Source organism: Kitasatospora sp. NPDC001225 (assembly GCF_053597855.1).
The window spans coordinates 1-55,040 of the sequence record NZ_JBSFJC010000019.1 but is presented as its reverse complement, the minus strand read 5'-3'; the positions used below and the strand labels follow the sequence as shown (position 1 = coordinate 55,040).

Below are 55,040 nucleotides of genomic sequence, written 5' to 3'. Positions count from 1 at the left end.
GGTGACGCCCTGGGCGGCGAGCGCCTTCGCGCCGATGCCCTCGGGCTCGGTGATCAGGCCGAGCAGCAGGTGCTCCGTGGTGATCTCGGGGTTGCCCGCCTTGCGGGCCTCCTCCTGTGAGGCCACCACGACCTTGCGGGCCCGGGGGGTGAACCGGCTGAAGCCCTGGCTGGGGTCGAGGTCGTTGGGGGTGCCCGGGTCCTTGGGGACGAAGCGCTTCTGGGCGGCCTGCTTGCTGACGCCCATGCTGCGGCCGATGTCGGTCCAGGACGCGCCGGAGCGGCGGGCCTGGTCGACGAAGTGGCCGATGAGGTGGTCGGCGAGGTCGCCGAGGTGGTCGGCGGCGATGACCGCGTCGGAGAGCTGGTCGAGCGCGTCGGGGTGGACCTTCTTGATCGCGGCGATCAGGTCGTCGAGGCGCAGCGGAGTGCTGTTGGGAACAACGGGATTCTCCATGCGTCAACCGTAGGTTGTCGATCCGGGGATCGTCAACCATCGGTTGACGCTATTCGCGGGCGGTGTTCCGGCGTCCTCAGGCGTCCGGCAGAAGCCGCCGTCGGACGGCGGCGATCCGCTCGGGCGCGACACCCGCCGCGAGCAGGTAGCCGTCCGGGTCGAACCCGTCGAGCGCCGCCGCCAGCGCGGCCTCGGCGGTGGTCCCGGCCTCGGCGAGCGCCGCGTCGATCCGGCGGAACGGGTCCGGCAGGCCCAGCATCCCGTACAGCGGGCGGATGTTGGGGCCGCTCAGCAGGTAGTCCCCGGCGATCGCGTCCCGGTCGACCCCGGCCAGGGCGAGCAGCAGCAGGGCGGCCAGGCCGGTGCGGTCACGGCCGGCGCCGCAGTGCACGACCACGCCGCCGGGGCGGGCGCCGGCGATCGCGGAGACCAGCGCGGCGGCGGCGTGCGGGCAGTGGTCCAGGTACGGGCGGAGCGCGAGCGGGGTGCCGTCCAGCTGTCCGTGGGCCTCCCACCAGGCGGGGCCGGCCAGCTCGTCCAGCGGGACGCGGATCAGCTCGACGTCGTCGGGGAGCGGGAGGAGCGGCTTGTACTCCTCGGCGTTGCGCAGGTCGACCACGGTACGGACGCCGTGGTCGAGGAGGGCGTCCCAGCCCTCGGCGGTGAGGCGGTCCAGGTTGTCCGCCCGGACTATCGCGCCCCGGGCGGTGGGCCGGCCGGAGGCGGTGGGCAGTCCGCCCAGGTCGCGGACGTTCAGGCAGCCGTCCCAGACGAGCGTGCGGTCCTCGGTACTGCTCGGCGCGTGCGTCGTCCGGTTCATGGGGCTCCCCGTTTCCTCGTCGGGGGTCCCGTTACCCCCTCGTTATGAACGACTCCCGGGAGATCCGGATGGTTCCTCGCTGTTCGAGTCCTCGGAACCGGCTGTTCAGAGAAGGAGGCGGGAGGAGCGGCCGCCCGCTCAGGCGGCGGTCGGGGCCTCGGCCTCGGCGCCGACCAGCCGCTCCATCGGCTCGACCGCGATCTGACCGAGCATCGAACCGCCCACGATCGCGCCGATCAGGAAGACGGTGGACAGCCAGGCCATGGTCGACACCGGCAGGGTGAAGGCGCCGACCACCCGGGCCGCGCACTCGGCGAGCAGCGCGGTGCCCCAGATGGCCGAGAACAGGCGCTCGTGGCGGTGGAAGGCCCGCGACCCGGCCGCCTGGCCCTCGACCAGGCGCTGCCAGGCGGCGGCACGCTCCCGTCGGCCCTTGGTGACGAAGGGCATCAGCATCGGGGTCATCACCGGCCGGCCGATCAGCGCGGAGACCAGGATCGCCACCGCCACGGTGCCGCTCAGCCCGCCGTCCTTGGCGATCATCATCCGGGCGTCGCCGGTGACGAAGGTCAGCGCCAGGCCCGCCAGGTTGACGGCCAGCATCAGGGAGGCCCACAGGTTGAGCCTGCGCTCGGACAGCAGGCCGAGGACGGTCCGGGCGGCCGGGAAGGCGGTGCTCCAGGCCAGTGCGGCGAACTCGCTCAGGCCGAGGGCCGAGTGCAGCAGGTAGTAGCCGGCCAGCGGGGCGACCACGTCGAGGGCGAGCGGGCGGAGCCCGGAGACCAGCGGGTTGGGGGCCTTGGCGTGGGCGGCGCCGGTGGCGGTGCCGGTGACGGCGGCGATCGGGGCGGCGACCGGGGAGGCGACGGTGCTGGTGACGGCGGCGGCACTGACGGTCTGGCTCACGGTGGGTTCCTCCCCGGCTGGTGGCCGCGGGCCACTGCCCGCGTCGTGCCTCCAGTCTTTCCGTCCGACCCTCCGTCAGAGCAGTGCCGTCCGTTGCGTCATCCGCGTGACAGTTGTCATGGTGAGCGCCGTGACACCGCCTCCGACCTGCGGCTTTCCGCTCCCGGGCGGCCCTAGTCCTCGGCGGGGAAGGTCCACAGCTCGCGGCCCAGGGTGTCCAGGCAGCGGACGGTGCGGAAGCGCTCGTCCCCGGCGGACAGGAAGCCCCGCGCGACGCCCGCCAGGACGGTCCGGGCGACGCCGTCGCCCCGGGTCCAGGCGCCGGTCAGCAGCAGGGCCTTGTCGGCCAGCTCGGCGCGCCGCACCCGGGCCACCGAGGCGGCCTCCAGCGCGGCGTTGACCGTCTCCAGCTCGGTGGGGAGGAGGTACGTCTCGCCGGTGGGAGCGCGGTCCGCCTCGGCCCGGCGCCGCAGTTCGGGCAGGCCGTAGTGGCGGACGGCGGCGACGGCGTCGTCCAGCGGGAGCTGCCAGCGCGGCCCGGGCAGGACCTCCCACCAGACGTCCTCGCCGACCGGCAGCACCTCGCCGATCCTGGCCCGCCAGGTCTCGAAGCCGTACCAGGTGCGCGGGTCGGGCCGGTGGCCGGGGAGGTCGGCGACGGTCCAGTCGGTGCGGCGGACCACGCTGAGGTCGAAGGTGAAGGGCACCCGGTCGGCGGCGGGGCGCTCGACCAGGCCGAGCAGCAGCCAGTGGGTCTCGTCCGGCAGGCTGAAGGTCCGGCGCCACCCGGTGAGGCCCAGGGCGCGCAGGGCGGGGGCGAGGTGCTCGCGCAGGCCCTTCGCGTGGAGCTCGCGGAGCTCGTGGGCGGTCGTCATCGCGGTCTTTCCCTGCTGGTCGGGCTGCCGGTGGAGGGCGTCGGCGGTGCCGGCTCCCTGCCGGGCCGGCCGGTGGCGGTCCCCGGCGCGGCGGCTCGTACCGCCGGGGAGGGGCGCGCGACCGGGGCCCGCACGGGTCGTGCGTGCGCCCTCGGGCACGGCTGGGCCGGGTGGCGGGCCGGGTGCGTCGGCGGACCCGGCGTCCGGGGCGTCGGCGGCCCGGACTGCTTCGCCTACCGACAACGTAGGCCGGGCGGGCCCCTTCGGGCCGTGGGCGAACGGCAGCAGTCCTCGGGACCTTGGCCCCGGCCGGACCGGTCCTTCGGCCGGAGCCGAAGTGTTCGCCCGAATGGCGCATCATGTGGCGGGTGCAGAGTGCAGAGCGCCCCGGAGCGGGCACCGACGGCCCCGTCGGCCGGTCCGGACCAGTACCACCCGCCGGCCTGCCACCGGGCCCGGCGGCCGCCGCTCCCCCCGATCTGACGGAGGCGGTGCGGGCCGCGCAGGGCGGGGACGAGGAGGCGTTCCGGCTGCTGTTCCGGACCGTCCAGCCGGGCCTGCTGCGCTACCTGCGGGTGCTGGTCGGCGGTCGGCCGGAGGGTGCCCAGGACGCCGAGGACATCGCCTCCGAGGCCTGGCTGCAGATCGCCCGCGACCTGCGCGGCTTCTCCGGCGACGGGGACGGCTTCCGCGGCTGGGCCGCCACCATCGCCCGCCACCGCGCCCTCGACCACCTGCGCGCCCGGCGCCGCCGTCCGGTCGCCGACCTGCCCTTCGAGCAGCTGGTCGAGCTGGCGGCGGGGGACGACACGGCGCGGGCGGCGCTGGCCACGGTCGGCACCGCCGACGCGCTGGCCCTGATCTCCCGGCTGCCGCGCGACCAGGCCGAGGCCGTGCTGCTGCGGGTGGTCATGGAGCTGGACGCGGAGAGCGCCGCCCGGGTGCTCGGCAAGCGGGCCGGCAGCGTCCGGATGGCCGCCCACCGGGGGCTGCGGCGGCTGGCCAAGCTGGTCGAGCCGCTCGCGTCCGGGGGCGGCATCCCGGCGGCCCGGAGCGGCGAGGCGGCGGCCCGGGGCGGCGGGGTGACGGGCGGCGCCGGAGCCGGAACGGCCGAGGGAACGGTGGACGGAACGGCGGACACGGCGGCGGCCGGAGTGGGCGCGGGCGAGGCCGCCGGGCGACCCGCGGGGAAAGCCGCGAAAAAAAGTTCTCCGCAGGGTGTGACAGAACGCCGGGCCGCGACGCTGAAGGACATGAGATGAGCACCAACCGATCCCGTCGGATCGACCGTGATGCCGCCGAGCAGCTGCTCGGTGGTGCCGTGGGCGGCCCGTCGGCCGGGCAGGACGCCTCGCTCACCGGACCGGACGGCGGTCCCGGGCAGCTCGCCCGGGTGCTCGCCGCGGCCGCCGCCCCCGCGACGGCCGGCGAACTGGCCGGGGAGGAGGCCGCCCTGGCCGCGTTCCGGGAGGCGAGTCTCACGCCCGACCCGACAGTGACCCCCGTCCGGAGACGATCGATGGCAACCGCCGCGCTGGCCAGGGCCTTCAGCACGAAGGCCACCGCCGTCGTGCTCGGCGCCACCGCGCTGTGCGGTGTCGCCGTCGCCGCCGGCACCGGCAACCTGCCGTCCGCCCTGGGCGGTGGCCCGTCCGCGCCGGAGCACACGCTCGCCGGCCAGGACGCGGCCACCGGCCCCGCGGCGGGCTCGCCCACTGCCGGACCGTCCGCGGGTGCGGCCCCGTACGGTGCCGTGGCGTCCGGCTCCGCCCGTCCGTCCGGCAGTGCCTCCGCCGGACCGCAGGCGGTCGTCCCGTCCGACCCCGCGACGCCCGGCACCCCCTCCGCCGAGAGGCGCGGCGGCCGTTCGGCCGTCCCGCCCGCACTGCTCGGCCTCTGCACCGGCTTCACCGACCGTACGGCCAAGGGCGACCGCCCGGCCCGGCTGGTCGGCGATCCGCTGTACGGCCCGCTGGTCACGGCGGCCGGCGGCGCGGACCGGGTGGCGGACTACTGCGAGGCCGCGCTCGACGACGAGGACGGCGACCACCAGGGCGCCGGCACCCCGACGGGCGACCCCGGCCGCGGCGGCACCGGCAAGGGGAACGGCAGCGCCAACAGCGGCGGCAACGGCAACGCCAACGGCAACGCCAACAGCGGTGGCAACGGAGGCAATGCCGACGGCAACGCCAATGGCAATGCCAACGGAGGCCGTGGCAACGCCACCAGCGGCGGCAACGGCGAGGACGGCGGCGGCAGCGGGACCAGACCGGGCAAGCCCGGCGTGACCGTGCCCCCGCCACCGGGCGCCGTCCCCCCGTCGGACGTCCGCCCGAGCAGGTCCGCCCGGCCCGGGAACGAGCAGTAGGCCGGGAGGCACCCCCCCAGGACTCCGGGTGGGCGGCGAGCGACTCCCCCCGGGCTCGCCGCCCACCCGGAACAGCACCACCCGAAGTACCGCACCACCCGCAGGAAGCAGTACCACCCGAAGACCCCGGGTGGCCGGTCGGCTCCCCCGTGCCAACCGGCCGCCCGGCCGGCTCCGGCCGGACCGGTAGGCGCACCCCGGACGCGCCTCCGGCCCGGCCGGCCCGGAAACATGCGGCCCGCCCTCCCGCAGTCAGGGCGGGCCGCACCCCCGTGCCGGCGGCCGGGGGACCGCTGCCCGGTCCCCCGACCGCCACCCTCCGCCCCCGGCGGACCCGCTCGGCGGTGCGGCTATCGTGCACGGGTGCACGAGGCGGCCCGGGACCCCGGGGCCAGGGCACGTGAGGGGAGCTCCAGGTGATCGGACGGGCGCTGAACGGGCGTTACGAACTCGTCGGGATACTCGGCGTCGGCGGCATGGCGACCGTCTGGCGCGGGGTGGACCGGGTGCTGGGCCGTCAGGTGGCCGTCAAGGTCCTCAACGGCGGCCTCGCCGACGACCCCCGCTTCGCCGAGCGCTTCAGCCGCGAGGCCCAGCACGCGGCCATGCTGGTGCACCCGAGGATCGTCATGGTCTTCGACTCGGGCGTGGACCAGGGCACCCCGTTCATCGTCATGGAGCTGGTCACCGGCCGTTCGCTGGCCGCCCTGCTGGCGGAGCAGCAGGTCCTGCCGGTGGAGCGCGCGGTCGGCATCGCGGCGGCGGTCTGCGAGGCGCTGTCGGTCGCGCACGCGGCCGGGCTGGTGCACCGGGACATCAAGCCCGGGAACATCATGATCACCGACGACGGCGGGGTGAAGGTCGTCGACTTCGGCATCGCCCGAGCCGGCTCCTCCAGCAACCTGACCCAGACCGCGAGCGTGCTCGGCACGGCCGCCTACCTCTCGCCCGAGCAGGCCACCGCCTCGGCGCTGGACGGCCGGACCGACCTGTACGCGGTCGGCTGCGTGCTCACCGAGATGCTCACCGGCGCGACCCCGTTCACCGCCGAGACCCCGGTGGCGATCGCCTTCAAGCACGTCAGCGAGCAGCCGCTGCCGCCCTCCGTCCGGCGCCCCGGCCTGCCGCCCGCACTGGACGCGGCGGTGCTGCGGCTGCTGGCCAAGAACCCGGCGGACCGTCCGGCCGACGCGGCCGCCGCCCGGGCCGAACTCCTCGGCACGGTACCGGGACTGATGGTCGGGGACCCGACGGCGGAACTGCTCGCGAACACCGCCGGCGCCGCCACCCAGTTGCTGCCGCCCGTGCCCTTCTCCCCGCCGTCGAACCAGCCGTACCAGCCGAACCAGCTGAGTCAACCGAACCAGCTGGGCCAGCCGGACCAGCAGCACACCACCCTGCTGCCGCCCCAACCCCCGGCCGCCACCTCGGTGATGGCGCCGATACCCGGCCCGGTCCCCGCCCCGATGCGCGCCCCGGCGCCCGCCCCCGCCGCCGGGCCCGCGCCCGCCCGCGGCCGCCGAAAGCCGCTGGTGCTCGGGGCGTTGGGCGTGGCGGGCCTGGCCGGCGTCACGGCGCTGGCCCTGACCGCCTTCGACGAGCCGGCCGGCAACGCGGCCGCCGCCAAACCGGCCGCGGCCACCGCCCCCACCACCCCCGCCGGTTCGGCCGCGACGCCCACCCAGAAGGCCTCCCCGACCGCGACCTCGGCGGCCCCCACCACCCCCTCGGCGCCCCCGTCCGCGCCCCCGGCCCCCACCCAGGCCGTCCCGCGCAACCAGCCCGCCGCGCTGCAGATCCAGGCCTTCCGCCAGGCCGTCGCCCAGGCCCAGGTCGGCAAGGAGCGGGACAAGCAGGCGGAGCTGCTCAGGATCCTCGACACCACCGCCGCCCGCCTCAACGAGGGCAACCCGGACGACGCCGCGCAGGAGCTCAAGGACGCCCAGAAGGTGATCCGGGACATGGGCAAGAAGCACGCCGTCGACGTCCCCACCTACGCCAACTGGAACGCCCGCCTCTCCGCCCTGTACGCCACCCTCCACACCACCGCCGACTTCCAGGACGACTGACGGGCCGCCACGATGGCGGTGTGCCGACGCTCGGTACCGTCGCCCTCGGCGCCGAGCGCGTCGACTGGAAGCGCTACCCCGAGGACCCGGACTTCGTGGTCCTGGCCGACACCGAGGGCGATCGCTTCCGCGTGATCGACGCCAGCCGATCCTGAGCCCACAGTGTTGTCCACAGCCTGTGGACAACACTGTGCGGCAACTGGTCCGTACGTCGGGCCGGTTCAGCCCCGCTCGCGGATCCTGCGTTCGACGTTGCCGCGGATCGCCCGGGAGGCCGTTCCGGCGGCCGCCGCGAGGAAGACGAAGTTGTACCCGATCTGGAGCACCACCACGAGCCGTGCGGTCTGCCCGGCCGGGGTGATGTCGCCGTAGCCCACCGTCGCCATCGTCACGACGGTGAAGTAGAGCGCGTCCAGCCGGGTCTCCAGTCCGGCGAACTCCGCCTTGTGGGCGCCCAGGACGTAGTACGTGGCCGCGAAGATGGTCAGCGCCAGGAAGATCAGGAAGGCCAGCCAGAGCACCGGCTGCCTGGCCGTCCCCCGCATCACCCCGACGATCTTGGCGAGCATCAGCCAGGTCAGCCCGACCAGCGCCCCCGCGAACACCAGCCAGCTCAGCAGCGGCCGGCGCTCGCCCAGCAACTGCAGTGGCAGCAGGAAGTACCCGAGCATCAGCAGCGTGGACGCGCCGAGCAGCCAGGACCAGGCCCGCAGGTCGGCGGGCGGCGGCAGCGGGTTCTCGGACATCCCGCTCAGCCTCGGCCACCGCACCCTCCGGCGCGCGTCGGACTGCTCCGCTCAGGCCAAGCCCGGTGCCCGGGCGGGCCGGCCCGCTCAGGCCGGGGCCCGGGTTCCTTCCCCGGGCCGCCCCGGCTCGTCCAGCAGCTCCAGCACCGCCAGGACGGCGACCAGCCCGAGCGCCAGACAGAGCGTCACCAGCACCGTCGGGTAGCTCCACAGGACGAAGGCCAGCGCCGCGAGCGCCACCGCCAGCCAGCCGAGCGGGGCCTTCCAGCGGTGGACGAACCGGCCGACCGGCCCGAGCCGCAGCCCGGACCGTCCGGCCACCCGCCGTACCGCGCCCAGCCCGGCGCGCCAGCCGCCCCGGACGGCGCGTGCCCAGCGCCCGGGGCCGATGACCCAGGCTCCGAGCGCGACCAGCAGGCCGAGGGTGACCACCACCCGGACGGCCGAGCGCAGGTACCGCACCAGGGTGTCGTACACCGCCTGGGCGACGGCCTGGTCGACGTCGGCGGGGAGCCGGTCCAGGTAGACGGCCCGGAACACGCTCAGCCCGATGCCCAGCAGCAGCGCACCGCCCGCCATGCCGAGGGCCGTCGTCACCACCGCCTGGCGTCTCCGGGCCGCGAGCAGCACCCCGCCGAGCGCGCAGGCGCCGGCCAGCACCGGGACCCAGAAGCCGGCCAGGTCCAGTACCCGCAGGGCGGTGCGGACCTTGGGGATGGCGTCGGACTGCACCAGCGGGTACGAGGTGTGGATCTCCGGGATCCGGGAGGCCAGCGGGACGCCCTGGTCGACCAGCGCGGACTTCACCCGGGCGATCACCGGGGCGAGGTCCAGCACCACGGTGTCGTTGCGGACCTCGACGGCGCCGCCGCCCTGTCCGGTCACCATCTTCTCCAGGGCGGCGTGCGCGTTCCGGTTGACCTCCGTCCAGAGGGCGACGAAGGCGTCGCTGTCCACGAGCCGGGCGACCTGGGTGTGGACGAGGCCGCTGAGTCCGTCGGTCAGGGCCTGGCCGATGCCGCCCAGCAGGGCGCCGAGCTGGGGCCGGTCGGCCGGGGCGAGGCCGTCGAGCAGCGAGTCGAGCGGGAGCTGCTTCACGATCTCGGCGGTCACCCGGTCGGTGACGGCCGTCTTGATCCGGGGGTCCCTGGCCAGCGGGGCCATCGTCGCGAGGTAGCGGTCGGTGTCGCTGATCTGGGACCTCGCCCAGAAGGCGAGGGCGCTGAGCGGGGTGAGCACGCAGGCGAGGACGATCAGCAGGGCGGCGAGGAAGGAGCGCACCCGGTGCCGGGGCGGCGGACGGTCCGTCGGGTGCGGCGCCGGGCCGGTCGCCAACTGTCGGGCGAGCCGTGCCTCCTGGGCCTCGACGGCGCTCAGCCGGGCCCGCAGCTCGGCCAGCTCGTCGCCGGGCCGGTCGGTCGGCATGCCGGGACTCCGTTCCTCCGGGGGTGCAATCCAGGGGACAACGGATCAGATCGGACGGCCAGTCGGGAGGCGCGGTGGTGGGAACGGCCCCGCGACCAGCCCCTGTGCGGGCCCGCGAACGGCCCCGCGAACGGCCCGGAACGGCGGAAAGCCCCTGGTGGGGTCACCAGGGGCTTTCCGGAGGAGAAAGGAGGATCAGGCGGTCGTCTCGGGCCGCTTGGTCTCGGTGGCCTTGGTCACGTTGGTCGGCGTGACGGCCGGGCGGTCGGCGCTCTGCTGGGGAGCGGCGGTGCTCTGCGCGGTACCGGCGGCAGCGGCGTCCGCCGGGGTGTCGTCCTCGCGCATGGCCTTCGTCTCGGCCTTCAGGATGCGCATGGACTTGCCCAGACCACGGGCCATCTCGGGCAGCTTCTTCGATCCGAACAGCAGGATGACGACCGCCAGCACCACGAGAATGTGCCAGGGCTCAAGACCGTTCCGCAGCATCCCTGGCCACCGGTCCCTTCTTGTCTAGAGTCGTGGCGGGCGCCAGCGCCCGTGTTGGCCAGTATGCCTGGCCATGACGGAGAACGGATACACCAGCTGGGAAACGCTGGCCAAAAACCAGGTGCCGTTCGAGCGGATCGCGAGCGCCGCGCCGTCCACCTGGCCGAATGCGGGTGCCGAAGCTCACACCCGCCGACCGCTCCGCTCCGATCGGTATCCGATCAGTAGATGAACGGCACCAGACGCTTCGACACCCGGCGGTACTCCGCGTACTCGCTCCCGAGGGCGTCCAGCAGCAGGCGCTCCTCGGCGGAGATCCGCCAGCCGTACGCGGCGAGCAGCAGGGCCGCGACCACCAGGGTGGCGGCCCAGCCGCCGGTGCCGACCGCGTAGCCGACCCAGACCAGCAGGCTGCCGGCGTAGCCGGGGTGCCGGATCAGCCGGTACGGGCCGGTGCGGACCACGCGCTGGGTGTCCACGGTGCGCAGGGTGCGGGTGTAGTAGCGGCCCAGGGTGCGCATGCCCCAGGCCCGCAGCGCCAGCCCGGCGGCCACCGCGGCCACCCCGAACCAGCGGGCCCAGCTGGGCAGTTCGCCGACCGCGGTGCGGTCGAACAGCACCACGGCCAGGACGGAGAGGGCGTAGCAGCCGAGCAGCAGCCGGGTCGACCCGCGGTCGCCGCGGTCGGCGTGCCAGCTGCCGGCGGAGGCGTCCTCGCGCCGGCGCAGCAGCAGCTCGTAGGCGATCCAGCAGAGGAGGCCGAGGAGGGAGAGGAGGGCGGGCAGGGACATGAGGGGCTCCCGGCGGTCGGGTCCGAGGTGTGCCTCCACGGTCCTCCCCGGCGGGCGGCCGGGGCACGCACCCGGGGGTGGACCCACCGCGGTCCACCCCCGGGTGGAGGCCGGGCGCGGGCGTCGCGCGGCGTTCGGGCGGGGTTCGGGGCGCGGAACGGCGGAGAGCCCCCGCCCGGGTGGGCGGGGGCTCTCGATGACTCGCGTGGATCGGGCCGGCCGGGTCAGACGGTGACGGGCTCCGGGGCGGGGGCGGGGGTGGCGGCCGGGAGGTGGCGCATCAGGCGGTAGGCCAGGGCCGCGGCGCCCAGGGCGAAGACCAGGCCGACCACGGCGGCGACGTGCAGGCCGTCGGTGAAGGCGGTGCGGGCGGTCTCCAGCAGGTCGGCGCCGAGCCGGCCGGGCAGGTGGGCGGCGACGGTGGCCGCGCCGCCGAGGGTGTCCTGGGCGGTCCGGGCGGCCTCGCCGTCGACGCCGGCCGGGAGGGCGCCGTCCAGCCGGTGGTGGTAGACGGCGGCGCCGGCCGCGCCGAGCAGGGCGATGCCGAGGGAGCTGCCGAGTTCGACGGCGGTCTCGGAGGTGGCGGAGGCGGCGCCGGCCTGCTCGACCGGGGCGGCGGAGACGACCATCTCGGCGGTCATCGTCATGGTGCCGACCGTCCCGGCGGCCAGCACGCCGGCCGCGGTGAGGACGAGTGCCAGCGGGGAGTGCGGGCCGACCTGGGTCATCATCGCGAAGCCCGCCGAGCCGACCAGGAAGCCGCCGCCCATCAGCACCGCCGGGCGGACCCGGCCGGCCAGCGCCGAGCTGACGCCGACCGCCGCGCCGACGCCCAGGCTCGGCACCAGCGACCAGAGCGAGGCGGTCAGCGGGCTCATGCCCTTGACCAGCTGGAGGTACTGGGAGGTGAAGAGCGCGAAGCCCATCATCGCGAACATCGCGATGCTGTTGACGCTGATCGCGCCGCTGAAGGTGCGGATCCGGAACAGGCCGAGGTCGAGCAGCGGGTTCGCGGCGGTGCGCTGGCGCTGGACGAAGGCGCCGGCCAGCAGGAGTCCGGCGGCGACGGCGAGCCCGGGCAGGAGGCTCCAGCCCTCGACGGCGATCGTCTTGACGCCGTAGACCAGCGGCAGGATCGCGGCCAGCGACAGCGCGGCGCCGAGCAGGTCGAAGCGGCCGGTGCGGCGGGTGGAACGGTACTCGGGGAGCAGGACGGGCGCGGTCAGCAGCACCAGGGCCATGACCGGGACGGCGAGCAGGAAGGCCGAGCCCCACCAGAAGTGCTCCAGCAGCAGGCCGCCGGCGACCGGGCCGAGGGTGGCCCCGGCGGTGAGGATGCCGCCCCAGGCGCCGAGCGCGATCTGCCGCTGCCTGGGGTCGTGGAACATCGTGCGGATCAGCGCGAGGGTCGAGGGCATCACGGTGGCCCCGGCGGCGCCGAGCACGGCGCGGGCCGCGATGAGCTGGCCGGCGTCGTGCGACCAGGCGGCCAGCAGCGAGGCGCCCGCGAAGCCGGCGGCGCCGATCATCAGCAGCCGGCGGCGGCCGATCCGGTCGCCCAGCGCGCCCATCGTGATGAGCAGCCCGGCCAGCAGGAACGAGTACATGTCCATGATCCACAGCTGCTGGGTGCCGCTCGGCGCCAGCGTGGTGGAGATGTACGGGACGGCGAAGAAGAGCACGCCCATGTCCATGGTGAGGACGAGGGTCGGGAGCAGGAGGACGGCCAGGCCGATCCATTCGCGACGGCCTGCGCGGCCGGTGGTTGCGGTCATGGGGAAGACGGTACGGATGTGTCAGACGCTTGTCTAGTACATATGTGCAAGACATCTGTTCAGTCCTTCCGTAGGATCGGGGCATGGGAAACCGCGAAGACCTGATGGCCGGCGCCAAGCGCTGCCTGTACGAGAAGGGCTACGGGCGCACCACCGCCCGTGACATCGCGACCGCCTCCGGCGTCAGCCTGGCCGCGATCGGCTACCACTTCGGCTCGAAGGAGACGCTGCTCAACGCGGCGATGATCGAGGCGATCGGGGAGATGGGGGAGGCGCTCGGCGCGGTGGTGATCGCCGCCAACCAGGTGTCGGACGACCCGGAGGTGCGCTTCGCGGCGGTCTGGGACGGGCTGCGGGAGGTCTTCGTCGAGCACCGCGGGCTCTGGGCGGCCCAGTTCGAGGCGCTCGCCCAGGCCGGGCACGCCCCCGAGCTGGCGCAGGCCTTCGCGGCGGCGCAGAAGGAGGGCCGGCTCGGCCTCGCCGCGGTGTTCCGGGGGCTGCCCGAGGTGCCGGACACCGAGGAGGAGGTCGCCCTCGGGAGCTTCTACCAGACCCTGCTGGCCGGTTACTGCGCCCAGTGGCTGGCCGCGCCCGAACTCGCGCCCAGCGGGCAGGACTTCCTGCGCGGGCTGCGGCTGGTCAGCGACAGTGTGTTCAACCCCGTGCGGCCGTAGGGAACGTCCCGCCCGTGGGGTGCGCCCCGCCCGTGGGGAGCGCCCCGCGCGCCCGTAGCGGGTGTTCCGCCGCCCGCTACGCGGTGACGGCGGTCAGCAGCACCACCGAGTCGACGTGCGCCAGCAGCCCGTGCCGCTCCTGCGGGACGGGCTCCAGGCGGCCGGCCGCCAGTTCCAGCCGCCGGCCGGCGATGGTCAGCGAGACCCGGCCGCGCAGCACCTGGACGCTGCCCGCGGTGGGCGGGTTGTGCTCGTCCAGCGCGGTGCCGGCGGTCAGCGCGATCACGGTCTGCCGCAGGATCCCGTCGTGCAGGACCAGGTGGGCGCTGCGCCCGTGCGGGCTCTCGGCCGCCCGGGCGGCGTGCTCCACGGCGAGCTGTTCGAGATCGGGCATCGCGCCTCCTCCTCGCTCCGGGCGCACTCCGTGTGCCCAGGGTCGCGGACGCCCGGGGGCCCCGCACCCGGAAGCGCTCCGCACCCCGGAAGGGCCCCGCATCCCGGAGCGGCCCGAGGTGCAGCCCCCGCCGACTGCCCGCATCGTGGAGGCATGGCGACCAACCAGATCTTCAACGGGCTTCAGGTCAACCGCTCGCTGCTGGCCGGCGGCGTGGTGCTCACCGGCGTCGGTTCGCTGCTCGGCGCGGCCGGCGCGGCGATGGTGTGCGCCGCGCTGTTCACCGCCGGCCGCGGCTGGCTGCGGAACCTGGAGACCGCTCCGACCGCGCTCGCCCAGCGGGCCCTGCACGACGCGAAGGTGGCGTCCTCGGCCGGCTGGGACGCCTGGCGCGCCCAGCACGGCTCGCCCAACTGAGCCGGTGCGGCTGTCGGGCCGGGTGCGGCGGGTCACGCCTTCGGGTGGCCCGCCGCACCCGGCCCGAACGGCCCGAACGGCCCGAACGACCCGAACGGCCCTACAGCCCGAGCGACTTGGCGATGATGCTGCGCATGACCTCGCTGGTGCCGCCGTAGATCCGGAACACCCGGTTGTCGGTGTAGAGCCGGGCGATCGGGTACTCCAGGATGTAGCCGTAACCGCCGTGCAGCTGGAGGCACTTGTCGATCACGGTGGAGGCCGACTCGGTGCAGAACAGCTTCGCCGCGGCCGCGTCCGCGACGGTCAGCTCGCCGTCCTGGTACAGCTCCAGCGCCCGGTCCACCATCGACTGCTGCGCCACCACCTGGGCCTCGCAGTCGGCCAGGGTGAACTTGGTGTTCTGGAACTCGGCCACCGCCTTGCCGAACACCTTGCGGTCCTTGACGTACTGCACCGCGAACCGCACCGCCGCCGCGGACGCCGCGTAGGCGCCGACGGCGATCGCCAGCCGCTCCTGCACCAGGTTGTGGGTCAGGTAGGAGAAGGCCCGGCCCTCCTCGCCGAGCAGGTTCTCCACCGGCACCCGGACGTCGCTGAACGCCAGCTCGGCGGTGTCCGAGGTGCGCAGGCCGATCTTCTGCAGCTTGCGGCCGACGGTGTAGCCCGCGGAGGAGGTGTCCACGCAGAGGATGGACAGCCCGGCCCGGCGGTTCTCCGGGTCGTACGGGGCGGTGCGGCAGACCACCAGGACGAGGTCGGCCAGCACGCCGCCGGTGATGAAGGTCTTGGCGCCGTTCAGGACGTAGTGGGTGCCGTCCTCGGAGAGCCGCGCGGTGGTGGTGATGCCCGCGAGGTCGGAGCCGGCGCCCGGCTCGGTCATCGCGATCGCGGTCATGATGTCGCCGGAGACGAAGCCGGGCAGCCAGCGCCGCTTCTGCTCCTCGGTGGCGTACTCCAGCAGGTACGGCAGCACCAGGCCGGTGTGCACGCCCGAGGAGCCGAAGCTGACGCCCGCCCGGGCGGTCTCCTCGGCGACCACCGCCTGGTACTTGAACCCGCTCTCGCCCGCGCCGCCGTACTCCTCCGGCACCTCGATGCCGTAGACGCCGAGCGCGCCGAGCTGCCGGTAGAAGTCGCGCGGCGGGTGGCCCTCGGCCTCCCAGCTCTCGTAGACCGGGACGACCTCGTTGGCGATGAAGTCCCGGATGGTCTCCCGGAAGGCCTCGTGGTCCTCGTTGAACACGGTGCGGCGCACGGCGGCGCTCCCTTCGACGGCACCGGCCGGGGCTGCCGGCCGGGGCGGAACGTGCCTGGTGATGGCCCCACAAGTTAATCCGGGGTAGCTTCGACTGTCCAGCGTCCGAAGGCTATTGGAGCACGGGCGGCGGAGGCGGCAAGTGAATCATTGCTAGCCTGCTGGGAGTGTCCGGGGAGACAGCGGGGAGGCGCGCCATGGTGGTCCGACGGCCGCCCGGGCGGCGCGCCCAGATCCTGGCCGTGGCCGCCGACCGCTTCCACCGCAGCGGCTACCACCAGGTCTCGATGACCGAGGTCGCCGCCGGTGTCGGCATCACCGCGCCCGCGCTCTACCGGCACTTCCGCGGCAAGCCCGAACTGCTCGACCGCGCCGTCCGGTTGGGCCTGGACGCGCTCGCCGAGGGCCTGCGCCCGGCCCGCACCACCGCCGACCTCGGGGCCGCGCTGGCCGCCGTCGCGGTCGGCCACCGTCCGCTCGGCACCCTGGTGCAGCGCGACGCCCGGCTGCTGCCGCCGGCCCGGCGGGCGGCGCTGCGCCGCGAGCTGCGCGCGGACGTCACCCTGATGGTCGCCGTGCTGCGCGCGGAACGGCCGGAACTCGCCGTCGGGGACGCCGAGTTGCTCTGCTGGTCGGCGCTCTCGGCCTGCGCCGGGCTCTCCTACCAGTCGGCGGCGCCGCAGCCCCGACGGGCCGAGGCGCTGCTGCGCGAGGTGGTCGCGGCCGTCCTCGCGGTCTCCCCGGGCGGTACGGCCGCGGGGTCCGGCGCCGTGGCCGAGCCGCGGCCGACGCCGGAGCCCGGGGCGCGGGCGCGCCGGGAGGAACTGCTCGCGGCGGCCGTACGGCTGTTCCACCAGCGCGGCTTCGACAACGTCAGCACCGACCAGCTCGGCGCCGCCGTCGGCATCTCCGGCCCCAGCGTGTACCGGCACTTCGACAGCAAGGCCGAGCTGCTCGCCGCCTCGCTGGTGCGCAGCCGCGAGCGGCTCTGGCACGAGGTGGACGGCGCGATCGCGGCCGCCGCCGGGCCCGGGGCGGCGCTCGACGCCGGGCTGGGCGCGTACGTCGACTTCGCGCTGCGCAACGGGGACTACCTGGGCGCGATGCTCAGCGAGACGGAGCGGCTGGCCCCGCCCGACCGCCGGGCCGCGGTGGACTTCCGGCGGGACTTCCTGCGCACCTGGGTCGGACTGCTGCGGCAGGTGCGTCCCGGGTGCGACGCGGCGGCCGCCCGGATCCGGGTGCACGCGCTGTTCGCGCTGGTCAACGACGGGGTGCGGAACCGTCCGCACAACGCCCGGCCGGACCTCGGGGACTGCCTGCTGCGGCTCGGCCGGGCGGTGCTGGGGCTCTCCTGACCGAGGCTCCCCCGGGGCGAGTCGGTGGCGGGGCCTAGTAGAGGACGTGCGGGTAGTAGACCTGCGCGTCGACGCCGCGGTCGCGCCGGGGAGCGTCGCGCCGGAGGGACTTGTGCTGGACGGTGTTGCCCTGGTCGGCGCTGACCGTCCCGCCGTTGCCCGTCACCGCGACGCCGTTGTTCTGGTTGCCCGCACCCGAACCGGTGGCCGTCTGCTGGGTGTTGACCACATTGCCGTGGACGGTGCCGATGATGTTGCCGGAGCCGGAGTCGCTCACCACGCTGCCGTTGGAACGGTCGCTCGCACCGGCGCCGGAGCCGCTGTCGGCGTGCGCGGTGGCGGCACCGAGGCCGACGAGGAGGAGTGCCCCGAGGGCGGTGACGGCGGCGGCTGCGCGAATACGGGACACGCTGGTCTCCCTGGCGAGAAGCGAATGGTGGTGCTGCCTGGAGCGGCCGCCCCGGGGCGCCGGGACCTGGCGTCGCGCCTTCAGCATTCACCAGTGGGGTGGACGAACTCCACCGAACGGGTGGCAATTCCCCCGATGGTGGAGGGGTGGTCAATTCGACGTTGTCGAAGTTGACCGCATTCCGTCATTCCATCGGGAAGGCGTCGAGAAGAAAGAAATGGTCGCCAGATAGTCGCACTGGCACACTGAGGACCCATGTCTGATGGTGCCCCGCCCGAGTTCACCCCCGCCGAGGAGCTGCGCACGACCGAGGTCGATCTCGGCGGCCTGGTGAACGTCCTCGCCACCCACCTCTACTCCACCCCGCTGGTCGCCCTGCGCGAACTCGTCCAGAACGCCCACGACTCGCACACCCGCCGGCTCCTGGAGGACCCGGACGGCGACCACCGCCCGCTGATCCGGGTGCGCGCCGACGCCGCCCGGCGGACCGTCGCCATCGAGGACACCGGAGCCGGCCTCACCGAACCCGAGATCCACTCCTACCTGGCCACCGTCGGCACCGGCTACACCCGGATGCTGCGCGAACTGACCGGCAACCAGGAGCTGATCGGCGCCTTCGGCCTGGGCTTCCTCTCCGCCTTCTCGGTCGCCGACGAGGTCACCGTCACGACCACCTCGCACCGCGAGCCGGGGCTCGGCCACCGCTACCGCAGCCGCGGCGGCGAGCAGTACCAGGTCGAGCCGGTGCCCGCCCGGCCCCGGCCGGGCACGGTGGTCGAGCTGGCGCTCAAGGCCGAGCACGGCCACCTCGCCGACGAGGACGTCCTGCGCGACGTGCTCGGCCGCTACTGCGTGCTGCTGTCGGTCCCGGTGCACGTCGGCGAGGACGAGCGGCCGGTCAACTCGGTCGAGGTGCCCTGGCGCGGGCGTCCGGAGGGCGACCCGTACGCCGCCCGGATGCGCTTCGCCGCCGCCTTCGGCCGCCGCTTCGAGCCGCTCACCGCCTTCCCGGTCGAGCCGGTCGAGGGCGCCACCGACGCGGTCGGCCTGCTCTGGGTCCAGGACGGCGGCAGCTACGGCAGCAGCGACAACCGCGACCTCGCCGTCTACCTGCGCGGCATGCTGCTCGCCGAGGACGCCCGCGACCTGCTGCCCCGCTGGGCCGGGTTCATCGGCGGCGTGGTCGAGTCCGACCGGCTCACCCCCACCGCCAGCCGCGAGGACCTCCAGCGCGACGAGCACTACCACGCGCTCCGGAAGGCCCTCGCCGACGCCATCGTGGACGGCCTGTACGAGACCGCCCGGCTGCGGCCCGCCGCCTGGCGCCGCATCCTCACCCGGCACGGCAACGACCTGCTCGGCGCCGCGCTCTGCGACGAGCGGCTGTTCACCCTGCTCGCCGACGACGTCCCGGTGCCCACCTCCCAGGGCGACCTCACGGCCGGCGCGCTGCGCGCGGCGGGCGGCGGCGCGGTGCACGTCGCGCTCGGCAGCGGCGGCGGCTTCGAGGAGATGCTGTACCGGGCGATGCGGGTGCCGATCGCGCGCGGCGACCGCTACGCCGTCCTGCCGTTCCTGCACCGCTACGCCGAACTGCGCGGCTGCCGGGTGGTCGAGCTGGGCAGCGAACGCGGCAACCGCGAGCTGTTCCGCGACCCGGAGCGCCCGCTGCCGGAGCACGAGGCGGCCTGGCTGGCCGGCGCCCTCGCCGACCCGGGCGAGCAGCTCGTCCCGGCCCGCTTCGACCCGCCCGGCCTGCCGCTGGTGCTGGTGCCGGACCGCGAGGCCGAGCTGAAGGCCCGGATCGAGGACGACCAGGCGGACGCCCGGATACCGTCCGCCGCCCTGCGGCTGGCCCGCGCCTTCACCGCCCGCACCGACGGCGGGGTCCGGGCCCGGCTCTACCTCAACCTGGCCAGCCCGGCGGTCCGGGACCTGCTCGCCGCCTACCGCGCCGGGCACACCGGCAGCGCGACCGCGGCCGGGCTGCTCCGCTCGATCAAGGTGATCATGGCCGCGGCCTCGTCCGGCCCGTCCGAGGGCGACCTCACCGCCGCGCTGGCCGGCATCGGCACCGCGGTCTCCGCGCTGACCGCCGCCGTCCCGGCCGGGCTGCCGGAGGTCCCGGACAGCCCCGGCGCGCTCACGGAGGAGCCGTGACGGACGGACTGTCAGTGGGGTGCGGTAGACAACTCATCAGCACGACGCAGGGGGAACAGCCATGACCACCGACATCTGGGCCTGGGTGCGGGACACCCACCGGCAGCTGGCCGAGGCCGGCCACCACCGGCTGGCCGACGCCATCGTCGAGCTGCCCGAGCACGCCACCGAGGGGCGCAACGAGCAGCTGGACGCGCTCTACCCGGAGGCGGTGGCCGCCGCCCGGGCGCTCGGCCTGCCCTGGGTCGAGGTCTACCTGCGGCACTGGCGGATGCAGAACCTGCTGAACAAGCGCCAGCAGGGCGAGGCGGTGCTGCCCGAGGCGGTCGACCTGCTGGAGTTCGCCCACCGGGAGGACACCGAGGGCTGCCCGCAGTCCGTCTGCGTGGTGCAGGACTTCGCGATCTGCCACGCCCGGGTCGACGGGCCGGGGTACGTGGCCGAGCGCCTCGCCGTGGTCGGCGAGACGCTCGACCGGATCGAGCCCGACCGGGCCTGCTACGACTGCCTCTCCCGCGAGTACTCCGACGCCCTGGAGGACGACGGCCGGGCGGCCGAGGCGCTGGACCACCTGGACTCCGCGGCCAACCGGATGCGGGCGGCCGGCCAGCCGGTCTCGCTCCGCTTCCACCAGGCCCGGGCCGGCACCCTGCACCTGCTGGGCCGGCACGAGGAGGTGCTGGAGCTGCTGGCGACGGCCGAGCGGGCCGAGCAGACGCAGGGGCGCCGGCTGGACGAGCGGGACCAGCGCTGGGGCGCCCTGCTGCGGGCCCGCGCGCTCGCCGCGCTCGGCCGCACCGAGGAGTCGCTCGCCCTGCTGCCCGAGCGGGCCGAGGCCGAACGCCACGCCGACCTGCGCGGCACCTGGGCGGAGACGGCCGAGCTGCTGGTCGCGGCCGGCGCCCGGGAGAACGACGCCGAGCTGGGCGCCGTCCTGGCCGGCTGGGTCGGCTACCTGGACGGCGTCGGCGCGCACCGCCCCTGCGTGGACCTGCTGCTGGCGGCGGGCCGGCTCGCGCTCGCCCGCGGCGCCCGCACGGTGGCCCTGACCCTCGCCGCGACCGGAGAGCGCAAGCTCACCCGGCTGCGGCGCACCGACGGCGTGTCGGAGCAGGTCGCGGCCCTGCGCGCGGCCGCCGAGGCCCTGCCGGAGCCCGAGCTGCCCGTCCCGCCGGGCGAGCTGACGGCGCACCTGGCCGAGGTCGGGGTGCCCTACGAGACCGGCGCCGACCTGCTCTCCGTCGCCCTGGACCGGTACCGGGGTGAGCAGGCCGGCGCCACCGAACTGGCGGTGCTCCTGGCCACCGTGCTGGGCGGCCTCGGCCACGCCCGCGCCGCGGCCGACCTGCTGTGGCGGCACCTGGAGGACGACCCGGCCGACCGCGAGCTGACCGGCGCGCTCGGCGAGATGCTGATCGACGCCCGGGACGCCGAGGGCATAGGCCGCCTCGCCGACCGGGTGGCCGTCACCGCCCCGGCCGACGGGCACTGGATACGGGCCCGCTGGGCCGCCGCCGAGGGCCGCTGGGCCGAGGCGCTGGAGCGGTGCCAGGAGATCCTGGCGCTGGACGACGAGGTGCTCAACACCCGCCGCCTCGCCGCCCGCGCCGCCACCGAACTGGGCGACCACGCCACCGCCCAGCGGATGTACCTGGAGCTGCTGGAGCGCGCGGCGCCGGCCGACGGCGCCGCCGAGGAGGAGGACGGCCACCGGACGGTCCAGGAGCCGGACCTCTGGCACCTGATCACCGCCGCCACCGCCAACCGGGACTGGGCCGTGGTCCGCTCCACCGGCGCGCTGCTCGACATCGAGTTCGACGAGCCCGAGGGCCCGGTGGACGAGGAGTGGCAGCTGGTCACCGTCCGCGCCACCCGTACCAACGGCGCGACGTCCGACCTGCCCGCGCTCCGGACGGGCCCGGCCACCGCCCGCATCCTGCCGGTGCTCGGCGACGACCTGACGCTCAACCACGGCGACGTGGTGGTCTTCGCCCCGGCCCTGCTGGAACGCCCGCCGGCCGAGGACGCCCCCGAGGAGGAGCGGCAGCGCTGGCGCCCGGTGTTCGAGCTGCTCACCCTGCTCGACCCGGCCGGGTACACCACGTACTGGATCGACGGCGGCTGGCCCGGCGACGAGCCGTGGTCGGCGCTGCGGGAGGAGCTGCACGAGGCCGGGTGCGCGGTCTGGGTGTACAGCGGCGACGAGTACCGGATCACCGACCCGGCGGAGGGCGGCGACACCCTGCCCGGCGTCTACGCGGCCCTCGGCGTGCCGCCGACCGCCTCGGCCGCCGAGGCCGACGCCCTGCTGCTGCGGCTGACCGGCGGCTGGGCGCACCCGCTCGCCTGGCCGGAGCTGGCCAAGGCGGCCGGCGCGGACCTCGCCCGGCACGAGGAGACGGTCGAGCGCTACGGGCTCTGACCGCCCCCGACCGTACGGCCCCGGCGGGCCGGCCCTCCCGGGCCCCCGCCGGGGCCGTACGCGTTCCCGGGCTCTCACCGCGCGGCCCGCTCCCTGCCGGCGCCGCGTCCGTCCGACGGGAACCATCCGGTGCCGCCCCGAGTCTTTGTCAATGCTTTACCATTCCATTGCCAAGACCCGACCTTCGGAGTGCCCGCACCGTGACCAGCCTCGCCCTCGGCCCGTCCTGGCTCGATCCGACCACCCTGATCTCCACCTTCGGCCTGATCGGCATCCTGGCCATCGTCTTCGCCGAGTCCGGCCTGCTGATCGGCTTCTTCCTGCCGGGTGACTCGCTGCTGTTCACCACCGGCCTGCTGGTGGCCGGCGGCACCTACCTGCACCAGCCGCTCTGGCTGGTCTGCGCGCTGATCGTGGTCGCCGCGGTGGCCGGGGACCAGGTCGGCTACCTCTTCGGCCGCAAGGTCGGCCCGAGCCTGTTCCGCCGCCCCGACTCCCGGGTCTTCAAGCAGGAGAACGTGGAGAAGGCCGCCGCCTTCTTCGACCGGCACGGGCCCAAGGCGATCGTGCTGGCCCGCTTCGTGCCGATCGTGCGCACCTTCACCCCGATCGTGGCCGGGGTGAGCAGGATGAACTACCGCGGCTTCGTGGTGTTCAACCTGGTCGGCGGCGTGCTGTGGGGCGGCGGGGTCACCGTGCTCGGCTACTTCCTGGGGCAGATCCCGTTCGTCCGGGACAACATCGAGGCCATCCTGGTCGGCATCGTGCTGGTCTCGGTGATCCCGGTGGCGGTCGAGCTGCTGCGGGCACGCCGCTCCGGTGCGGCCGCCGCCGACCGGCACCGCGCCGGGTAGGCGTCCGCCGCTCCGGCCACGGGACGCCGCGTACATGTGCGTCGGGCTGTTCGATCAGGCAAGGTGTAACCCGAGATCGAGCGGTGGCCGGCGGCCGCCAGGGGCGGCAAGGAGTGGAAGTGCCTAAGCGGGGCCGACCGGGTGCGGGCAAGCGGGCGAGGGGAGGCCGGGCGGCCCGACAGCCGCGGCAGGCGTCCCCGAAGCCGGTGCACCCCGCCGACGCCCCGCCCACCGAGGGCCTGCTCGGCCACCCCGCCCCGGTGGTCGAGCCCACCACCGTCGTGCCGCTCGTGCCGCCCGTCCCGGAGACCAGGGGCCTGCTGGCCCCGGAGCCCGAGCGGGTGTCCGAGCCGGTGCCCGCGTCCGTGGCCGGGCGGGTCGAGGCCGGGCGGGTCGAGGACGAGCGCCCGGTCCGCCGCCGCTCGGTCGCCGAGGACACCCTCACCCCCGAGGAGTGGCGGGCGGCCGGCTACACCCCGCCCACCGGCATCCCGGTCCCGGACCTGACCGCCGGCGCCCCCGGCGAGGCGCCCTGGCCGGACCGGATGCGCACCCTGCTGCGCACCCCGATGTCCGAGCGCCCCGCGTTCGAGCGCACCGCCCGCGAGATGCACCCCTCCGCGGCGGTCACCCGCAACGTCCCGCGCATCCTCGACCTGACGCTGCGCATCGGCGAGCTGCTGCTGGCCAGCGGCGAGGCCGCCGAGGACGTCGAGGCGGCGATGCTCGGCATCGCGCACGCCTACCGGCTGGACCGCTGCGAGCCGCAGGTCACCTTCACCCTGATCGGCATCTCGTACCAGCCCTCGCTGGTCGAGCCGCCGGTCACCGCCGACCGCGTGGTGCGCCGCCGCACCTCCGACTACACCCGGCTCGACGCGGTGTACGCGCTGGTCGCGGACATCACCGCGGAGCAGGTGACGGTCAACGACGCCTACCGCCGGCTCGCGGCGATGCGCCGCAACCGGCACCCGTACCCGGCCTGGTTCCTCGCCCTGACCACCGGCCTGCTGGCCGGCGCGGCGACCTTCCTGGTCGGCGGGAAGATCGACGACAAGGCCTGGCTGGTCTTCGCGAGCGCCTTCGTCGCGGCCGTCCTCGGCGACCGGCTGGCCTCCGCCCTGGCCAAGCGCCGGCTGCCGGAGTTCTACCAGTTCGTGGCGGCCGCGATGCCGGCCGCGGCCTCCGGCATCATCCTCTCGCTCAACGACTGGGGCCTGCGCGGCTCGGTCGTGATCACCGGTGGCCTGTTCGCCCTGCTGCCCGGGCGCGCCCTGGTCGCCGCCGTGCAGGACGGCCTGACCGGCTTCTACATCACCGCCGCGGCCCGTCTGCTGGAAGTGGTCTACCTGGTCGCGGGCATCGTGATCGGGGTGATGGTGATCCTCTACCTGGGGGTCGGCTTCGAGGCGAACCTGCGCCCGGACGAGAGCCTGGTGGGCGTCAACTACCCGCCGGTCCAGATGGTCGCCGCGATGCTGCTGACCCTGGCCTTCGCGACGCTGCTCCAGACCGACCGCCGGACGCTGGCCCTGGTCACCGTCAACAGCGGCATCGGCTGGGCCAGCTACGGCGCGCTGGTGTACAACGCGGGCGTCAACCCGATCGCGGCGACCGGTGTGGCGGCCGGCCTGGTCGGCCTGTTCGGACAGCTGATGGCGCGCTACCGCAACGGTTCGGCGCTGCCGTACGTGACCGCCGCGATCGGCCCGCTGATGCCCGGTTCGGCGCTCTACCTCGGGATGCTCGCCTTCGCCCAGGGGCACTCCAGCGCCGGTCTGGTGTCGGTCTTCCGGGCGGCGGCGATCGCGATGGCGCTGGCGGTCGGGGTGAACCTCGGCGGGGAGATCGCCCGGCTGTTCCTGAAGCTGCCGGTCGGCGCCGAGCGCCCGTCGCTCTACCCGGTCATGCCCCGCCGGGCGGCCAAGCGCACCCGGGGCTTCTGACCGGACGGCGACCCGGTGTTGGGGGAGACGTGGGCCCCGGGCCACGTCACGGCAGGCAGGACGCAGGACCAGGAACGAAGGTAAGACCCATGACGACACTGCTGGACGGCTACCGCGAGCACATCGTCGCCGCGCACAAGCAACCGCTGTTCCTGCTGCTGGTCGGATTCATCACCTCCTTCGTCTTCATCCGGTTCAGCGTCCGGATGATCCGCGCCCAGGTGCGCTGGTGGCCGGGCAACGTGACCCCGGGCGGCCTGCACATCCACCACATGGTGTTCGGCCTGGGCTTCCTGCTGCTCGGCGGCATCGGGGTGTTCGCCACCTACGGCGGGCACCCGTGGATCGACTGGTTCGGGCTGGCCTTCGGCATCGGCTGCGGCCTGGTGCTGGACGAGTTCGCGCTGATCCTGCACCTGGACGACGTGTACTGGAGCGAACAGGGCCGCAAGTCGGTGGACGCGGTGATCTTCGGCATCCTGTTCACCTCCCTGCTGCTGGTCGGGTACGTGCCGCTCGGCGTGGTGCCCGGCGAGGAGACCAGGTGGGGGCTGATCACGATCATCTCGGTGAACTCGCTGGCCTCGGTGGTCACCCTGCTCAAGGGCAAGGTGTGGACCGGCCTGCTCGGGATCATGGTCCCCGGCCTGTCCTGGATCGGGGCGATCCGGCTGGCCCGCCCGAGCAGCCCCTGGGCCCGCTGGCGGTACGCCACGCGCCCCCGGCGCCGGGCGCGTGCGCTGCGGCGTGAGCGCCTGCTGCACCGGCGCGCGGACCGGGCCCGCACCTGGCTCTTCGACCTGATCGCCGGGGCCCCCGACAAGGTGCCCGCCAACCACCCGGCCGCGCACCGGGTGGCCGAGCGGATGGCCGCCCGGGCCAGCGCCCACCTCGACGCGCACGCCGCCCGGGCGCTGGCCCGCCGTCAGGCCCGACTGGCCGACCGCCGCTCGGCGGCCGCCGCCGGGACGGCGGGGCGGGCCCCGGGTGCGGCGGACCCGGCGGCCGGGCCCGGTCCGGACCGCTCCCGCCAGGCGCAGCAGCGTCGCCGTACCGTCCGGGCGGGGCGCAGCCGGGCCTTCGCCGTCGGTCCGACCGGGCTGGAGAGCCGGCCCGCGCGGCACCCCAGGCTGCGGACGCACACCCGCCGGATCGGCCGGTAGCCCGCCCTGCCCGGTCGGCCCTCCTTCGTCCGCCTCGGGCGCGCGCGGTCGGAGCCGAGGTTTGGTCAGATCATCTGATCGTCACTCGATTGGCGGGGCACGTTTCCAGGTGTGAAGGCCGCCGGAATTGAGAACATGAGCGTCATGTGACCGTTCTGTCACGTGATGGGATGATTCATCGGACTCCCCGCCACCACCGGGCCGCCGGGCCGTCGCCCGCCCGCCCCGATGCCGCGCACCGTCCGACGCCGTCCCCTCCGGACCCGTCAGAAGGGATGATGTCGCGTGGCTCGCAGGCTCCTGCCGACCCTCCTGTTGTCCCTCACCGCACTGCTCGGACTGCTCCCCGCCGCCCAGGCCGCCCCCGCGCTCGGCGAACCCGTCACCGGTGCACCGGCGGTCGGCCGGCCCGCGGACGAGGAGCCGTACCCGACCACCGAGGAGATCGACCGGGCCCGGGCCGAGGCCGAGGGCAAGGCCTCCTCGGCCGCCGCCCTGGAGGCCGCCCTCACCGCCGCCCGGGCCGAGCTGGACCGGGCCGGGCGCACCGCCGAACAGGCCGTCGAGGCCTACAACGGCGCCCAGCTGGCCCTCGCCCGGGCCCGCGCCGAGGAGGCCGCCGCCGCGCAGCGCGCCGCGGCCGCCGAGACCGAGCGGGTGGCCGCCGCCGAGGACGCGGCCCGGCTCGCGGCCGAGACCTACCGGCAGGGCGCGGGCGCCGAACTGTCCGCCCTCAACGCCCTGCTCGGCGCCCACGGCCCGCGCGAGGCGGGCGAGCGCGCCGCCGCGGTCGGCCAGGTCAGTGAGCGCACCCGGCAGATCCTGGACGCCGCCACCTCCACGGCCGCCGCCGCCCGCCGCGCCTCCGCCGAGGCCCGGGCCGCCACCGGGGCTGCCGGGAAGGCCGCCGCCGAGGTCGGCGCGGCCAAGGCCCGGGCCGAACAGCGGCTGGCCGCCCAGCAGAGCGAGGTGGCCGCCGCCGGGCAGCGCCGCGAGCAGCTGCTCGTCGAACTGGCCGCCGCCCGGAACACCACCGTCGAGCTGGAACGCCGGCGCCGCGAGGCCCTGGAGGCGATCGCCGCCCGCGAGGCCGAGGCCGCCGCCCGCGCCGCCGCCGAGCAGGCCGCCCGGGAAGCCGAGGCCGCGGCGGCGGCAGAGGCGGCAGCGGCCGCCGCTGCCAGGGCCCAGGCCCCGCCCCCCGCCCGTCCGTGGTCCGCCGAGGGCGCGGCCGCCGCCATCGCCTTCGCCAAGTCCAAGATCGGCCTGCCCTACGTCTGGGGCGGCGAGGGCCCGGGCGGCTACGACTGCTCCGGGCTGACGATGATGGCCTGGCGCGAGGGCGGCCGGCAGCTCAACCACTTCGCCGCCGACCAGTACGCCCAGAGCACCCCGATCGGCTACCGCCAGCTGCGCCCGGGCGACCTGGTCTTCTGGACCGACACCGGCCGCGCCGCCGACATCTACCACGTCGGGCTCTACATCGGCGACGACCAGATGATCGAGGCCCCGCGGGCCGGCATGCCGGTCAAGCAGGCCAGCCTCTGGATCATGGGCACCCCGAACTTCTACGCCCGCCCCTGACCCCCGGGCCGGCGAGCTGCGGTCAGCACCTCGACGGGGGCGGTCGGCACCACCCCCTCGGCGGCGGCCGCGAGGGCGGGGTCGAGGGTGACCAGGGCGTCCGCCTGGAGCCGGGTCAGCGCGAGGTACTCGGCGTCCGGGGTGTCCGGCAGGCCGAGCCGCTCGGCGATCCGCCAGGCGGTGGCCTGCTGGACGCGGTCGCCGAGCAGCCGGATCCGCAGCGCCCGCACCGCGTCGAGCGCGCGTTCGGCGTCCCGCTCGGCCAACTCGCCCCGCCGGACGGCCCCGTAGAGGAGCGACAGCAGCTGCGAGCGCAGCAGGGTCGGGGCCGGCAGCTGGTGCCCGGTGGGGGCCGCGGCCCCGTCCCGGACCAGGTGGAGGGCCACCTCCGGAGTGATCACGTACGTGGCCATGGCGGTGGCGGCCTCCTCGGGGCGCGGGGATCGCCGACCAGTCAACTCCGGCGGGCGCCGCCGATGGTGGACGCCACGAGGACCGCCGTGAAGGCCGTCACGAAGGCCGCCGCTCCGGCGGGCTACCGGTCGGCCAGGTCGGCCAGGGCCTGGCGGCTGTCGCGCAGCCGCACGACGGTCCAGCCCCAGGCGGCGGCGAACGGGAGCGACACGAGGAACACGGCGAGCGCGCCGCCGATCCGCCCGATCATCTCGGAGTCGCAGGCCTCCGCCATGTGGAAGCCGGTCGGCTCGTAGAAGGCCGGTGTGCCGCAGATCCCCGCGGCCGGGAGGAAGACCAGCCACAGTGCCCAGAGCCAGCCGGCCACGGTCAGCCCGCCGACCAGCTTCACCGCCAGCGACCAGCTCTCGTAGTCCTTCAGCCGGCGGACGTACTGGTCCTCCATGGTTCCCCCCGAAAACGGATCGTTTGTGCCTGAACCGGCACGAGGATGCCAGGTCGGGCCGCCGGGACGCCACTGTCGGCGGGTCGCGCTAGCGTGGCCGCCGGACCGGCACTGAGGAGGCGTCATGCGGCTGCGGGATGTTCGGGCGGGGGACGTCGAGGCGTACGTCCGGATGCGGTGCGACCCGGTGATGATGGCCGAGCTGGGCGGGCCGCTGCCCCGGGAGAAGGTGGAGGCGCGGCTGCGCAAGGACCTGGCCGAGGTGGCCGCGGACGGCGCGTGGATCAGGATGATCGTGCCGGACTCCGCCGGTGGCGACGAGGCCGCGGGCGTCGTCACGCTCTGGTCGGACGAGGAGGACGGCGTGCCGGTCTCCGAGATCGGCTGGATGGTGCTGCCCGAGTACCAGGGCCGCGGCCTCGCCAAGGCGGCCGTCCGCCTGGTGCTGGACGCCGCCGCCGAGGACGGCCGCTGGGGCGAGGTGCACGCCAACCCGGGGACGGCCAACGGGCCGTCCAACGGGATCTGCCGGGCGCTCGGCTTCCGGCTGCTCGGCGAGCGGGACCTGGACTTCGCGGACCGCGTCCTGCGGACCAACCACTGGGTGGTGGTGCCGGGCGAGCACACCGGGTCGCGCACGGAATAAATCGGATGCCGCCCCCGAAAGGCCGCCGTACGGTGGCCCCATGGGCAACAGCAACGATCACGCGGCCGTCGACACCGTGAGCGGGCTCCAGGTCCGGGCCGTCTCGGTGGACGAGGTCGCGGAGTGGAACCGGGCGCTCAACTTCGGCTTCCTGCGCCCCGAGGTGGCCGTCGCGGAGGACCTGCGCCGCCGTTACTGGGAGCCCGGCCGGATGCTGGCCGGCTTCGACGGCGAGCGCCAGATCGCCACCTTCCGCAGCTTCGACACCGAACTGACCGTCCCGGGCGGGGCCGTCGTGCCGGCCGACGCCATCACCAACGTCGCGGTCACCGCCACCCACCGCCGCCGCGGCCTGCTCAGCGCGATGATGCGGCGGGACCTCGCGGCCGCCGCCGAGCGCGGCAGCGCGGTCGCGATCCTGGCCGCCGCCGAGTACAACATCTACGGCCGCTTCGGCTTCGGCCCGGCCACCCAGGGCGCCGGCTGGAACATCGAGCTGCGTCGCACCCGCGGTCTGCGCGAGGGCCTGCCGGGCGTCCCCGGCGGCCGGACCGACTTCGTGACCATGGCGGAGCTGCGCGAGCTGGGAGCCGACCTGCACGAGCGCTGGCGGCGCACCCAGCCGGGGGCGATCGAGCGCGACACGCTCTGGTGGGAGCGCACCTCCGGCGAGGTGCGGGCGCCGGGCGACGAGTTCAAGGAGCCCTTCGCCGCCGTCCACCGGGACGCCGCCGGGGAGGTCACCGGCCTGGTGCTCTACCGGATCGCCAACAAGTGGGACGGCGCCTACCCCGACTGCAAGCTCACCGTGAGCGAGTTCATCGCCCTCGACCTGCCCACCGCCGTCGAGCTGTGGCGCCTGGTGCTGTCGGTCGACTGGGTGTCCCGGGTCGAGGTGCCCAAGCTCGCCCCGGACGACCCGCTGCCGCTGCTGCTCCAGGACCCGCGCGCGGCCACCCCGCACGAGGGCAACGGGGACCTCGTGTGGCTGCGGGTGCTGGACGTCGAGGCCGCGTTCGGCGCCCGGAGCTACGGCGCCCCCGGCCGGGTGGTGCTGGAGGTCGACGACAGGCTCGGCTACGCCTCCGGCCGTTGGGCGCTGGAGACGGCCGAGGACGGCACCGGCCGCTGCGTCCGGACCACGGACGACGCCGACCTCGCGCTCGGCGCCTCGGAGTTGGGCTCGCTCTACCTGGGCGCGGAGACGGCGTCGAGGCTGGCCGCGGCCGCCCTGCTCACCGAACTGCGCCCGGGCGCGGCCGCCGCCGCCGACCTGCTGCTGCGCACCCCGCTGCGGGCCTGGACGCCGACCGAGTTCTGATCCCGTGCGCGTGCCGGAGGCCGACCCGTTCGCGGGCCGGCCTCCGGCGTTGTCGCGGGCGCTACTTGACCGCCGCCTTGCCGATGGTGGGCAGGATGAAGTCCTGGATCAGGCCCTTGGCGTCGCGGACGATCGGCCGGAAGACCCGGTAGCGGGACAGGTTGATCATCCGCGCCGCGAGCGGCGTCGAGCGCCGGACGAACTCCCTGGTCCGCTCGGTGTCCGGGGTGCGGTCGAAGACCCAGTACAGCACCACGATCATCAGGTAGAGCCAGAGCACGTCCGGCAGCAGCTCGACCAGTTCGGCGTCCAGTTTTGGTGCCAGCTCCGAGCCCTGGAGGACGTCGCGGAACAGCTCGACCGCCGTCGCCCGGGCCGGGTGGGACTCGTTGGAGAACGGGCTCAGCGAGCTGGTCGGGTCGGCGGCGGTGCGGAAGAACTGCGCGGAGAACTCGTGGTACGGCGCGGCCGTGTCGAGCCAGGAGTCCAGCGCGATCCGCAGCCGCTCGGAGAAGTCCCGGGTGTGGGCCATCCGGCGCCTGGCGTCGGCCGCGTGCTCGTAGGTCATCCGGTCGTAGAACCCCTGGATCAGGAATTCCTTCGCCGAGAAGTAGTAGTAGGCGTTGCCCACCGAGACGCCGGCCTCGGTGGCGATGGCGCGCATGGTGGTCTTCTCGTAGCCCCGTTCCTGGAACAGCCGCATGGCCGTCTCCAGGATCAGGGCACGGGTCGCCTCACTCTTGTCGGTCTTCGGCTGGGCCCGGCCGCCGGGCAGGGGCCCGCCCTCCGGTGCGGGGCCGCCCTCCGGTCCGGGCACGGCCGGAGCCCCGGCCGTGCCGTTCCCGCCGTCCGTTCGGTTCGTCGCTGCCAGGTCGTCCACGAGGACGAGCCTAGCCGGAGACGACGTTCCATCCGGTGTCGGTGTTCGTGGCACCGGATGCCCCCTCCGCACCCGGTACCACGATGACCCCCCGAATTTCGAACGCGTTCAAAAGCCGAGTGGAACTGTAGACGTTTCGGTTGAACATGTTCAACTCCATCTCTGTGGGAGGCTGGTCACATGATCAGTTCAGGACAGATCGTCATTCGGCGCGGCGGAGTGCGGGACGCCGAGGCCGTCGCCGAGCTGCACGCCCACAGCTGGCGCACCACCTACCGGGGGATCGTCCCGGCGGAGGGGCTGGGCGACGGGATGGCGGCCCAGCGGCGCGAGCTGTGGGAACTGCGCCTGGACGCCGACTACGGGGAGCCGGAGAACACGCCCGAGCTCCTGATCGCCGAACGGGCCGGTGCGGTGGTCGGGTTCATCTACCTCGTCCCGCAGCCGGACGGCGGGGTGCTGATCGACAACCTGCACGTGCGCCCCGGCCTGAACGGTGGCGGCATCGGCCGCGAGCTGCTGACCGCGGGCCGCGCCCATGTCGCCGAGCGGCACCCCGGGGCCGCACTCTCCCTGGAGGTGCTGCGGGACAACACCCGCGCGATCGCCTTCTACGAGCGCGAGGGCGCCGAGCGGGTCCGGGCGCAGGAGGGGGAGTTCCCCGGCGGATTCCTGCTGCCCGAGTACGTGTACGCCTGGCCGGCCGAGCGCGTGGCGACCGGGGCCGACCGGCCGAAGCCGGCGGACCGGTAGGAACGGACCGATGGGAACAGATCAGTAGGAACGGATCGGTGGACGTGGAAGCGGCGCCGGAGCGGCCCGGTCAGTCGAAGTCGTAGACCGTCACCGGGACGCCCCGGCCCGTCAGCCGGGCGGTGACCAGCGGCTCGACCCGCTCCCAGCGCCCGCCCGCCAGACCGCAGCCGATCCGCGGCATGTGGACGGAGGCGCCGAGCCGGAGCGCGTGCCCGCCCAGCGCGTCCAGCCCGGTGTCGATCGCCTCGTACCGCACGGGCACCCCGGTGGAGCGCCCCGTCCGGATGCCGCGCTGGCCGACCAGGTTGGCCACCCAGACGTGCGGATCGACCCGCACCAGCTGGACGGCGCCGAGCCCGAAGTCGTTCGTCGCCCGCTCCCGGTGCCAGCGCCGGTACGCCGCCTCCGGCTCGGGCCAGCGTCTGGAGAGCGCGAGCACGAAGCCCTTGCCCCAGCCGCCGAGGTCGTTGCAGACGTGCGCGATCACCTTCACGCCCTTGCCGTGCGGCGTGGTGGCATCGCCTCGGACGTAGGTGATTTCCTCCATGCCTCGACGTTAGAGGGAGGCACTGACAATCCGCTCGGAATTATCCGCCGCCGCCGAACCCGCCGTACCCGCCGAACCCGCTGCACGTGACGCACCGTCCGAGCCGGGGCCCGAGGCGCCGCCGGTCGTCGCCGTCCCCGGCGTCGCCAGGTGCCGCCGCCCCGCCAGCGCGATCAGCAGCGCGAGCCCGGCGGCCGCGGCGGGCAGGGCGTAGCCGGTGCCCGGAGCGGCCCGCTCGGCGACCGCCCCGGCGAGCGCCGCCCCCGCCGAGATGCCGACCACGATGCCGGACACCGCCATCGCCATCCCCTCGTTGAACTGCCGCCGCGGCAGCAGCTCCTGGACCAGCGTCATTCCCGTCACCATGGTCGGCGCGGTGGCGGTGCCGGCCGCGAACAGCGCCACGCCGAGCAGTCCGAGACCGGCCCCGCCCAGTCCGGCGGCGAGCGGCAGCAGCAGCACCGCGACCATCGCCGTGGCGCCGAGCAGGAAGCGCGGGCCCGGCGCCCGACGCGGGGCCAGCAGTCCGAACAGCAGCCCCGCCAGGCAGGAGCCGGCCGCGACCAGGGCCAGCAGCAGGCCGGCCGACGCCTTGTGGCCGAGCGCGTCGGCGTACGCCACGGTGGTGATCTCGGTCGCGCCGAAGACCATGCCGGTCGCCAGGAAGGTCAGCACCAGCACCCGCAGCCCGGGCACCCGCAGCGGGGAACCGGCCGAGCCGACCGAGCCGACAGAGCCGGGCGGCGGCAACGGCGGTTCGGTGCGCCGCTGGGCGGCGAACAGCAGGGCGCCGGTGGTGCCGAGGGCACCGGCGGTGACCAGTCCGGCCTCCGGGGCGAACGTGGTGCAGAGCACCATCGCGAGCACCGGTCCGGCCATGAAGCAGAGTTCGTCCAGCGCCTGCTCGAAGGAGTTGGCCAGGTGCCGGGCGGCCGGGTCGTCCCGGTGCAGGTGCGCCCAGCGGGAGCGGGCCATGCCGCCGAGGTTGGGTGCCGCCGCCCAGGCCGCGGAGCAGAGGAGGAGCGTCCAGTCGGGTGCGCCGAGCCGGACGCAGAGCAGCAGGCCGGTCAGCGGAACGGCGTTGTACAGCGCGGCCGGTACCGTCACCCGCGCCTGCCCGTACCGGTCCACCAGCCGTCCGATCAGCGGCATCCCGATCGCGCCGGTGACCAGCCCGGTCGCCGAGACCGCCCCGGCCAGCCCGTACGAGCCGCGCCGTTCGGAGAGCAGCACCACCAGTGCGACGCCGTTCATCGACAGCGCCAGCCGGCCGAGCAGTCCGGTCAGGGTGAAGGCGACGGCGCCGGGGGCCGCGAACAGCCGTCGGTAGGAGGTGAGGAGGGCGCGCGAGGGCATCGGGCTCCTGTGAGCAGGTGGGAAGGGGGTGCCCCCAGCCTGGTGCCGGCGGCGGGCGGCCGTCCAACACCTGTTTCGCCGCACTCACAACACCCTGTTGTTAATCTGCCGCCCATGCCCCGTGACCTGCACCCCCGTCTGCTCCGCGGCTTCGTCGCGACCGCCGAGACCCTGCACTTCGGCCGGGCCGCCGAGCGGCTGCACACCGCCCAGCAGGCGCTCAGCCGGGACGTCCGGACCCTGGAGGGGCTGCTCGGCGACGCGCTGTTCACCCGAACCACCCGCAGCGTCGAACTCACCCCGGCCGGGCGGCGGTTGCTGCCCCGGGCGCGCCGGTTCCTCGCCCTGCACGACGAGATCCTCGCCGAGGCGGCGACCGGGGCCGGGGCCGCCGCCCGGCCGCTGCTGCTCGACCTCAACAGCGACGTCAACGGCCCGGACCTCGCCGCCGACCGGGTGCTCGAACGGGCCCGCGCCGCCTGGCCGGAGGGCGAACTGCTGGCCCGCTTCCACGGCGGGCTGGCCGCGGCCGCCGCCGAGCTCCTGGCCCACCGGCTGGACGCCTCCTTCGGGCGCTTCGCCGGACTGCCCGCCCCGGTGCGCGGTCAACTCGTCCAGCTGCCGGTGCGGTTGGAGCGGGTTTCGGTGATGATGGCGGACACCCATCCGCTGGCCGGCCGCGCCGCCCTGCGCCTGTCGGACCTGGTCGGGCACCCCGTCGACGTCTGCGTGGGCAACCCGGCCACCACCGAGTGGGCCGACCTCGGCACCCGGCTGCTGCGCGAGCACGGCCTGACGGCGGCCGCGCCGTACGCGCCGCCGGTCGGCGTGGACGAGACCGCCCGCTACCTGGTCCGGCACGGCGATCCGATGCTGACCACGGTCGGTGGTCCGCGGATGCCGGGGACGGTGAACGTGCCGCTGGTGGAGCCGGTGCCGCTGACCCTGGTCAGCCTGGTGCACCGGCCCGGCGAGCGTCACCCGGGGCTGCGGGCGCTGGCCGCGGCGGCGGACGAGCTCGGCGCGGCCGAGGGCTGGCTGCGCCGCCCGCCGGGCAGCTGGCTCCCCGCGGCGGACGCGGCGCTGCTGCCCCCGGGGTAGGCGAAAACCGCCCCTGCCCCCGGGGGGAGGGGCAGGGACGGTGCTCAGGGGGCGGCCCGCGACGGGGCGAGGCCGGCCGCGACGGGGACGGCCGGCTCAGGCCGCCTTGACGGCGGAGATCTCGAAGCTGAGCTTGACCTTCTCGCCGATCAGCACGCCGCCGGTCTCCAGCGCGGCGTTGTAGGTCAGGCCGAACTCGGTGCGGTCGAGGACGGCCTTGCCCTCGAAGCCGACCCGGTCGGCGCCGTACGCGTCGGTGGCGCTGCCGGTGTACTCCAGGTCGAGCACGACCGGGCGGGTGGTGCCCTTGATGGTGAGGTCGCCGGTCATCCGGTACGAGTCGCCGCCGACCAGCTGGGCGGAGGTGCTGCGGAAGCGGATCTCCGGGTGGGCGTCGGCGGCGAAGAAGTCGCCGGTGCGCAGGTGCTCGTCGCGCTGGGCCTGGTTGGTGTCGACGCTCGCGACCTTGATCACCAGCTCGGCCGTGGAGTTGCCCGGGTGGGTCCCGTCCAGGTGCAGCGCGCCGTCGTACTCGGTGAAGCGGCCCTTGACGTTGGTGACCATCGCGTGGCGGACCGAGAAGCCGATCTCGCTGTGCGTGGTGTCGATCGTCCAGTCGCCGGTCAGGTGGGCGAGGTCCGGACCGGCCGGGGTCCGGACGGCGGCCGCGGCGGGGGCGGTGACGGTCTTGGTGCGGTTGAACAGGCCCATGGCTTCCTCCTTGGTTCGAAGCCAGTTGTTTAGGCTTCAACTTGTTGGCTCCAGCGTAGGACAACTTCGTTCAACTTTCAACCATGGCGTCCGGGCTTCCCCCGAACGGCTCAGCGGGCCGGTCCTGTCGGCCCTCCCGGTTAGGCTGCGAAGGACGGTTCCCACCCCGCCCGGAAGGCCCCCGATGTTCGTCCTGCACGCGCTCTGGCGGGCGGACGGGCGGCTGGCGCTCTGGGCCGAGGACGCCCGCGCCCACCCCGGCGCCCCCGAGCCGCACCCCGACCGGCCCGCCCCGCGCGCCCACCCCTACGCCTGCCCGGCCGGCGAGCTGGCCGCCGTGCTCGGCGGCATCGGCCCGGGCCTCGGCTGGCTCGCCGGCCAGGCCCCCGAGCGCTGGGCCACCCTGCTGCTGCCCACCGTCGGCACCGTCCCCGCACCCTCGCCCGACCTGCCGGTCACCCCGCCGCGCGGCGGTGCCGTGCTCACCCCCTGGCGGGTCCCGGCCCTGCTCTTCGACGCCGGGGCCGCCGCCCAGCTGCTCGGCGAGGTCTTCGACCCGGTCTGGGCCGTCACCGGCACCGACCTGCCCGGCGCCGGACGGGTCGAGGTGGTCCACGGCCCCTCGCTGCGCTGGCTCACCGGGGTGCACGACCTCGCCTGGCGGACGGTCGGCCGGGGCCGGGTGCTGCCGCTGCCCGTGACCGCCGCCGACGGCCGGCCGCGGGCCCGGTGGCGGCCCGACCCCACCCCGGCCGGGCGCCGCGAGGCCGCCGCCCTGGCCGCCGGCTGCCCGCCCGTCCTGCTGGGGGAGTGGCCGCACGGGCCCGGCAGCGGCGAGGCGCTGCTGGGCGCCGCCCTGGGCGCACTGGTGGACGCCGAGGCCCGCGCCGCACTGGCGGACACCCCCTTCCCCGCGCCGGGGGAGGCCGTCGCCGAGCGCTGGCTGCACGCCCTCGCCACCCCCGACGGCGCGATCGACGGCGCCCCGGCCGGGGAGGTCGCCGAACTTCGCCGCCGGCTCGGCGCCTGGTACGCCGCCGCCGAGCCCGTCGACCCGGCGCTGCGGCTCTGCTTCCGCCTGGTCGAGCCGCTCGGCCCCGACGCGGACGACCCCGAGGGCCGCCCCTCCGACGACGCCTGGCGGCTGGAGTTCCTGCTCCAGGCCGTGGACGAGCCCTCCCTGCTGGTCCGCGCCGCCGACCTGCACGAGGGCGGCGCCGCCCACGCCGCGCTCGCCCGCAAGGCCGCCGACCCGGTCGACGTCCTGGTCGCCGAACTCGCCCGCGCCGCCCACCGCTGGCCCGCCCTGGACGGGCTGCGCCACCGCTCCCGCCCGTCCGCCCTGCCGCTCGACCGGGCCGGTGCGCTGGACTTCCTGCGCACCGCCGCGCCCGCCCTCGCCGAGGGCGGCTTCGGGGTGCTGCTGCCCGCCTGGTGGAGCCGCCGCCCCCGGCTCGGGCTCGCCCTGCGCGCCACCACCCCGCCCGCGCCCGGCACCCTCGCGGTCACCAGCCAGGTGGACCGGGACGCCGTGGTCGCCTTCCGGTGGCAGGCCGCGCTCGGCCCGGAGGGGGAACCGCTCACCGAGCACGAACTGGCCGAACTCGCCGCCGCCAAGCAGGGGTTGGTCCGGGTGCGCGGCACCTGGCTGGAGGCCGACCCGGCCCAGATCGCCGCCGCCCTCGCCTTCCTCGCCGACCGGCGCGACGGCGTGCTCGCCGCCACCGAACTGCTCCGGCTCGCCCTCGACCCGGACGCGACGGTCGCCGGGCTGCCGGTCACCTCGGTGCGCGCGGACGGCCCGCTCGGCGACCTGCTCGCCGGGCGGGGCACCGGCGCGGTGGCGCCGGAGCTGCCGCCGGACTTCCGGGCCGAGCTGCGCCCGTACCAGGAGCGCGGGCTGGCCTGGCTGCGGACCATGTCCGGGCTCGGCCTCGGCGCCGTACTGGCGGACGACATGGGCCTCGGCAAGACCGTTCAGACGCTCGCCCTGCTGGTTGCGGAGAAGGCCTCCGAGAAGGTCCCCGGGAAGGCTTCCGAGCGGGCCTCCGGGAAGGCCCCCGGGCGGCCCGATGATGCCGTCGGCCCGACCCTGCTGGTCTGCCCGATGTCCCTGGTCGGCAACTGGCAGCGCGAGGCCGAGCGCTTCGCCCCCGGCCTGCGGCGGTACGTCCACCACGGGGCCGGCCGCCTCGGCGCGGAGCAACTCGCCGAAGCCGTACGGGGCGTGGACCTGGTCATCACCACCTACGGGCTGGTCCAGCGCGACCTCGCCGCCCTGCGCGCGATCCGCTGGCGCCGGGTGGTCGCCGACGAGGCCCAGCACATCAAGAACACCGGCACCGCGCAGTCCCGGGCGATCCGGTCGCTGCCCGTCACCCGGCACCGGATCGCCCTCACCGGCACCCCGGTGGAGAACCGGCTCGCCGAACTGCACGCCGTCCTGGACTTCGCCAACCCCGGCCTGCTCGGCCCGGCCGAGCGCTTCAAGGAGCGCTACGCGATCCCGGTCGAGCTGCACCGCAACCCCGAGCGCACCGCCGAACTCCTGCGCCGCACCGCCCCGTTCGTGCTGCGCCGGGTCAAGTCCGACCCGGCGGTGGCGGCCGAGCTGCCCGCCAAGCAGGAGATGACCGTCTGGTGCAACCTCACCGCGGAGCAGGCCGGCCTCTACCAGGCCGTGGTCGCCGACCTGCTGCGGCGGGTCGAGGGCATCCGGGGCGTGGAGCGGCGCGGCACGGTGCTGGCCTCGATCGGCAAGCTCAAGCAGGTCTGCAACCACCCGGCCCAACTGCTGCACGACGGCTCGGCGGTGGCCGGGCGTTCGGGCAAGGTCGCCCGGCTGGCCGAACTGCTGGAGGAGGCGCTGGCCGAGGGCGACCGGACGCTGGTCTTCACCCAGTACGCCGAGTTCGGCGCGATGCTCCGCCCGTACCTGGAGCGCAGGCTCGGCGAGGAGGTGCTCTACCTGCACGGCGGCCTGGCCCGGGCGCGCCGCGAGGAGCTGGTCGACCGCTTCCAGTCCCCGGACGGGCCACGGGTGTTCCTGCTCTCGCTGCGGGCCGGCGGCACCGGCCTCAACCTGACCGCAGCCAACCAGGTGATCCACCTGGACCGCTGGTGGAACCCGGCGGTCGAGGAGCAGGCCACCGACCGCGCCTTCCGGATCGGCCAGCGCCGGGACGTCCAGGTCCGCCGACTGGTCTGCGTCGGCACCGTCGAGGAGCGGATCGACGAACTCCTCACCGCCAAGCGCTCGTTGGCCGAGGCGGTGGTGGGGGAGGGGGAGCGCTGGCTCACCGACCTGCCGGTCGACGCACTGCGCGAACTGGTCGCCCTCACCCGGGAGGACGCCGTGGCCGAGGAGGACCTATGACCGGTTCCGGCACCGAGGAGGACGTGTGACCGACGAACCGAGACCGCCCGTGGTCAACGTCGCCGCCTACTGGCGCGGCGACTTCACCCTGAGCCCCGCCCCGGCGGAGGAGGAGGACGGCCCGGACGAGCCCTCGCTGCGCCGCCTCGGCCGCTCCGGCATCACCGCGTACGGCCGCGACCTCTCCGCCGTGCTGGCCCCCGCCTACGAGGCCTTCCTGAGCTGAGCGCGACGACTACCGTGCGGTAGCGTCGCGCGGGTGACCGACACCCACGAGACCGGGCCGGCCGGTGAAGCCGGGCAGACCAGCGCGACCGGGCCGACCGACCCCTGGCTGGCCGACTTCGAGCGGCACCGGCGGACGGTCTTCGGCATCGCCTACCGGATGCTCGGCAGCGTCGCCGACGCCGAGGACCTGGTCCAGGACACCTGGCTGCGCTGGAGCGGCGTCACCGGCCCGGTCGCCAGTCCCGGCGGCTTCCTGGCCCGTACGGTCACCAACCTCGCCCTCAACAAGCTGGACTCGGCCGCCGTCCGCCGCGAGTCCTACGTCGGCCCCTGGCTGCCCGAGCCGCTGGTCGCCGAGCCGGACGCGACCGACGGCGTCGAGCGGGCCGAGACCGTCTCGGTCGCCCTGCTGGTGGTCCTGGAGAGCCTGTCCCCGCTGGAGCGGGCGGTGTTCGTGCTCAAGGAGGCCTTCGGCTTCTCCTACCAGGAGATCGCCGAGGCCCTGGACCGCACCGAAGCCGCCTGCCGCCAGGTCGGCAGCCGGGCCCGGGCGCACGTGCGCGCCCGCCGGCCGCGCTACGACGCCCCGCCCGAGCTGCGCCGCCGTGCCACCGACGAGTTCCTGGCGGCCTGCGTCGGCGGCGACCTCAACCGGATGCTGGAACTGCTCGCCCCCGACGTCACCAGTTGGACGGACGGCGGCGGGGTGATCAGCGCCGCGCTGCGGCCGGTCACCGGCGCCGACAACGTCGCCCGCTTCGTCCTCGGGGTGCTCCGCCGGCTGGGCGAGGGGGCCGGTGTCCGTCCGGTGCTGGTCAACGGCGTGCCCGGCGTGCTGGTCACCGTGGACGGCGCGGTCGACTCCGTCACGGTCTTCGAGTTCGCCGAGCAGCCCGACGGCGCCGTGCGGATCTCCGAGATCCGGGCGGTCCGCAACCCGCGCAAGCTGGCCCACCTGGCCGACCCGGCCCCCGCCCCCGGCGCCGACGGCAGCGCCGACCGCCCCGGCCCGGCTTGACCCTCGACCAGGTCGAGCCCGCAGAGTCACCGGCATGGAGAGCGAGCTGCACAGCATCGGCGAACTGGCCCGCGCCAGCGGCCTGGGCGTCGGCACCCTGCGCTACTACGACGGCGCCGAGGTGCTCACTCCCGCCTGGGTGGACCCGCAGACCGGCTACCGCTGGTACCGGCCCGGCCAGCTCGCCGACGCCCGGCTGCTGGCCCGGCTGCGCCGGGTCGGCCTGCCGCTGGCCGGCATCCGCGCCGTGCTCGGCGCCGCGCCCGGCAGCGGCGGGGCCCGGCAGGTGCTCGACGCACACCTGCGCCGGCTGGAGGACGGCCTCGCCGACGCCCGCCGCGAGCTCTCCCTGATCCACGCGATGATCGACCAGAGGGAGCAGCCGATGACCACCACCCCCGCCGGACTCCGGCTCACCGTCCCGGCCGAGGAGCTCGCGGCCGCCCTGGACGCGGTCCGCTTCGCGGTCTGCGGGCGCCCGGAGCTGCCCTCGCTCGCCGGCGTGCTCTTCGAACCGGACGGACCGGTGCTGCGCCTGGTCGCCACCGACCGCTACCGGATGGCCCTCGCCGAGGTGCCCGCCACCGGCGACACGCCCGAACGGCCGGTGGCCGGCACGGTCGTCCCGACCGCGCTGGTGGACGCGCTGCGCGCACTGCTCGGCGCGGGCCCGGCCGAGGTGGCGCTCACCCTCGGGGACGGACCGGTCCGGGCCGAGGTCGGGGAGCACCGCATCGAGGGCGTCGCGTTGGACGTCGACTACCCCGACCACCGGGCCGTCACCCGGCTCGAACCGGAGCACCGGATCACCCTGTCCGCCGCCGACCTGCGCGCCGCCGTCGAGACCGGCGCCACCCGCACCCTGCCCTCCGGCCCGGACGGAGCCGACTGCGAGGTCACCGTCCTGACCCTGGCCGGGGACGGAAGCCTGACGGTCGCCGACGACCCGGCCCCCGAGGGCTACCGACTGGCCGTCAACCGGGACTTCCTGCTCGACGCCCTCGACGCCGGGCGGCCCGGACAGCTGCTCCTCGAACTCGGCGGCCCGATCGCCCCGTTGGCCGTCCGCACCCCCGGGCGGGCGGGCACCTTCTCGGTCCTGATGCCCGTCCGGCTGCCCGAGTCCGCCTGACTGCCTGACGGCCGCGGCCTGACCGGCCTGACCGGCCGGGCCTGACGCGGGCTCTGGAAGGATCACCGCATGAGCCCGCACACCGATCCCCGCGCCTCCGACGTCCACGTCCCGGCCCCCGGCGGCGGCCGGCTGTGGGCGGAGCGCCGCGGCACCGGCAGCCCGGTGGTCCTGCTGCACGGCTCCGGCATGGACTCCCGGCTGTGGGACGCCGTCGCCCCGGCGCTGTCCCGGCACCACGACGTGATCCGCTACGACGCCCGCGGCCTCGGCCGGTCCGCCGCGCCGGAGCGGGCCTTCGACGACGTCGCGGACCTGCTCGCCGTCCTGGACCACTTCGGTCTGCGCCGCGCCGCGCTGGTCGGCCTGAGCATGGGCGGGGAGACCGCGCTGGACTTCGCCCTCGCCCACCCCGGCCGGGTCGCCGCGCTCGGCCTGGTCGGCGCCTCGGTCAGCGGCCACGACTGGCCGCCGTCCCCGGAGACCACCGCCTACGCCGAGGCCCGGCGCCGGGGCGACACGGCGGCGCTGGCCGAACTGGAGCTCTCCGTCTGGGCCGCCATGGGCCGCGACGCGCCGGGCGGCGAGCTGGTCGCGACGATGGTCGAGGAGAACGCGGCCCGCCGGATCGTCAGCGAGCACCACCTCGCGGGCGCGCCGGCCCGGGCGGCCGAACCGCTCCTCGGCACCGTCACCGCGCCCGCCCTGGTCGTCCACGGCGACCGCGACCACCCGGAGATCGCGGCGATCGCCCGGCGGCTCGCCGCCGACATCCCCGGCGCCCGCGGCCACCTCGTCCCGGACGCCGACCACTACCTCCCGCTGCGCACCCCCGAACGGCTCATCGAGCTCCTCCTCGCCCACCTGGCCTGACCCCCGGCCCCGGCCCGCCCACCCGGCCGGCCTCCCGGCAGGGCCCGTTTGCTGCCGCTAGCACCCTGCTTGCATTTGCAAGCAGGGTGTTGCAGGCTGTCCGCATGGCCTCACTGAACGTCGGCTCGCTGGGCGAGTACATCCGCGAGCAGCGCCGCAGCGCCCAGTACTCGCTGCGGCAGCTGGCGGAGGCCGCCGGCGTGTCCAACCCGTACCTCAGCCAGATCGAGCGCGGGCTGCGCAAGCCGAGCGCGGAGATCCTCCAGCAGATCGCCAAGGCGCTGCGGATCTCGGCGGAGACGCTGTACGTCCAGGCCGGGATCCTGGAGGAGCGGCGGGGCGAGGGCCTGGAGCTGCGGGCCTCGATCCTGGCCGATCCGCTGATCAACGAGCAGCAGAAGCAGGCGCTGCTCGCGGTCTACGACGCCTTCCTCAAGGAGAACGCGTCGTCGGCTCCCAAGCCGACGGCCGACGGCCCAGCCACCCAGAACACCCACCGGGAGGACCGGTAACCATGCCCATCACCGACGAGATCAAGAAGACCCTCGGCGACCCGACCCCGCTGTACGCCCTGGCCGGCGCCGGAGACCTCGCGTACGAGAAGCTGCGCGAGGTGCCGGGACGGGTCGAGGCGCTGGCGGCGGACCGCAAGGGTGCGCAGGAGAAGGCGACCGCCAGGCTCCAGGAGGCGCAGTCGCTGCTGACCGGGGCGCAGGCCAAGGTCACCGAGACCGTCACCACCCTGCCGACCGACCTCAAGGCCCTGCAGGAGCGGGCCCAGGGCTTCGCCCTGCAGCAGGTGGCCCGCGCGGTCGAGCTGGCGGTGAAGGCCAAGGAGACGTACGACGAGCTGGCCGAGCGCGGCAAGGTCGTGGTGGACAAGGCCCGCCCGGGCACGCCGGACGAGGCCGAGCGGCCCGAGCCGGCCGCGGAGCTGGTCGAGGCCGAGCCGGCGGCGGAGGTCGCGGAGGTCGTGGAGGTCTCGGAGCTCGCGGAGGTCGACGCCGAGCCCGCCCCGAAGAAGTCCGCGCGGGCCCGCAAGGGCGCCGCCGACGCCGCGGAGTGACCCGGGGCGTGTCCGACACGCCCCCGTACCCCGTGGGGCACATCCGGTGACCACGGGACGTTGAGCCCGTCGCGGACGGTCGTCGTGCCAGGATGGGCAGCGGTCGCAGCGCCGGAGTCGAGAGCAGAGGAGATCGAAATGGTCGGAGTGTTGCAGATTCTGGCCTTTTCCTACCTGAACCCGATCTGGTGGGCGACCATCGCCATCCTCGCCTACAAGCTGTTCGCCCTGGCCGACGCGGTCACCCGCCGGGAGGACGCCTACCGGGCGGCCGACAAGAAGACCAAGGGCTTCTGGGTGGCGATCCTGGCGATCTCCTTCGGCTGGGACTTCCTGTTCGGGGTGAACTTCTTCACCGGCATCGGCACCCTGGCCGGCCTGGTCGCCTCGATCGTCTACGTGGTGGACGTCCGCCCGGCGATCCGGGCGCTGACCGGCGGCAGCGGCGGCCGGGGCGGTCGGAGCAACACCGGGCCGTACGGCCCCTGGTAGGAGCGGCAGCCGACAACGTGACGGCCCGGGCGGGGAGTTCGCCCGTCCGGGCCGTCGCGTTGTCCGCCCTCGTTCTTCGTCGACCGCTTCCGCGCCCGTTCGCGCGCCCCTCGGCCGGGGATCAGCCGAGGATCAGCTGCACCGGGTTGCGCTCCAGCAGCAGCACCGCGACGTCGTCGGTCAGCGCGCCGCCGTTCAGCTCCTCGACCTCGGCGATGGCGCTGTCGATCAGCCGCCCCCGGGTCAGTCCGGCGGCCTGGTGGTCGCCGATCAGGTCCGCGAGCCCGTCCTGGCCCAGCCGGCGCGATCCGGCCCCGACCCGGCCCTCGATCAGCCCGTCGGTGTAGAGCAACAGCCGCCAGCCGGCCCGCAGTTCGACCTCGTGGGCGGGCCAGGCGGACTGCCCGTCGTGGCACGGAAGCAGGCCGAGCGCGGGCCCGGCGAGGTCGGCGGGCAGGGTGATCGGCTCGTGGTCCCGGCCGAGCAGCAGCGGCGCCGGGTGCCCGGCGAGGTAGAGCCGGGCCCGCTCGCCGGTGCCGAGCGAGTCGAGGCCGCTGCCGGGGCCGCCGGGCTCGATGACCAGCATGCAGAGCGTCGCGAAGATCTCGTCGCTGCGCCGTTCGTGCTCCAGCACGTGCTGGAGGGTGGTGAGCAGGGTCTCGCCGGTGAGGCCCGCGAAGACCAGGGTGCGCCACGCTATCCGGAGCGCGACGCCGAGCGCGGCCTCGTCCGGGCCGTGGCCGCAGACGTCACCGATCACGACGTGGACGGCGCCGTCGTCGGTGCGCACGGCGTCGTAGAAGTCGCCGCCGAGCAGTGCGCGGCGGCGGCCGGGGCGGTAGCGCCGGGTGAAGGAGAGCCCGGCGCCGTCGAGCAGCGGGGTGGGCAGCAGGTGGCGCTGGAGGCGGGCGTTCTCCTGGCCGCGCAACTCGGCCTCGACCAGGCGGCGCTGGGACTCGTCGGCGCGCTTGCGCTCGACGGCGTAGCGCAGGGCGCGGGCGAGCAGCGGGCCGTCCGTCTCGTGCTTGAGCAGGAAGTCCTGGGCGCCGGCGGCGACGGCGGCCGCCCCGAGTTCGGCCCCGGCGGCGTCGGTGAGCACCACGACCGGGGTGTGCGGGGCCCGCCGGAGCAGCTCGTGCAGGCCCTCCAGCCCGTCCGAGGAGTCGGTCGGGTGCGGCAGGTCGGCGGGCGCGGCGAGGTCGAGCAGCACGCAGCCGAACTCGGGGGTGCGGGAGCGCCCGCGCCGGGCCCAGTTCACGGGCGGGGCGAGCAGTTCGGTGGCCTGGTCCAGGCCGCGGGCCCAGTGGATCTCGATGGAGGTGCCGCTGTCGGCCACCGCCGCCTTGATCAGCTGGGCGTCCGAGGCGTCGTCCTCGATGACCAGCAGCCGCAGCGGGGCGCCGTCGGCCGGTCCGTCCGCCGCCGGGCCGCCCGGGTCGGAGATGTGGGACGGGTGGGAGGCGTGCGCGGCCCGCGAGCGGGGGTGGGGTATCGGGGGAGCCGCCGAGGCCGGTCCGGTCGTGACGCGGCTTCGGGCATGACCGACGGGGGCGCCGTCATGGGCGCCCGGCAGGCCCGCGGCACCAGGTGCCCGCCCGTCTCCCGTTGCGGGCATCGGTGGTTCCTCCCTTTCCCCGACTGCGTAACGGTCGACGTCCGTCCGCAGTGCCCGCCTGGCACCGCGCGTCGGGGAACTTCTCGCGACCATAACGTGATCTCCGGGGATTTCTCTGGCCGACCGGCGCCGTTGTGGCTATTGCCACGCCGGTGGTGGTGTGGTGACTGGACTCGGACGAGCACCCGGGCTCCGTCGGGTGGCTGCCGGAAGGGCTGCCGGGCGGTTCCGGGAAAGGGGAGAGGGCGATGGTTGCGCGGATCACTCTGGTGGAGGGTGACATCACGGAACAGCCGGTGGACGTCGTGGTGAACGCCGCCAACTCGTCGTGGTGCACACCGTCGGGCCGGTGTGCCGGGCGGAGGAGTACGAGGAGCGGGCGGGGCTGCTGCGGGCCCGGCGGGAGCTGTTCGGCCGGGGGTCTGAGGGCGGGACCATCGTGGCGCGTCGGGGCGTCAACACGCCAGAGATATTCGATAACTCGTTCGAGTGAACGTATCGAATCGCTCACCGGCTCTCGCCGCGCACCGCCCGCACGACGGCCGCGACGGCTACGGCGCGAGCGCCGACCAGGGCACCGTGACCTCGCCCTGCCGCCACCGCCCGCGCGCGTCCACCAGCGGCCAGCTGCCCGCCAGCGCCGTGCAGGCCGCCACCCAGCGCTGCCGCGCCCCGAACGCCCCGTACGGCGCGGCCGCCGCCCAGGCCCGGTCGAAGTCGGCCAGGAAGGCGTGCACGGGCCGCCCCGGCACGTTGTGGTGGATCAGCGCCTTCGGCAGCCGCTCGGCCAGGTCGGAGGGCTGGCCCAGGCCGCCCAGCCGGGCCGCGAAGGTCACCGTCCGGGGCCCCTCCGGGCCGAGCGCGACCCAGACGTGCCGCCGCCCGATCTCGTCGCAGGTGCCCTCCACCAGCAGCCCGTCCGGGGCGAGCCGCGCGCACAGCCGCTCCCACACCCCGGCGACCGCCGATTCGTCGTACTGCCGGAGCACGTTCGCGGCCCGGATCAGCTGGGCCGGCCCGCCGCCGTCCAGCGGCACCTCGAAGCCCCCGCGCCGGAAGGTGAGCAGCGGCGGCTCGGCGTACGGCAGTGCGGCGGCGACCCGCTCCGGCTCGATCTCGATCCCGACCACCCGGACGTCCGGCCGCACCGTGCGCAGCCGTCCGGCCAGTTCGACGGCGGTCCACGGCGCGGCGCCGTAGCCGAGGTCCACCGCGACCGGCGGCCGTCCGGCGGCGCGCAGCTCGCGGCCGAGGGTGTGGGCGATCCAGCGGTCCATCCGGCGCAGCCGGTTGGTGTTGGTGGTGCCCCGGGTGACCGTCCCGACCGGGCGCCCGGTCCGTCCGCGGGCGGGCGCGGCGGGAGCGGGGTCGAAGGAGGCAGCCATGCCCAGAAGGGTAGTCGGGTCGCCGACGGCACCGTGCTGACCTGGGGCGATGGCGGCCGTTCCGGCCGGTGGGCCGGGGCGGGAATGCCGGGCGCGGTCCGTGTGGTTGGCACCCTGATGGTGATGTGTGCCCGGACGGGGCTGCGCACACCGGACAACGGGCGGCCCGGCGCGGACCGCCTCGACGGGCCGCACAGAGGAGGCTTCAGCCAGGTGATCCAGCACCCCGTCCGTTCGGTACGCCGGGCCCAGCCCGCCGCCCCCGCGCGCGGCCGGCTCCAGTCGCTCGTCCCCGGCCGCCGCCGCCCGCGCCGGATAGCCATGCTGAGCGTCCACACCTCGCCGCTGCACCAGCCCGGCACGGGGGACGCCGGCGGGATGAACGTCTACATCGTGGAGCTGGCCAAGCGCCTGGCCGACCTCAACATCGAGGTCGAGGTGTTCACCCGGTCGATCTGCTCGGACGACGCGCCGACGGTCGAGCTGGCCCCGGGCGTGCTGGTCCGCCACGTCACCGCCGGTCCGTACGAGGGCCTGGTCAAGGAGGACCTGCCGGCCCAGCTGTGCGCCTTCACCCACGGGGTGCTGCGGACGGAGGCGGGCCACCGCCCCGGCCACTACGACCTGGTGCACTCGCACTACTGGCTCTCCGGGCAGGTCGGCTGGCTGGCCGCGCAGCGCTGGGGGGTGCCGCTGGTGCACACCATGCACACCATGGCGAAGGTCAAGAACGCCGCGCTGGCCGAGGGCGACACGCCCGAGCCCGCGGCCCGGGTGATCGGTGAGACCCAGGTGGTGGAGGCGGCCGACCGGCTGATCGCCAACACCACCGAGGAGGCCGCCGAGCTGGCGCTGCACTACGCCGCCCGGCCGGACCAGCTGGCCGTCGTGCACCCCGGGGTCAACCTGGACGTCTTCCGCCCCGGCGGGCCGCGCACGCCCGCCGCCGTGCGGGCCCGGCTGGGCCTGCCGCAGGACGCCGCGGTGCTGCTGTTCGCGGGCCGGATCCAGCCGCTGAAGGCCCCGGACGTGCTGCTGCGGGCGGTCGCCGCGCTGCTGGGCCGCCGCCCGGAGCTGCGCGAGCGCCTGGTGGTGCCGGTGGTCGGCGGGCCGTCCGGCACCGGGCTGGCCCGGCCGGAGAGCCTGCACAAGCTCGCCGCCCAGCTGGGCATCGGCGACGTGGTGCGGTTCCACCCGCCGGTCGGCCAGCCGGACCTCGCCGACTGGTACCGCGCGGCGTCGGCGCTGGTGATGCCCTCGTACAGCGAGTCCTTCGGGCTGGTCGCGCTGGAGGCGCAGGCCTGCGGCACCCCGGTGGTGGCGGCCTCGGTGGGCGGCCTGCCGGTCGCGGTGCGGGACGGCGAGACCGGCACCCTGGTGCAGGGCCACGACCCGCTGGACTGGTCGTACGCGCTGGAGCCGTACGTCACCGACCGGGGCCTCGCGGCCCGGCGCGGCGAGGCGGCGGCCCGGCACGCGTCCCGCTTCGGCTGGGACACGGCCGCGGCGACCACCGCCGAGGTGTACGCCGGGAGCATGGCCCGCCCGGCGGGCCGGCTGGCCGGGGTCCGTCGCCGACCGGCCTGAGCGGAGGCCCGGGCGGAAGCCCCGGGGTCGAGCGGCCTGGGGCTGCGCCCGCCCGGTACCGACGAGTAACGTCACCCCCATGGCAATCCGCACCAAGGACGAGGCCCTGACCCTCCTGCGCGCCGCCCTGGACGACGCCGGGGTGGCCTGGGAGCCGGCCGCCACCGACCCGTACACGCTGGTGGCGGCCCTCCCGGGCACCCGCAAGCTGAGCACCACCTGCGCCCTGCGGGTCGGCGACCACACCCTGTCGGTGAACGCCTTCGTGATCCGCCGTCCGGACGAGAACCACGAGGCCGTCTACCGCTGGCTGCTGGAGCGCAACACCCGGCTGTACGGCGTCGGGTACGCGATCGACGCGCTCGGCGACGTCTACCTGGCCGGCCGGCTGCCGTTGGAGGCGCTCACCCCGCAGGTCGTGGACCGGCTGCTCGGCACGGTGCTGGAGAACGCGGACGAGCCGTTCAACACCCTGCTGGAGCTGGGCTTCGCCACCGCGATCCGGCGCGAGTGGGAGTGGCGGACCAAGCGCGGGGAGTCCACCCGCAACCTGGCCGCCTTCGCCCACCTGGCCGCCCCGCGGGACGCCTCGGCCGAGGCCCCGGATGCCCCGGACACCCCGGCCGCCGGCTGACCCGCGGGCCGGTCAGGCGCCCGTCGGGGCCTTCCCGGCCGGCTCCACCGCGGGCTCCGCGGCCGCGGGCGCCGTGGCCGTGCGCGCCGGAGCCCCCACCGCGGGCGCCGGGACCTCCGTGGCCACGGGCCGACGGCGCCCGGCCGCGCCGGTCCGGCGGGCCAGCACCACGTACCCGAGCGCGGTGACCGTCCCGACCGCCCCGCAGGCCGTCCAGAGCACCGCCGGCCCCGCGTGCTGGAGCAGCAGCCCGCCGCCCGCGGGGCCGAGGAACGAGGCGAGCGACCAGGAGAGGCTGTGCACGCCCTGGTAGCGGCCGCGTCCGTGGGTCGGCGCCAGCTCGGCGACCAGGCCCATCATCACCGGCGTGTTGAGGATCTCGCCGACCGTCCAGACGGCCACCGAGAGCGCGAACAGCCAGGCCGAGGACCCGGCCAGCGCGGCCAGCCCGAAGCCCCAGCCGGTGAGCAGACAGCTGGTGATCAGCAGCCCGGTCCGTGAGCGGCCCTCCATCCAGCGGGTCAGCGGGATCTGCAGGACCACGATCAGCAGCCCGTTCAGGCCGATGACCAGGCCGTACTCGGTGGAGGTGATGCCGGAGGCGCCCATGTCCACGGCCAGCGTGGTGCTGCCCTGCTGGAAGACCAGCGCGAGCAGCAGGGTGAGCCCGACCAGCGCCATGAACGGGGCGTCCCGGAACACCGAGAGCAGGCTGACCGGCGGTTCGGCGGAGCCGTCCGCCCGGCCGGGCGCGGCCTGCGGCCTGGTCTCCGGGATCCGGATGAAGATCACCACCGCGCAGACCAGGGTGGAGAACGCGTCCAGCAGGAAGAGCGTGAGGTAACCGTGGGTGGCGATCAGGCCCGCCACGGCCGCCGAGAGGCCGAAGCCGATGTTGATCGCCCAGTAGTTCAGCGAGTACGCGCGGACCCGGTCCTCGGCCGGCACCAGGTCGGCGATGATCGCCGAGGTGGGCGGCCGGGTGGCGTTGTTGCACAGGCCCACCAGGAAGGCCACCACGGCGATCGCCACCTGGCCGTCCGCGAAGCCGAGCACGGCGGTGAACAGCGCGGTGCCGAGCTGGGCGGCGAGCAGCGTGGGCCGGCGCCCGATCCGGTCGGCCAGCACGCCCGCGAGGATCGCCGCGACGGCCGAGCCGAGGCCGAACAGCGAGGCCACAAGGCCCGCGTAGGAGGCCGAGTACCCCCGGTCGACGGTCAGATACAGCGCCAGGAAGGTGACGACGAACGCGCCGAGCTTGTTCACCAGCGTGCTCACCCAGAGCCACCAGAACTGTCGCGGCAGCCCGCCCACGGTCTCCTGTACGAGTCTTCGGATCCGGGGGTTGGCGACCAGGGCGACGAGCATGTGGGGGCTCCCGTGGGCAGGCGTCCGCCGAACGGTGCGGCAGGCCCGGTCAGCCGACGCATGTAAGTGTCAGATGCGCGGAGCACACATTACACATCGGCCGAAGGTCCCCACCAGGGGTTTTCCGACCCCCCACTAAGCTGGGGGCCATGGCTGACACGACGTACCGACTCATCCTGCTCCGCCACGGCGAGAGCCAGTGGAACCAGAAGAACCTGTTCACCGGTTGGGTCGATGTCGACCTCAACGAGAAGGGCGAGAAGGAGGCCGCCCGCGGTGGCGAGCTCCTGGCCGCCGAGGGTCTGCTCCCCGACGTGCTGCACACCTCGCTGCTGCGCCGCGCCATCCGCACCTCCCAGATCGCCCTGGACAAGGCCGACCGGCACTGGATCCCGGTCAGCCGCAGCTGGCGGCTGAACGAGCGCCACTACGGCGCGCTCCAGGGCAAGGACAAGGCCCAGACCCTGGCCGAGTTCGGCGAGGAGCAGTTCCAGCTGTGGCGCCGCTCGTACGACACCCCGCCGCCGGTGCTGGCCGACGACGCCGAGTACTCGCAGGCCGGTGACGCGCGCTACGCCGACATCCCGAGCGAGCTGCGTCCGCGCACCGAGTGCCTGAAGGACGTCGTCGACCGGATGCTGCCGTACTGGTACGACGCCATCGTCCCGGACCTCGCCGCCGGCCGGACCGTCCTGGTCACCGCCCACGGCAACAGCCTGCGCGCGCTGGTCAAGCACCTCGACGGCATCTCCGACGAGGCCATCGCCGGCCTGAACATCCCGACCGGCATCCCGCTGGTCTACGAGCTGGACGCCGACTTCAAGCCCGTCACCCCGGGCGGCCGCTACCTCGACCCGGACGCCGCCGCGGCCGCCATCGAGGCGGTCAAGAACCAGGGCAAGAAGTAACCCACCTGGCGAAACGGCCCCCCACCTGCGCGTATGGCGCTGGTGAGGGGCCGTCGTCATTCCCGGGCCGTCTGTGGGCCGTCAGCCTTCGTGATCTTGGGGCGTGAAGACCCCTTCGATCGCCTTCCGCGCCCGGCGCCGGCTGTCCGGCATCAGGTGCGCGTAGACCCGCAGCGTCAGCCCCGGATCGGCGTGGCCCAGGTACTCGCTCACGGCCTTGATGCTCTCCCCGGCGTCCAGCAGCACCGACGCGAAGAAGTGCCGGAGCGCGTGCATGCCGTGCTCCCGGGCGGACGCGTAGGACTCCCCCTTGCCCGGCGTCGGGATGACCCCGGCGGCGGCCAGCGCGGGCTTCCAGTGGTCCTCGTTGAGCATGCCGCGCCAGACGATCGAGTCGGAGAGGCTGGTGAAGATCAGGCGCTTCGTCACCGGCGGTCCGCCCACCTTCATCCACGGCAGGGTGATCTCCACCGCCGGGAACCGCTTCATGTGGGCCTTGAGCGCGTCGGCCACCGGCCGGGGGAGCGGCACGCTCCGCAGCGTCCCGCCCTTCGGCGGCGCGAACACCGGCTTGCTCCGGCTCAGCTTGAGCTGCTGGGTGACGTGCATCGTGTTGGCGTCGAAGTCGAGGGCGTCCACGGCCAGGCCCAGGATCTCGCCCTGCCGGAGCCCGCAGCCGGCGCCGACGTCGACCGTGGCCCGGTACCGCTCCGTCATGCCCGCCCGGACGGCGAACACCCGCTCCGGCTCCCACGGGACGACCCGTCGGGAGCCGACGACCGGCGGCCGCACGGTCTGCGCGGCGCACGGGTTCCGGAGGAGGATGCCGTCGTCCACGGCCGCGCTCAGCACGGCCCGGACGTTGGAGAAGATGACCCGGGCGTACGACCCCGACATGCCGGAGGTCTCCAGCTCGGCGACGAACTCCCGGATGTGGCTGGGCTGGAACGACGTGAGCGGCCGGGCCCCGATCCGCGGGAAGGCGTGCCGCCGGAGCTGCGACTGCATCGAGGCCTGCGTGTTCGGGTCGCTGGTCTGGCTCCTCAGCCAGTGCTCGGCGAACTCCTGGAAGGTGGTCTTCGCCGTCGTCGGGTCGAGGTACTGGCCGCGCGACATGTCGGCCTCGATCCGGGCCAGCCACTCCTCCGCCAGTCGCTTCTGGCGGTCGGGAAAGCTCCGGCTCGTCTCCTTGCCGTCCGGGCCTTCATAGCGGGCCCGGTAGCGCTTGCCGGTGCCGTAGCGGTCGGTGCGGACGCGGTGGGGCTTGCCGTCCGGGCCCTTCTCGGTCTTGTACCAGCGGTCTTGGATGTGTCCGGCCATGGGGCCGCTCCTTGAAGTGGTGGTGGCTTCGTGTTGTTGGGTTGTTGTGGTTGTTGTTGTTGCTCTGACCTGCGACAACAACGGGGGGCGGGGGTGTGGGGAGGGGCTGGGGGAGGGGGGCTGGGTGGGCCCCGCCGGGGCGGTGTTGCGGGCGGCCTCAGGAAGAGGGCGCCTGGGGATGGGGCGGGATGGTCGTACTGGCGGGTGCTGGGGGCGGGCTTCGCGTCCTCCAGTACGGGGGGTGGGTGGAGGCCCTGCGGGGTGGGCCTCTCTCCGGGTGCCCGTCAGCCCTCGGAGAGGGGCCGCGTTCGGCTGTGGGTCAGGCGGCCTGCTGGGTCTGGTGGGTGACCCACTGGGCGACGGCGTCGGGGTGGTAGCGGAGGTGCCGGCCGACGCGGAAGGCGGGCGGGCCAGTGCGCTTGCGGCGCCACTGGTAGACGGTCTCCAGCGGGACGCCGAACATCGCGGCGATGTCCTCGGGGGTGAGGAAGCGTGCGGGGAGGGCGATCACGGTGGGTTGGGGGTCGGCCGGGGTGCTGCGGTTGGCCATGGGCCTCTCCTGTGGGTGAGGGCGGGGTGTCAGACCGGGTGTCAGGGGTGGGTGTCAGGCGGTGTCAGCGGCCGTCTGACACCGGGTTTGCCTAGGGGTTTGGGTGTCAGGGCTGTCAGGTGTCAGGGGGTGTCAGGCCCGGTGTCGGGGAGGGCTGGAGGAGGTGCCGGGGACTTGAACGGCTTTGCGGGGTGTGACTTTGGGTGATCTCCCACCCACCCCCCGCCCGGCGGGAGGGTGTCCTCCCGGGCCTCTGATCGGGCGGGGGAGGGCTTTTTCTGGGTGGGGGTGGGTGGGGGGAGGTTACGGACCGTTGCGGAGGTTGCCTCACGCGCCGGCTGCTCTGTTGGCGGGGTTCCGGGGTGGGGCGCGGTGGTGCTGGTTCGTGATCGACTTCCCCTTCCGGCCGGTGTAGTCGGGCGTGTAGTCGGGGCGTAGTCGGGGTTGTAGTCGTGTAGTTGTCGCAGGTCAGAGGCCTGGTGTAGTCGGGATCCGCCGGGCTCTGGCGGTTCCCGGGGGAGGGGCTGGGAGGGGACCGTTCGGGCCCCTGTTCCGGGAGGGCGCGGACGGGGTCTGGCAGGGTCCTGTCTTCCGGCCTCGGAAGTGGTGGGTTCGGGGCCGCGAGCGGGGTCGGACGGGGGTCTGGTCGAGGAGGGCGGTGGGGGTGGTGCCTTCCTTCCCGTGTCCGGCCCGGCGGGGGAGTCTGTCGCGGGGCCTGCGAGCGGGCGGGGAAGGGGCTCTTCTGGGCGGGGGCGGTGGGCATGGCGACCCCCTCTCGGGTGGTCGCTCTTCGGCGTTGTTGGCGTTGTTGTTGGTGCTTTGACCTGCGCCAACAACGGGGGCGGGGTGCTCTCGGCGGGGGAGGGGAGTGGGGGCGTCCTGGTGGTGGACACCGGGCCCGCTCCTGTCCGGCACGCGCCTGGGTGGTGACGGCGGTCGGGGCGGGGTGGGCCCCTGGGGCTTGGTGGGGAGCGGGCCCGGGGCTCTGTGGTGGTCGGTGGGGCGTCCGGCGGGATGGCCGGTCGGGCGGGGTGGGCGGCGGGCGTGCGGGGCATCGCGGTGGTCTCCGTTCGGGGCCGGGGGCGGTCCGGAAAGGCCGGAAAGGCCGGAAAGGGTTTTGAGCTGGGGTTTTGTGTGGCGGAAAGCCGTCCGGAATGGTCCGGAAAGGGGGCCGGAAGGTCGGCGGCAGGGGATCGCGGAGCCCTTCGCGGACCATTCCGGACCACTTTCCGCCAGGCGTTTTCGCTGGTCAGGGGGCCTTACGGCCTTTTCGGCCTTTCCGGACCGCTCCTCAGTCGGGTGGGGCGTAGAGGTAGACGGTCTGGTGGCGTCCGCCGGTGGAAAGCTGGGCAGCGGCGAAGCCGGGCAACTGGCACAGGCGGGCGGTGACGTCGGCGCGCTGGGTGGCGTTGAGCCGCTTCAGGAGCACCTGCACCTGGCTCTGCGTCATGCCGGAGGGCCCGGCGGTCTTCACCGCGTTCAGGAGCTTGTCCAGGTGCGGATCGCCTGTGCTGGCGGCGGCGGTGGGTCCGAGGACGTGGGCGGCGCTGGCGCGGGCGTACCGGACGAGGGCCCATGCGGCGCGGAGGTGGGTTTCGCCGATGCGGTCGGTGTGGTCGGTCAGGGCGTAGACCATGGCGGCGCGTTTGGCGTAGGGGGCGGCGCGGGCGGTGAACTCGGCGATCGGGCCGTCGTCGCCCTCGTCCCCGCACAGCGCCAGGTAGACCTCGTCGCGCCAGAGCTGGGCGGCGTCGGGGGTGAGCTGGACTTCGCCGAGGCGGCGGGCGTCGGTGATGACGGTGCGCCAGGCGGAGGCGAGGTTGTCGATCAGTTCGTCGGAGGCGCCGGGGGCGTCCGGGAGGATGATGAGGATCTTCGAAATTCCCCAGCCCCGATCGGGTTCCCCACTTGCTTGACCAGGTCAAAGGAGTGGGGAGGGTGGGGATCGGGGAGCGCGT

52 protein-coding genes (1 of these 52 running past the window's edge) are annotated in these 55,040 nt (G+C 74.9%); 28 read left to right on the top strand and 24 right to left on the bottom strand.

Annotated elements, in window-relative coordinates; all coding sequences use genetic code 11:
- From ACWDCZ_RS09320 to ACWDCZ_RS09305, 4 genes are all read right to left on the bottom strand, one after another.
- Positions 1–456: the 5' portion of a Clp protease N-terminal domain-containing protein gene (locus ACWDCZ_RS09320; RefSeq protein ID WP_449815612.1), read on the bottom strand. The gene continues 303 nt to the left of window position 1, outside the view; the window shows 456 of its 759 coding nt (coding positions 1–456); it begins with the start codon at positions 454–456; its stop codon lies beyond the left edge, outside the window.
- Between the two features lie 76 nt (positions 457–532).
- Positions 533–1,276 carry a tyrosine-protein phosphatase gene (locus ACWDCZ_RS09315; RefSeq protein ID WP_449815611.1) on the bottom strand — a complete coding sequence of 248 codons (744 nt, stop codon included), beginning with the start codon at positions 1,274–1,276 and terminating at the stop codon, positions 533–535.
- 138 nt (positions 1,277–1,414) lie between these two features.
- Positions 1,415–2,182, bottom strand: coding sequence for a VC0807 family protein (locus ACWDCZ_RS09310; protein ID WP_449815610.1), 768 nt, complete (start codon positions 2,180–2,182; stop codon positions 1,415–1,417).
- A 173-nt stretch (positions 2,183–2,355) separates the two neighbouring features.
- Complete coding sequence (locus ACWDCZ_RS09305) at positions 2,356–3,057, bottom strand: hypothetical protein (protein WP_449815609.1); 702 nt, start codon at positions 3,055–3,057, stop codon at positions 2,356–2,358.
- Between the two features lie 359 nt (positions 3,058–3,416).
- Between ACWDCZ_RS09305 and ACWDCZ_RS09300 the strand changes: the two genes are divergently transcribed.
- The 4 genes from ACWDCZ_RS09300 to ACWDCZ_RS09285 all read left to right on the top strand — a co-directional run bounded on the left by ACWDCZ_RS09300 (position 3,417) and on the right by ACWDCZ_RS09285 (position 7,649).
- Positions 3,417–4,319, top strand: a complete 903-nt coding sequence (locus tag ACWDCZ_RS09300; protein WP_449815608.1) for an RNA polymerase sigma factor — start codon at positions 3,417–3,419, stop codon at positions 4,317–4,319.
- A complete protein-coding gene (locus ACWDCZ_RS09295; RefSeq protein ID WP_449815607.1) occupies positions 4,316–5,425 on the top strand; it encodes a hypothetical protein in 1,110 nt (369 codons plus the stop codon). Before ACWDCZ_RS09300 ends, ACWDCZ_RS09295 begins: the two co-directional genes overlap by 4 nt.
- Positions 5,426–5,841: 416 nt before the next feature.
- A complete protein-coding gene (locus tag ACWDCZ_RS09290) occupies positions 5,842–7,494 on the top strand; it encodes a protein kinase domain-containing protein (protein WP_380782143.1) in 1,653 nt (550 codons plus the stop codon).
- A gap of 20 nt (positions 7,495–7,514) precedes the next feature.
- Positions 7,515–7,649 (top strand): hypothetical protein, encoded by a 135-nt coding sequence (locus ACWDCZ_RS09285; RefSeq protein WP_449815606.1) that lies wholly within the window; start codon positions 7,515–7,517, stop codon positions 7,647–7,649.
- Between the two features lie 66 nt (positions 7,650–7,715).
- Here the strand turns inward: ACWDCZ_RS09285 and ACWDCZ_RS09280 are convergent, their stop codons facing one another.
- From ACWDCZ_RS09280 to ACWDCZ_RS09260, 5 genes are all read right to left on the bottom strand, one after another.
- Positions 7,716–8,240 carry an ion channel gene (locus ACWDCZ_RS09280; protein WP_053112473.1) on the bottom strand — a complete coding sequence of 175 codons (525 nt, stop codon included), beginning with the start codon at positions 8,238–8,240 and terminating at the stop codon, positions 7,716–7,718.
- Between the two features lie 87 nt (positions 8,241–8,327).
- Positions 8,328–9,665 (bottom strand): hypothetical protein, encoded by a 1,338-nt coding sequence (locus tag ACWDCZ_RS09275; protein WP_449815605.1) that lies wholly within the window; start codon positions 9,663–9,665, stop codon positions 8,328–8,330.
- Positions 9,666–9,860: 195 nt separating this feature from the next.
- Positions 9,861–10,151 (bottom strand): Sec-independent protein translocase subunit TatA, encoded by a 291-nt coding sequence (tatA, locus tag ACWDCZ_RS09270; protein ID WP_049659292.1) that lies wholly within the window; start codon positions 10,149–10,151, stop codon positions 9,861–9,863.
- A 221-nt stretch (positions 10,152–10,372) separates the two neighbouring features.
- On the bottom strand, positions 10,373–10,942 hold the full coding sequence (locus ACWDCZ_RS09265; protein WP_449815604.1) for a methyltransferase family protein: 570 nt from the start codon (positions 10,940–10,942) through the stop codon (positions 10,373–10,375).
- 224 nt (positions 10,943–11,166) lie between these two features.
- Positions 11,167–12,717: an MFS transporter gene (locus ACWDCZ_RS09260; protein WP_449815603.1), complete on the bottom strand. Its 1,551-nt coding sequence runs from the start codon at positions 12,715–12,717 to the stop codon at positions 11,167–11,169.
- A gap of 83 nt (positions 12,718–12,800) precedes the next feature.
- Between ACWDCZ_RS09260 and ACWDCZ_RS09255 the strand changes: the two genes are divergently transcribed.
- Positions 12,801–13,391 carry a TetR/AcrR family transcriptional regulator gene (locus ACWDCZ_RS09255; RefSeq protein WP_380782711.1) on the top strand — a complete coding sequence of 197 codons (591 nt, stop codon included), beginning with the start codon at positions 12,801–12,803 and terminating at the stop codon, positions 13,389–13,391.
- A 76-nt stretch (positions 13,392–13,467) separates the two neighbouring features.
- Here ACWDCZ_RS09255 and ACWDCZ_RS09250 read toward each other — a convergent pair whose 3' ends face one another.
- Positions 13,468–13,785, bottom strand: a complete 318-nt coding sequence (locus ACWDCZ_RS09250) for a cupin domain-containing protein (RefSeq protein ID WP_049659213.1) — start codon at positions 13,783–13,785, stop codon at positions 13,468–13,470.
- A gap of 153 nt (positions 13,786–13,938) precedes the next feature.
- Here ACWDCZ_RS09250 and ACWDCZ_RS09245 point away from each other — a divergent pair, with 153 nt between their 5' ends.
- On the top strand, positions 13,939–14,202 hold the full coding sequence (locus ACWDCZ_RS09245) for a hypothetical protein (RefSeq protein ID WP_049659212.1): 264 nt from the start codon (positions 13,939–13,941) through the stop codon (positions 14,200–14,202).
- A gap of 100 nt (positions 14,203–14,302) precedes the next feature.
- On the opposite strand, the gene ACWDCZ_RS09240 is transcribed toward ACWDCZ_RS09245, so the two are convergent.
- Positions 14,303–15,460 (bottom strand): acyl-CoA dehydrogenase family protein, encoded by a 1,158-nt coding sequence (locus ACWDCZ_RS09240; RefSeq protein ID WP_049659211.1) that lies wholly within the window; start codon positions 15,458–15,460, stop codon positions 14,303–14,305.
- Between the two features lie 197 nt (positions 15,461–15,657).
- Between ACWDCZ_RS09240 and ACWDCZ_RS09235 the strand changes: the two genes are divergently transcribed.
- The gene (locus ACWDCZ_RS09235; protein WP_449815602.1) at positions 15,658–16,818 is read left to right on the top strand and encodes a TetR/AcrR family transcriptional regulator; all 1,161 of its coding nucleotides are present in this window, start codon (positions 15,658–15,660) and stop codon (positions 16,816–16,818) included.
- A gap of 34 nt (positions 16,819–16,852) precedes the next feature.
- Here the strand turns inward: ACWDCZ_RS09235 and ACWDCZ_RS09230 are convergent, their stop codons facing one another.
- Complete coding sequence (locus ACWDCZ_RS09230) at positions 16,853–17,227, bottom strand: hypothetical protein (protein ID WP_449815601.1); 375 nt, start codon at positions 17,225–17,227, stop codon at positions 16,853–16,855.
- A 255-nt stretch (positions 17,228–17,482) separates the two neighbouring features.
- On the opposite strand from ACWDCZ_RS09230, the gene ACWDCZ_RS09225 reads away from it, so the two are divergent.
- From ACWDCZ_RS09225 to ACWDCZ_RS09200, 6 genes are all read left to right on the top strand, one after another.
- The gene (locus ACWDCZ_RS09225; RefSeq protein ID WP_049659465.1) at positions 17,483–19,387 is read left to right on the top strand and encodes an ATP-binding protein; all 1,905 of its coding nucleotides are present in this window, start codon (positions 17,483–17,485) and stop codon (positions 19,385–19,387) included.
- A gap of 61 nt (positions 19,388–19,448) precedes the next feature.
- On the top strand, positions 19,449–21,809 hold the full coding sequence (locus ACWDCZ_RS09220) for a hypothetical protein (RefSeq protein WP_449815600.1): 2,361 nt from the start codon (positions 19,449–19,451) through the stop codon (positions 21,807–21,809).
- 200 nt (positions 21,810–22,009) lie between these two features.
- Entirely contained in the window at positions 22,010–22,663 is a 654-nt protein-coding gene (locus ACWDCZ_RS09215) for a DedA family protein (protein ID WP_049659017.1), read from the top strand.
- Between the two features lie 119 nt (positions 22,664–22,782).
- Positions 22,783–24,609 (top strand): threonine/serine exporter family protein, encoded by a 1,827-nt coding sequence (locus ACWDCZ_RS09210; RefSeq protein ID WP_259316639.1) that lies wholly within the window; start codon positions 22,783–22,785, stop codon positions 24,607–24,609.
- A gap of 89 nt (positions 24,610–24,698) precedes the next feature.
- The gene (locus tag ACWDCZ_RS09205) at positions 24,699–25,772 is read left to right on the top strand and encodes a hypothetical protein (protein WP_449815599.1); all 1,074 of its coding nucleotides are present in this window, start codon (positions 24,699–24,701) and stop codon (positions 25,770–25,772) included.
- A 285-nt stretch (positions 25,773–26,057) separates the two neighbouring features.
- On the top strand, positions 26,058–27,353 hold the full coding sequence (locus ACWDCZ_RS09200; protein WP_449815598.1) for a C40 family peptidase: 1,296 nt from the start codon (positions 26,058–26,060) through the stop codon (positions 27,351–27,353).
- Here the strand turns inward: ACWDCZ_RS09200 and ACWDCZ_RS09195 are convergent.
- Both ACWDCZ_RS09195 and ACWDCZ_RS09190 read right to left on the bottom strand, forming a co-directional pair.
- On the bottom strand, positions 27,338–27,766 hold the full coding sequence (locus tag ACWDCZ_RS09195; protein ID WP_449815597.1) for a type II toxin-antitoxin system VapC family toxin: 429 nt from the start codon (positions 27,764–27,766) through the stop codon (positions 27,338–27,340). The two genes, ACWDCZ_RS09200 and ACWDCZ_RS09195, sit on opposite strands and share 16 nt — an antisense overlap.
- Positions 27,767–27,888: 122 nt before the next feature.
- Positions 27,889–28,212 carry a hypothetical protein gene (locus ACWDCZ_RS09190; RefSeq protein ID WP_049658680.1) on the bottom strand — a complete coding sequence of 108 codons (324 nt, stop codon included), beginning with the start codon at positions 28,210–28,212 and terminating at the stop codon, positions 27,889–27,891.
- A gap of 124 nt (positions 28,213–28,336) precedes the next feature.
- Between ACWDCZ_RS09190 and ACWDCZ_RS09185 the strand changes: the two genes are divergently transcribed.
- On the top strand, positions 28,337–28,858 hold the full coding sequence (locus ACWDCZ_RS09185) for a GNAT family N-acetyltransferase (protein ID WP_074001743.1): 522 nt from the start codon (positions 28,337–28,339) through the stop codon (positions 28,856–28,858).
- Positions 28,859–28,898: 40 nt separating this feature from the next.
- A complete protein-coding gene (locus ACWDCZ_RS09180; RefSeq protein WP_117488441.1) occupies positions 28,899–30,179 on the top strand; it encodes a GNAT family N-acetyltransferase in 1,281 nt (426 codons plus the stop codon).
- Positions 30,180–30,240: 61 nt separating this feature from the next.
- On the opposite strand, the gene ACWDCZ_RS09175 is transcribed toward ACWDCZ_RS09180, so the two are convergent.
- Positions 30,241–31,059, bottom strand: coding sequence for a TetR/AcrR family transcriptional regulator (locus tag ACWDCZ_RS09175; RefSeq protein ID WP_234348640.1), 819 nt, complete (start codon positions 31,057–31,059; stop codon positions 30,241–30,243).
- 180 nt (positions 31,060–31,239) lie between these two features.
- Between ACWDCZ_RS09175 and ACWDCZ_RS09170 the strand changes: the two genes are divergently transcribed.
- The gene (locus ACWDCZ_RS09170; protein WP_449815596.1) at positions 31,240–31,812 is read left to right on the top strand and encodes an N-acetyltransferase family protein; all 573 of its coding nucleotides are present in this window, start codon (positions 31,240–31,242) and stop codon (positions 31,810–31,812) included.
- Positions 31,813–31,882: 70 nt separating this feature from the next.
- Here ACWDCZ_RS09170 and ACWDCZ_RS09165 read toward each other — a convergent pair whose 3' ends face one another.
- Positions 31,883–32,362, bottom strand: coding sequence for a macro domain-containing protein (locus ACWDCZ_RS09165; RefSeq protein ID WP_449815595.1), 480 nt, complete (start codon positions 32,360–32,362; stop codon positions 31,883–31,885).
- 9 nt (positions 32,363–32,371) lie between these two features.
- A complete protein-coding gene (locus tag ACWDCZ_RS09160) occupies positions 32,372–33,718 on the bottom strand; it encodes an MFS transporter (RefSeq protein WP_449815594.1) in 1,347 nt (448 codons plus the stop codon).
- A gap of 114 nt (positions 33,719–33,832) precedes the next feature.
- Here ACWDCZ_RS09160 and ACWDCZ_RS09155 point away from each other — a divergent pair, with 114 nt between their 5' ends.
- The gene (locus ACWDCZ_RS09155) at positions 33,833–34,819 is read left to right on the top strand and encodes a LysR family transcriptional regulator (protein ID WP_375876609.1); all 987 of its coding nucleotides are present in this window, start codon (positions 33,833–33,835) and stop codon (positions 34,817–34,819) included.
- Positions 34,820–34,915: 96 nt separating this feature from the next.
- Here the strand turns inward: ACWDCZ_RS09155 and ACWDCZ_RS09150 are convergent, their stop codons facing one another.
- Complete coding sequence (locus ACWDCZ_RS09150) at positions 34,916–35,530, bottom strand: YceI family protein (protein ID WP_049661334.1); 615 nt, start codon at positions 35,528–35,530, stop codon at positions 34,916–34,918.
- A gap of 184 nt (positions 35,531–35,714) precedes the next feature.
- On the opposite strand from ACWDCZ_RS09150, the gene ACWDCZ_RS09145 reads away from it, so the two are divergent.
- The 8 genes from ACWDCZ_RS09145 to ACWDCZ_RS09110 all read left to right on the top strand — a co-directional run bounded on the left by ACWDCZ_RS09145 (position 35,715) and on the right by ACWDCZ_RS09110 (position 43,715).
- Complete coding sequence (locus tag ACWDCZ_RS09145) at positions 35,715–38,906, top strand: SNF2-related protein (protein ID WP_449815593.1); 3,192 nt, start codon at positions 35,715–35,717, stop codon at positions 38,904–38,906.
- 25 nt (positions 38,907–38,931) lie between these two features.
- Positions 38,932–39,132 carry a hypothetical protein gene (locus tag ACWDCZ_RS09140; protein ID WP_449815592.1) on the top strand — a complete coding sequence of 67 codons (201 nt, stop codon included), beginning with the start codon at positions 38,932–38,934 and terminating at the stop codon, positions 39,130–39,132.
- Positions 39,133–39,165: 33 nt separating this feature from the next.
- A complete protein-coding gene (locus ACWDCZ_RS09135) occupies positions 39,166–40,152 on the top strand; it encodes an RNA polymerase sigma-70 factor (protein ID WP_449815591.1) in 987 nt (328 codons plus the stop codon).
- A gap of 34 nt (positions 40,153–40,186) precedes the next feature.
- A complete protein-coding gene (locus ACWDCZ_RS09130) occupies positions 40,187–41,284 on the top strand; it encodes a DNA polymerase III subunit beta family protein (protein WP_117488431.1) in 1,098 nt (365 codons plus the stop codon).
- Positions 41,285–41,353: 69 nt separating this feature from the next.
- Entirely contained in the window at positions 41,354–42,157 is an 804-nt protein-coding gene (locus ACWDCZ_RS09125) for an alpha/beta fold hydrolase (protein ID WP_449815590.1), read from the top strand.
- Between the two features lie 104 nt (positions 42,158–42,261).
- Positions 42,262–42,669, top strand: a complete 408-nt coding sequence (locus tag ACWDCZ_RS09120; protein ID WP_416873662.1) for a helix-turn-helix domain-containing protein — start codon at positions 42,262–42,264, stop codon at positions 42,667–42,669.
- Positions 42,670–42,671: 2 nt separating this feature from the next.
- Positions 42,672–43,223 carry a hypothetical protein gene (locus ACWDCZ_RS09115; protein WP_388044930.1) on the top strand — a complete coding sequence of 184 codons (552 nt, stop codon included), beginning with the start codon at positions 42,672–42,674 and terminating at the stop codon, positions 43,221–43,223.
- Between the two features lie 138 nt (positions 43,224–43,361).
- A complete protein-coding gene (locus tag ACWDCZ_RS09110) occupies positions 43,362–43,715 on the top strand; it encodes a DUF2516 family protein (RefSeq protein ID WP_049654152.1) in 354 nt (117 codons plus the stop codon).
- A gap of 121 nt (positions 43,716–43,836) precedes the next feature.
- Here ACWDCZ_RS09110 and ACWDCZ_RS09105 read toward each other — a convergent pair whose 3' ends face one another.
- Entirely contained in the window at positions 43,837–45,330 is a 1,494-nt protein-coding gene (locus ACWDCZ_RS09105) for a PP2C family protein-serine/threonine phosphatase (RefSeq protein WP_049654153.1), read from the bottom strand.
- Between the two features lie 551 nt (positions 45,331–45,881).
- Positions 45,882–46,715: a methyltransferase domain-containing protein gene (locus tag ACWDCZ_RS09100; RefSeq protein WP_416873660.1), complete on the bottom strand. Its 834-nt coding sequence runs from the start codon at positions 46,713–46,715 to the stop codon at positions 45,882–45,884.
- Between the two features lie 216 nt (positions 46,716–46,931).
- Between ACWDCZ_RS09100 and mshA the strand changes: the two genes are divergently transcribed.
- Positions 46,932–48,302, top strand: coding sequence for a D-inositol-3-phosphate glycosyltransferase (mshA, locus tag ACWDCZ_RS09095; RefSeq protein ID WP_449815626.1), 1,371 nt, complete (start codon positions 46,932–46,934; stop codon positions 48,300–48,302).
- 79 nt (positions 48,303–48,381) lie between these two features.
- Positions 48,382–48,936: a YbjN domain-containing protein gene (locus ACWDCZ_RS09090; RefSeq protein ID WP_449811333.1), complete on the top strand. Its 555-nt coding sequence runs from the start codon at positions 48,382–48,384 to the stop codon at positions 48,934–48,936.
- Between the two features lie 12 nt (positions 48,937–48,948).
- Here ACWDCZ_RS09090 and ACWDCZ_RS09085 read toward each other — a convergent pair whose 3' ends face one another.
- Positions 48,949–50,304 (bottom strand): MDR family MFS transporter, encoded by a 1,356-nt coding sequence (locus ACWDCZ_RS09085; RefSeq protein ID WP_449815589.1) that lies wholly within the window; start codon positions 50,302–50,304, stop codon positions 48,949–48,951.
- Between the two features lie 149 nt (positions 50,305–50,453).
- On the opposite strand from ACWDCZ_RS09085, the gene ACWDCZ_RS09080 reads away from it, so the two are divergent.
- Entirely contained in the window at positions 50,454–51,212 is a 759-nt protein-coding gene (locus ACWDCZ_RS09080; RefSeq protein ID WP_049657900.1) for a phosphoglyceromutase, read from the top strand.
- Between the two features lie 81 nt (positions 51,213–51,293).
- Here the strand turns inward: ACWDCZ_RS09080 and ACWDCZ_RS09075 are convergent, their stop codons facing one another.
- The 3 genes from ACWDCZ_RS09075 to ACWDCZ_RS09065 form a co-directional block, all read right to left on the bottom strand.
- Entirely contained in the window at positions 51,294–52,532 is a 1,239-nt protein-coding gene (locus tag ACWDCZ_RS09075; RefSeq protein WP_449815588.1) for a tyrosine-type recombinase/integrase, read from the bottom strand.
- A 319-nt stretch (positions 52,533–52,851) separates the two neighbouring features.
- Complete coding sequence (locus ACWDCZ_RS09070; protein WP_449815587.1) at positions 52,852–53,082, bottom strand: helix-turn-helix domain-containing protein; 231 nt, start codon at positions 53,080–53,082, stop codon at positions 52,852–52,854.
- A gap of 1,291 nt (positions 53,083–54,373) precedes the next feature.
- Entirely contained in the window at positions 54,374–54,718 is a 345-nt protein-coding gene (locus ACWDCZ_RS09065) for a hypothetical protein (RefSeq protein ID WP_449815586.1), read from the bottom strand.
- Positions 54,719–55,040 lie beyond the last annotated feature (322 nt).

Bases quoted from the DNA above. Each gene is read 5' to 3' on its own strand.
- ACWDCZ_RS09315 (WP_449815611.1), bottom strand. From the start codon at position 1,276: ATGAACCGGACGACGCACGCGCCGAGCAGTACCGAGGACCGCACGCTC.
- ACWDCZ_RS09305 (WP_449815609.1), bottom strand. From the start codon at position 3,057: ATGACGACCGCCCACGAGCTCCGCGAGCTCCACGCGAAGGGCCTGCGC.
- ACWDCZ_RS09300 (WP_449815608.1), top strand. From the start codon at position 3,417: ATGTGGCGGGTGCAGAGTGCAGAGCGCCCCGGAGCGGGCACCGACGGC.
- ACWDCZ_RS09295 (WP_449815607.1), top strand. From the start codon at position 4,316: ATGAGCACCAACCGATCCCGTCGGATCGACCGTGATGCCGCCGAGCAG.
- ACWDCZ_RS09280 (WP_053112473.1), bottom strand. From the start codon at position 8,240: ATGTCCGAGAACCCGCTGCCGCCGCCCGCCGACCTGCGGGCCTGGTCC.
- ACWDCZ_RS09275 (WP_449815605.1), bottom strand. From the start codon at position 9,665: ATGCCGACCGACCGGCCCGGCGACGAGCTGGCCGAGCTGCGGGCCCGG.
- tatA (WP_049659292.1), bottom strand. From the start codon at position 10,151: ATGCTGCGGAACGGTCTTGAGCCCTGGCACATTCTCGTGGTGCTGGCG.
- ACWDCZ_RS09265 (WP_449815604.1), bottom strand. From the start codon at position 10,942: ATGTCCCTGCCCGCCCTCCTCTCCCTCCTCGGCCTCCTCTGCTGGATC.
- ACWDCZ_RS09260 (WP_449815603.1), bottom strand. From the start codon at position 12,717: ATGACCGCAACCACCGGCCGCGCAGGCCGTCGCGAATGGATCGGCCTG.
- ACWDCZ_RS09255 (WP_380782711.1), top strand. From the start codon at position 12,801: ATGGGAAACCGCGAAGACCTGATGGCCGGCGCCAAGCGCTGCCTGTAC.
- ACWDCZ_RS09250 (WP_049659213.1), bottom strand. From the start codon at position 13,785: ATGCCCGATCTCGAACAGCTCGCCGTGGAGCACGCCGCCCGGGCGGCC.
- ACWDCZ_RS09245 (WP_049659212.1), top strand. From the start codon at position 13,939: ATGGCGACCAACCAGATCTTCAACGGGCTTCAGGTCAACCGCTCGCTG.
- ACWDCZ_RS09235 (WP_449815602.1), top strand. From the start codon at position 15,658: ATGGTGGTCCGACGGCCGCCCGGGCGGCGCGCCCAGATCCTGGCCGTG.
- ACWDCZ_RS09225 (WP_049659465.1), top strand. From the start codon at position 17,483: ATGTCTGATGGTGCCCCGCCCGAGTTCACCCCCGCCGAGGAGCTGCGC.
- ACWDCZ_RS09220 (WP_449815600.1), top strand. From the start codon at position 19,449: ATGACCACCGACATCTGGGCCTGGGTGCGGGACACCCACCGGCAGCTG.
- ACWDCZ_RS09205 (WP_449815599.1), top strand. From the start codon at position 24,699: ATGACGACACTGCTGGACGGCTACCGCGAGCACATCGTCGCCGCGCAC.
- ACWDCZ_RS09195 (WP_449815597.1), bottom strand. From the start codon at position 27,766: ATGGCCACGTACGTGATCACTCCGGAGGTGGCCCTCCACCTGGTCCGG.
- ACWDCZ_RS09190 (WP_049658680.1), bottom strand. From the start codon at position 28,212: ATGGAGGACCAGTACGTCCGCCGGCTGAAGGACTACGAGAGCTGGTCG.
- ACWDCZ_RS09185 (WP_074001743.1), top strand. From the start codon at position 28,337: ATGCGGCTGCGGGATGTTCGGGCGGGGGACGTCGAGGCGTACGTCCGG.
- ACWDCZ_RS09180 (WP_117488441.1), top strand. From the start codon at position 28,899: ATGGGCAACAGCAACGATCACGCGGCCGTCGACACCGTGAGCGGGCTC.
- ACWDCZ_RS09170 (WP_449815596.1), top strand. From the start codon at position 31,240: ATGATCAGTTCAGGACAGATCGTCATTCGGCGCGGCGGAGTGCGGGAC.
- ACWDCZ_RS09165 (WP_449815595.1), bottom strand. From the start codon at position 32,362: ATGGAGGAAATCACCTACGTCCGAGGCGATGCCACCACGCCGCACGGC.
- ACWDCZ_RS09160 (WP_449815594.1), bottom strand. From the start codon at position 33,718: ATGCCCTCGCGCGCCCTCCTCACCTCCTACCGACGGCTGTTCGCGGCC.
- ACWDCZ_RS09155 (WP_375876609.1), top strand. From the start codon at position 33,833: ATGCCCCGTGACCTGCACCCCCGTCTGCTCCGCGGCTTCGTCGCGACC.
- ACWDCZ_RS09150 (WP_049661334.1), bottom strand. From the start codon at position 35,530: ATGGGCCTGTTCAACCGCACCAAGACCGTCACCGCCCCCGCCGCGGCC.
- ACWDCZ_RS09145 (WP_449815593.1), top strand. From the start codon at position 35,715: ATGTTCGTCCTGCACGCGCTCTGGCGGGCGGACGGGCGGCTGGCGCTC.
- ACWDCZ_RS09130 (WP_117488431.1), top strand. From the start codon at position 40,187: ATGGAGAGCGAGCTGCACAGCATCGGCGAACTGGCCCGCGCCAGCGGC.
- ACWDCZ_RS09125 (WP_449815590.1), top strand. From the start codon at position 41,354: ATGAGCCCGCACACCGATCCCCGCGCCTCCGACGTCCACGTCCCGGCC.
- ACWDCZ_RS09120 (WP_416873662.1), top strand. From the start codon at position 42,262: ATGGCCTCACTGAACGTCGGCTCGCTGGGCGAGTACATCCGCGAGCAG.
- ACWDCZ_RS09115 (WP_388044930.1), top strand. From the start codon at position 42,672: ATGCCCATCACCGACGAGATCAAGAAGACCCTCGGCGACCCGACCCCG.
- ACWDCZ_RS09110 (WP_049654152.1), top strand. From the start codon at position 43,362: ATGGTCGGAGTGTTGCAGATTCTGGCCTTTTCCTACCTGAACCCGATC.
- ACWDCZ_RS09105 (WP_049654153.1), bottom strand. From the start codon at position 45,330: ATGCCCGCAACGGGAGACGGGCGGGCACCTGGTGCCGCGGGCCTGCCG.
- ACWDCZ_RS09100 (WP_416873660.1), bottom strand. From the start codon at position 46,715: ATGGCTGCCTCCTTCGACCCCGCTCCCGCCGCGCCCGCCCGCGGACGG.
- ACWDCZ_RS09090 (WP_449811333.1), top strand. From the start codon at position 48,382: ATGGCAATCCGCACCAAGGACGAGGCCCTGACCCTCCTGCGCGCCGCC.
- ACWDCZ_RS09085 (WP_449815589.1), bottom strand. From the start codon at position 50,304: ATGCTCGTCGCCCTGGTCGCCAACCCCCGGATCCGAAGACTCGTACAG.
- ACWDCZ_RS09080 (WP_049657900.1), top strand. From the start codon at position 50,454: ATGGCTGACACGACGTACCGACTCATCCTGCTCCGCCACGGCGAGAGC.
- ACWDCZ_RS09075 (WP_449815588.1), bottom strand. From the start codon at position 52,532: ATGGCCGGACACATCCAAGACCGCTGGTACAAGACCGAGAAGGGCCCG.
- ACWDCZ_RS09070 (WP_449815587.1), bottom strand. From the start codon at position 53,082: ATGGCCAACCGCAGCACCCCGGCCGACCCCCAACCCACCGTGATCGCC.
- ACWDCZ_RS09065 (WP_449815586.1), bottom strand. From the start codon at position 54,718: ATGGTCTACGCCCTGACCGACCACACCGACCGCATCGGCGAAACCCAC.